Below are 54,267 nucleotides of genomic sequence, written 5' to 3'. Positions count from 1 at the left end.
CAAGGCCGGCCGCCGCCAGAAGAACGCAGCGCGTTCTGAAAGTGCCGGGGCCGGGCCTCCGGCGGCTATAAAGCGTCAACATGGCGTTTTCTTTCCTGCAATGGCCGAAGACTGTGATCGAGACCCATCCGGTCTCCTTGAGAAAGCACATCCGATCCCGATCCAGAGAGCGATGGGTTTTTTTCATCGACCCGCAAAAAAAGATCGGAGAATGCCGCCCCCCGTGCACGCAGGCGTCTTTTGCGCACAAAACCATGGCGCTCCATGACGGCAGCGAAACCGTCTGAGGTGAACCATTGCAGGTGCTCGGGCGGACACAAAGCTGGCCATTGCGTGAGGTCGGCCGGTGTCTCCCGATGCCCGATATCGGGTGCATTGACGAGAGCGTAGCCTCCGTACTGGACGCAGGCAGCCAGTGCGCGCGGCAGCAGCGTGGCATCGGGTAGATGCTCAAGCACCTCGGAGCAGAAAACGAACCCGTAACGTTCCGGTCCCGATAAAAGGCTCTCGACATCGGCGACACGATATGTGCCGCGCCTCGCCTGCACCGTAGCATAGGCAATACCCGCGCGAGACATATCGATACCTGACGCACTTCGTGCGCCAAACAGGGCGAAGGCTTCGACCATGAACCCGCCACCGCAGCCGATATCCAGCACGGTCCTGCCACGAAACCACGGCCAGAGGCGCAACGCCCGGAGCATGGCGCGCCGTTTGCGAGAGCGGGACTTCGCATAATGGAGATCGTCGGCCTGCCGATAGGCGTCACTATTATAATGAGCCTCGATCGCCCCATGCGATGGAAGGGGGGAGACAGCATGATACCCACATTGCCTGCAGCCGAGGATCGTCCATTCCTCGATGCAATAAGGCATCATGGTTTCATGCGCGAAGGGCGCATGGCATGCCGGACATGAGCCGGTCCAGTGATAAGCCGTCATGCGCTCTGCCAGACCCACTGGCTTTCGCCATCCCGCCCGGCCTGCACCGCCTGTTGCGGTCTGTTGAGAACGTAGAACAGGTTGGCCCGGCTCTGATGCTTGAGACGGTACAGACCGGAACGTACCAGACAGGTTTCGAGGGCTTCGCGGCGTGCATGATGCGTCGCGCGCTCCATCATCAGATAGCGCGGGCGAAGATGCGCGGGAGCGTGCCGAAAGAACGGGATCAGAGCCCGGTCCTCGTACCCCTCGATATCGATCTTGAGACAGTCGATCCGCTCGACTTTGGCTTCGGCAAGCCACGCCAGAAGCGGCCGCATGACGATCCGCCCCTCCTCGCAGTCTTCGACCGTCCCGCTTCCGAGATCATCGTCTCTTGGTGCCATGCGCACCCGCTGGTTCGTGTCCCCCACTGCCCCGCGCAAAAGAGTGCAAGGCAGATCGTTGAACCCAAAACTCGCCTCGAACCGCACCTGCAGGACGGGATTGGCCTCGATCGCCACGATCTGCGCCCCACGCGTCGCGGCGAACAGGGAGAAGAACCCCATATTCGCGCCGATATCGAGGAAGATATCGTCCGGATGCAGTGCCTTGGCCAACCAGCGCAGCTCCGTGGCATTATAGGCTTTGCCACACACCGCCCCCTTGGCGTCGGTCTGATTGTCGCGGGGGTGAAACCGGACTTTCAGACCGAACAGGGTGGCATCGACCGGCCCGGTCGCATCGTCGCGGAACCTGGCGACGAAGCGGCGGCGCAGCGAGGTACGACCCAGCAGTGTGTCATGCATCAGCACTCTGACGAGGCGCTGATGCAGGGTCATGGCGTACGTGCCGTATGGCGCGCTATCCTTTATCGTCAGTGTCATGTTTTGTCTGCTCATTGGCTTCGTCATCTGCCGTCGCAGGTCGCAGGCTTGCCCGGTCAGGGGTCGGCTTTACTTCGGCAAGACGCGTCTTGAGATTGGGCGTGGTTCTGAAAATGATCTCGGGCTTGAGAGTCCTGGCGCGGGACTGGATGCCGTAATGGGTCCGACGTGGCACGCTGAGCATGAACTGACCGAAATGACGGATACGGACCGGCATGTCCGTCTCGGCGAGCACTTCAGGCATCAGTTCGAAAAAAGCCTCGATCGTGCGGCGCACCTCCAAGGAGGGTCGCTGCACGGTCTCCTCGACCCTGCGAAAGAGTTCGTCGAGCGTTGTGCGTGCTGGCATTTTTCTGTCTCCCTTCACGAAGGCGCGCCCTCCGCATGGGAGATCGCGCCATGCGGCAAAGGCGCCGCATCGGGGTACAGACAGGCCTTACGCTCCAGAGAGCGACCGCAGCCCCGATGGGTCGGGAACAGAAAAGGGAACGCCGTGCCACGAAAGGTGTGGGTGTTCCTGCGCTCTGAGAGGCACTTACGGAGATTTCGCATCCCATGTCCGGTGACTGCGACAAAGTGTGACATTCACCTAACCCACTGATTTGGGCCGGAAATAGGAGCGCGACTCGCCAGAACCTGACAAGGGAGTCGCACGATGGAATCGTGTGGGCGGGGGATCGGAATGGCGGCTCATGAGGTCTCCTGCTTGCGACAGGACGCGCCCCGACAAAGTCGAAAGCGCATCGCATGCGTCCAGCAGGGCGCGGAAATCCCCAGAGAGCGAGCACCTAAAATGACGTTAGAGGCATTTTTTTTGAAAAAACCCGGTTGCCTCAACTTAGCGTGGGCTGTGACGGGCAAGGAGGGCTGCGTGGACCGCCTCGGCGTTCGCGCGTGCATCGGGACGAGGGGACATGGCGTACCGGTTTTCAATCCAGGTAATGTCGAGCGTCCACTCAAGGGCTGAGCGCTCTACCCATTCCGCCATGCGGGCATCGACAAGGGCCTGGCAGGCCGCGAGAGAAAGCCGGTTTACATGAGCCATATGTTCAAGTGCGATGCTCTGCGCTCCGAGCATGGTCGTGCGCCCCCAGTGACGCACGGCATGACAGGCCGGACAGATCGCGCAGACCGTGCTCAAACTCTGAACACGCTTCACATCGTCGCAGACCCAGATCTCGTCTGCTTCGACCGGATGCTGGGCGCCGACACCCCCGCATATGCGGCAGCACTGGCCAGATGACGCGTAGGCATCGCGTCGTATGCGATCCCAGTCGCGGCGCTCAAGAAGCGCGCGCAGATTCCAGCCCCATAGTGGTAAGGGAACAGGGCGTGGCTGCAGATAAGGTCCTGGACGCTCAGGATGAAACCGTGCGGGGAGATACGGTGCGAAGGCACGCCACTGCTCTGTCCTAAGAAACGCCGACGGCATCGTGAGGCGTCTTATGGTCGCGTCGATTTCTGCACCGAGGCTACTCAGCCGCGCCCGATGGTCAGGCGGGCAGCAAAGAGGAATCATCGCCCTCATGGGGAAGACTCGAACGCCCCTATCCGCTTGAGACCAGCGAGGATGAGCCACTGCCCATGCGGCTGGCCATGGTCGAGTAATATTGCCCGACAGTCCACCCGGACATGCCATTATTGGCAAGTGCAGTGGCGGAGACATATTTGCTCAGTGGCGCCGAGGAATCCTTCTCCGCCGCGATACTGGCACCCGTCGTCGGCCCGAACATATAGGCGCCATAAGCCTGTAATGTCGTTGCGGGCTCGCCGGTACGCGCGGACACGGTCGCGGAATAGCTCGCGATGATGTGGCTTGCTACATCCGCCTGCGCTGCAGGATTGTCGCGGTCCGCATCCGTGTAAGGCAGGCCGTATTTGCTGACGGTGTCGTCCCAGGTGCCCTGGGTGATCTGCCATACGCCCTGGGCGGACGAAGTGGCGTTGCCAACATTCTGGTAATGGCTCTCCACCTCCCCGAAAGCAGCAAGGGTGGCTGGATTGACGCCCGCATTCTCGGCAGCGGCAATTGCGGAACTGCCATAGCTCTGCGCCTGCAGGGCCGACATGGCATCGCTATTCGTAATGCTCCCTGTCCAGGGCGATGATGTGCTTGCCGTTCCCGCACTGCCCTGCGTGTCGCTCCCTCCCCCCACGTCACCAGTCGTACCGCCGGCGGCGGTGATATGGGGACCGCCGAGTTCAGGGATGGTCGGGATCACCTCGGGCGCGGCCTCGGCATGGGGACAGCAGAGGATCGCAAGAGCGAGGCCGATCCTGCCTCTACTCGACATGATAGGCGATCATGCCATTCGGTGCGACGCCCGAGACAAAACATAAGGTGGCACTCCCGCCGCCTGTTGCGTGAAACGGCACAAGATGAGCCGTTGCGACCCAGCCGGTTCTTGTCCCTGTGTAGAGCACCTTTGTGAAGGCTCCCCGATGCAGTCCCGTTGCAGCGATCCGTCCTGGCGCGATCCCGATCCGCCTGGCATCGAGATTGGGCGAGGCGAAGATCGGCTCGTCCTCGGACGTCGTGCTCAGGCATGTTGCGGGCTCGGGCAGAGGCGACAGCCTTGGACCGGGCGGTACGGCGCTCTGGGGTACTGGCGGCCCCCAGTCGCGTTTGGGCATGTCACGCAGGCGTTCCTGTGACATGCGCTCGAGCTCCTGGTCGGTGAAGCCCTTTTGCGCTCCAGCCGGCCCAGTCTGCGCCATGGTCTCGAGAGGCAGTATGGCAAGCCCTGTGATGGCGATAAGCATTAGGGCCGCGAGGCGGTATTGTCGAACCATCATCTGTTCTCCTTGGAGTGGGGCAGGCAAACACTGGCCATGAAGCGTCTCGAACCTCAAGGCGCCCTGACCTGCTCCGGGGTGTAGGATGTCACAGCCGCCATCAAAGCCATGCCCCGTTTGTCTTCTGCAACCGTTTCTTTGTTGATCCGCAGGAACTGGTTCACCAGAAAGGGCAGGCCTTTCGGAAGAGCCTCATTATACGGAGCAATGGAGCGGAAAACGAAAGGCCTGGCGGACGAGGATACGGTCAGAAGACGCTTCTTTTCATCAGCGGACAGGGCTGACGACAGGATCGCCTGACGGAGATCGTTGAGCTGACGCTCCGTATTGAGATGGTCGCCCCGGCTAATAGTCTGTCCAACGATACTGGCATGCAGGTATTCCTTCCTTTGCTCTACGCTGACCCATAAACCGTAGACGCCGCCGGCCAGTGCTGCCACGCAACCACCGTAAACGAGGCTGTGCACGACAAGGCGAAGATGATCACTGAGGAAGCGGACACGCCAATGCCTCATTTTTGGCTTCCTCGGCGATGGTTGACAGTGATTGTGAGCTTCCAGGATCCCTCGGCCAGTCCGATGGGCGTTGCGCCGTAAGGGTAGGCTCATCCTGGATCTCCCAAGCCAAAACGGTGGCCAGGGCTTGGCCGCCTTCCGCGATCGTCAGGCGGGGCGATCCAGAGAGCGAGCGGTTATTTTCGCATCCGCCTCTTTTTTTTGAAATTTGCCTGTCGCTCTCTGGATAGAGGCGTCGGAGGCTTGGCATATCATCTCTGCCAAGGACTCAACCGATGCGTGCGCTGATCCCCGGGATTGCCTTGATCCCATGCCTGCTTTCCCTGCCCTCCCCGGCATTCGCCCAGCAATGCCCGGCGATCCAGCCGGTGAACGCTACCCCCGCACCACCCGCCGTTGCCCGCAGCATCCCAGCGGTTGAAACGCGAGCGATCGCCGACCCGGCCTGCCAGCCGGATCTGCCGTTGCACCCTTTTGCGCCCGATGCGATCACCGCCATACCGGCACTCAAGGCCCTGTCACAGGATGGACGAACCCTCCTCGATCTTGGGATCTGTCATGGCATGAGAGGGGTGTTTGCGCGCAAGGGGGCTCATTTCCAGACCTATTACATCACGCCGGACGGTGAGCGGCCTATCGGCGGCGTGATGTGGACGCTCGATGGTGAGAACATCACCCGCTCGCAGATCCACTCGATCGCAGGCACTGTCCCGGTCGTTCGCGTGGGCGTTCCTGCCTCCGGTGCGTCGGACACCAATGCCGGTCCGGCGACCCGACTTTCCCATGCCTGGGGCGGCTCGATCGGCAGAGTGGGCGCGCCGCATCTATGGATGGTAATCGATCCCCTGTGCGGATACTCCCAGCGCGCCTGGCTGACGCTCAAGCCCTTGGTGGATAATGGCCATCTGCGGCTGACGCTGATCCCCATTGCGGTCAACGACCATGAAAACAATGGGCAGAGCACTCCAGCTGCACAGGCACTTCTGACGGCCGGTGCAGAGGCGTTACCGCCTCTATGGCTCAGGATACTCGACACGGCCGCCAGTTCGGGCGGCGCGGGCGGGAGTGACACGGGGCGTTTCCTGACGGGGCTCCCGCATGACGAATATGCGTCTCTGAAACTCATCGAGAACAGGAACACCGCCCACGAGATCGGTCTGCAGGGGACGCCGACATTTGCCTGGCGCGACACGACAGGTGTCGAGCACAAGGTGGATGGCATTCCGGCCGATCTGCTCGATGTCGCTGGGCGAGCCGCACCATGAGCCGGCTGCGCACGATCCTGAAGCTGATTGCCCTGCCCAGCCCTATGCGCAATCTCAGGCGCAGCGCCAATATCGAGGGTATCATGTCGGGCTGGGCCCTGCTTAACGATGTCTGGAGTGCTGCCAAAAGAGGCACGCAGGAAAACGGTGATCAGCAGGCCGACGCAACGGGCCCGAATGTCGTGCTCCTCAGAACAGGGGCACCCGATCCCGCGCAGCGAAGAGCGATTGCGAGCTCATGGCGCAATTGCTGGCTCTTTCTCGGTGTTGGGATTGCCTACATCGCTGCTCTGCTCACCCCGGCCCTGGTTCAGGGGCATCGGCCTTCCGCCGCCCTCGTGATGGATAGTCTGCTGGTCGGCCTGCTTTTTGCAGCAGGCTATCTGCGTCAGGCATTGGGTAACTGGCGTCTCAGATGCGGCGCGCGAGGCTCATTCTGGCAGTTTCTGAAAGCCGGTAGCGCGGCATGGCCACGACGATATCGTTGATAGCCGAACAGGCACCGTAGCCGGTTCTGATCCAGCTGTTTTTATTTGACCATTGCGGAGGTAAAATACATAATTTACGTATATTGAGGGAGAGAGCCATGCAGCGCTTCAGTTCATTAGATCTTCAGCGCAATGTCGCCCGTGTGCAGGAGGCTGCTCTACGCGAGTCAGTAACGGTGAGTTATCATGGTCGCGACAGGCTGGTCATCATGCCTGTCGATGAGTTCGAACGCCTGAGACGGCGTGATAGAGTTGTCGTAGCCATTGAGGACCTTCCGGACGAATTTGCTGACGCACTTAGCGAGCCCTATGCGAACCCGGCGCAGGCAGCGCTCGACCATTTGCTGGACGATTAATGCGTGGTGCTTCCCGTAGCGCGTCCCGGATTGGTTTTTCGATACGAGTATGTATGGAAACGACAGCATAATGCAGGGCAGCGGATCGGCGAAAAGGAGCGACCGGCCTGTATCGTCGCCGCAATCATCGGCGCCTCCGGGGAGCAGAAAGCGATGATCCTGCCGATCACGACCCAACGGCCGGGCGATGAGACCGCCGCCATTGAAATCCCGCCAAAACTAAAGCAACACCTGGGTCTCGATCCCGCAAGGACGTCGTGGATCATTCTCGATGAAGCCAATCTGGATATCTGGCCTTCGCCGGATATGAGGCCAATCCCCGGTCGCCCGGGGCTTTACGAATACGGTTTGCTACCAGAGCGCCTGACGAATGCGATCCGACAGGCGATTTCATCCGCGATCAATGAGAAGCGATTGGCTACGATCGATCGCGCCGACATCAAGGCGTGATCGATTAATAGTGATAGCGGCACTGGATAATCTGCATCTGCTGATCGATGCCGGGAGTCCCTGCCACGAGATAGACAAGACGGTGCTCGCCGGTGATACGCCGGGACCAACATCCGGAAAGAGCGCCCTTGAGAGGCTCAGGCTTGCCGAGACCTTTGAAAGGAGATCGCCTGATTTCTTTGATCAGGTCGTTGATTCTCCGATGGGTGTTTCGATCAGTGTCGGTCCAGAAAAGGTAGTCTTCCTACCCCTGCTGCGTAAAGCAGACTTTCACGGCTCAGGGTTGGCTGCAGCTGGGACCAGATCCCTTTCCTGGACGTTTCCGCAGAGAGCCGACTGCAAGCTTCCGATCAGACGAGTGGCATTCGCGTGGCTCGCGAGCAGATGGACAGTTTCCTGCCATCCCACGAATTCCTCTTCCGCAAGCATGACGACGTTGCCCCGTCCTTTTTGGCGGGTGATCGTAACCGGTGCGCGGCTTTCGACGACGTCATCCAATACGGTCGCCAGGTTCTGCCTCAAATCGGTGTATGAAAGGGTTGGCATGACATCTCCCCGCTCTGAATTTTCCAGAGTACAGAAACACGTACGCTTAGAGGAGCATTCTCTTGCATGTCCCCATCAACTCTTCTCTGTCCTCAGAACGTCCCTGCCTTCTTCCCTTGTTGATTGATCGACCACGGCGCGTTTTCGTAGTCCGGCCGCCCGGCCTCGATCACGGGATCGCGCGGTCGTCCAAGCTGCATGCGGGGAGCGACAGTCGGTTTCCAGATAACGGGCGCGCTCGCATAGGGGGCGTAGGGATCGAAGAGAGCATGAGCGACAGGAGGAGGTGCCGGCCCCCGTCGGGGCGCCGAGCGGATGTTACCGGCAGCGCACCCTGCGAGAAAGGACCCCGCCATGAAGATACCCGCGAGCCGAAAGACCTGATTCAGGCTTTGCCGGCGAGCTGCTGCTTGAGGGCTGCGTTCTCTTCCTCGAGACGTGCGACCTTGGGGCGGAAGTAGGCGCGCAGTTCGGCAACAAGTTTCTTGCAGTTCGCCAGATTGCCGGTCTCGACCTCCTCGCGCATCTTGTGGAGCCTTGCGCGATCCTCGGCTGTCTTCAGCTGCGCCTTCGTGTCGGCCAGCTGGCCCTGCAAGGCGGCGATATAGGCCTGTGCCCCGGCCAGCTCTTTCTGCTGCTCGCGATAGAGCTCCACAGGAACCGTGTTCTGCCCGGTTTTGGCAAACTGGCGCGTCGCATTCCGGATGTCCAGGAGCGCCTGATATTCGAATGTATCCATATGCTCCTCCTGACGCCGTTCGTGGGTTCTGGTAACAACGATACGATAGAGACGGTTGCCGATCCATCATTATTTTCTTTCACTCATGGCGGTCTGGGCCAGCTTACGCGTTTCCTCCAGCGCCTTGCCCTGGCTATGCTTGCCAGTCGTGTCACTTACCCAGCTATCGCTGTCTACGCGTCCGATCGAGGCGAACCCGGCCATGGCCGTTGCGTGATGGGGAATGGTCGAGATGAGGCGGAAGCAGAGATTGGCAAGCGCCATCTCGCCCGAGACGAACACCGCGATGATGACGATGTCACCCAGGAGATTATCGAGCAGATAGCCGTTGGCGAGGACGAAGCCCGCACAGATCGCCATGCCCTTCATCAGGAACCAGCTTCCGAGGGAAAACAGGGTGTAGCTCATCATCAGTCCTGCCAGCATCAGGATCGGCCGCAGCAGAATATGAAAGGCCATTTCGTAAACCCGTATCCCCTTGCCGTGCAGTCCCTCGCCGCCGAGAACGAGATGCGCGATCGCCCCGATCGGCAGAGCAATGACGGCTTCGATCAGGATGATGAACCACCCCATGACACCGGCAAAGAAATACATGAAGGGCATCATCGGCAGGAGATAGGCGAGGATCAGCCCCGGGATCAGGAGCGCCAGAAGCGCGCTCATGATGGCGGGTGCCAGATGGGACAGGAGCCCTCCCCCAACGAAATTCAGGGCTGACAGGGCAGCGCCGACTTCATTGCCCGTGACAGCGTTCTTGGCCACGTTGAACAGCTTCTTTGCACCGCTCTGATGAACGGCGTCGCTTTCTGACAGCGCCAGGAGGCCCATCGTGGCGAAGGACGAATGGATCAGGAAATGGCCCATATGGATTATGGACGCGGTAGGATCGGTCCAGCCTGACCCTGCCGCCGGAGCTGCTACCAGCGACATGACGGTCGTTGTAAAATACTCGTTGATATGCAGCTTGCGCAGCGCCCAGTCGAAGGGTGACGACAGCGCTGACGGCGCGTCCTGATCAGCTCCCGCTTCCAGCTCTGGCGCCTGACCGGGCACCTTGGACGTATCGAGCAGCGTAAGAGACGCATCCTGCTCGGCCTGATAGGTTTCGAGCGCTTCAATATACGGTTTGAGATCCTCGGCGAGATAGCTGCCGAGCATGTAGTAACTGGGAGCCGTCACAGTCGGTGTGATCGACGACGCGCCAAGGACTTGTGAATTGAGCCGCGCAATTTCGAGATAATAGGCCGCCGCGCCCGACCAGCCGAGGCGATGCATCTCGGCGATCCCGGGATCCTCGCGGCCACCATTGGCCGTATTGCGCATCGCAGCGATCGCTGTCACCGAGGCGTTGACCAGGGCGTTGTTATAGGTGTTGGCCTCGTCCATCAGGATGGCGTTAAGGCCGGTTAGAGGCGCTGCGCTATGGGTGGTGTACATGGCCTGGGCAATCGGCACGACTTTTGCGCGGACATTTGTGACCAACGTCTTGAACGCTGCGATCTGGTCATTCGAGATATCGGGAAAGCTGAGGAATGTTCCCTGTGAGCTCGCATTCGCATGAGAGACAAAGACTGAGCCGCAGACATCGGGCAGGCCATAATCGAGCTTGATGCCATAGGAATCGCTTTTGTAGACAGGCTCCGGAACGGACTGATTGTTGTTGGTAAAGGCGTTGATCAGCCCTCGGCACATCTCGTTGGCGATGACGCCCTGCACGACGGTGCGCGTATTGGGGACGATCGGATCGGCGATCGGGAGGGCGCGTGGGCCGATCGCATCGATAATGGCGTTGTTGAGCATCCGGGCCGCGTTTATCGAGCCGACCCCGATACCATCGACGAAAACGACCTGACCGGGGCTCAGCCCGTTCAGGCCAGGCGCCGGTATCAGCATGGCGCTGGCCAGCACATAGCGCGGCACGACCATGCCATTGAACTTGTTCGCCAGGATCTCGCCCGTCTCGCTGACTTCATGACCCTTGAGCATCAGGGCATAGAGCGCATAGATGCTACCCAGGCCGGCCACGAGGACATTGATGATCTGATACATCGTGCCCGTGACCGTACTGGCCCCAGCACCGATCGGGGAAAGGGTATGAAGGGCCCAGATCGTCCAGTCATCACTGGTGTCATAGTTCCAGGTCGGCGTGGCCGCCGTGGCGGCGGTACTGTCCTGCGCCAGGGCAGGAGCAACCCCCAGAACGAGCAACATAAGGACTGCTAACGGACCGATCATGGCGCTTTTCCCCTTTCGCATCAGACGTCGCGCGACATGCCGCTCTCCTGGCTTTGCGTCTGTTGCCGGTTGAAGACGCGCTGGATGGCCTCCTTGACCTTTTCGAACAGCTTGCGGATCTGCTCGGGAATTTCCTCGAACAGGCTCTTGCCCTCCTGCTGGCCGGGCTGGGACTGCATGCGGCCTGCGAGCTTCTTGTCCTTTTCGTTGATATGCATGAGCGCATCGTCATCGAGTGTCTTGCCCTGGGAGATCGCGACCTGCTGGACAGCCTTGCGCTGGACCTCCCAGTTCTTCACGGCTGCCTGGACCTTGCCGTACTGGGCGGCCAGTTCCGGATCAGCCGCGATTGCCTCATCGAGTTTGGTGCGCAGATGGGCGGCCTTGCCGTCCTTTTTCATCTCGGCGATGACGGCGACGCGGCTCAGATTATTCTCTGATCCAAAGGCGTTAATCTCGTCATTGATGGGACGCAAGCGGTTGCTCAGCGCACTGACGCTTTCCGACAACCCGTCACTCGCCACATGGCACTGACGCAGGGCAAGGTTGAGTGCCTTCTCGGCTTCTTTGACCTTGCCCGCCTCCTTCACCCGCTCCGAAAGGGGCTTGCCAAGCTTGAATCCGAAATTGGGAAACGGAACGCCGATCCGCGGGCGTTCGGCTTCTGCCGTCTTTGCAGTGACATCAGGTGTCGGCGCGGAGGCTTCATCGGGAGCGCTGTTGGGAGCGGACTGTGTCGGTTCCTCGGCGGGCATCGAGGATGCCGGATTGGGCGGAAGATTAGTAGGCTTAGCCTGTTCTTCAAGATCACCCGGCTCTTGCCCACTCTCCTGTGCGCTGGGACTATCCCTTCCCTCAGGCGCGCGATCCTCCGCCTTCTTCGCATGCTCGACATCATCGCGACGACGCTGCTCGTCCTCCTGTGGTGTTGCGGCAGGCTCGCGGGCCGATTGCGCGCGGTCCGCTTCCCGGTTCGCCCTGGTTTCGGCCTCCAGACTGGCCCTGTACTCCTCGTCGAACCCGGGCGGGATCTCGTCCTGAGCGGGGGCTCTGTTTCCGGGAGTAGAAGCGGCTGGCTCGGGCTGGGATTCCGGCTCAACGCTGGGCCCGTCAACATCCTGGGCCGGTGTGCCTGCACTCTGCTCCGCTTTTGGCTCTGGTGCGACCTTAGGCGCGCTGACCGGTTCGTCGCGGATCACGGGGTCTTGCGCGACCGAAGGACCTGACGGTTCCTGGGGTGCAACAGGCGCTGTCGTCACCTCTGGCCCGGAAGCGGGCTCCTGCACGGCTGGCGCGACAGGACGCGGCTCTTCCTGTCGCGTCTGCGCGGCCACCCTTCCACCACGATCGGCTGACGGATCCTCCTCGACCCGGACGTCTTTATCCGCCTGCGCCCTGCCCTCCTTCATATAATCGACGATAAGGGCGCCCTGCCCTTTCGCAGAGATCTTGCTGTAGGTGATCATGCCCCGTGCCCAGCCTTATGCGATGCCGGATCGAAGCCGGGCAGGCGACGAATATCATCATGCATGCTCTTCACCGCCTCGATCAGCTCCTTGAGAAGGGCCGTCGCCGTCTCACCCTTGGGCGGTTCTTCGGGATGGAGGGCGGCGTGGATCTGGGACAAAAGCCTGCCCTGCGCGAAAACCGTCTGAATGAGGAGTTCCTGCTCCAGGCGAATGGTTTCGACTTTGATACCGATCGCAGACAGTGTTGAGTCTGAGGGGGACATGATGAGGGCCTTTCCAGTTCATGGTCAGGCCAGTCTTCGATTGATCCATCCAGAGTTCGAGCAGGTTTTTTTGCTCAGCCCTGAGAAAAAGGGCGTTGTCTTGACGGGACACGATTGCGCTCGGTGCAGGGGCCGCATTAGCGTTGTATCTTACTCAGGGAGTTGGACCATGAATCTGCATGATCTCGTCACTCAGGTCAGTCAGGAAACCGGACTGCCTATGCAGGATGTCAAACGCGTCATACAGGCGAGTTTCGGCACCATCGTAAAGACCGTGGCGGCCGATGAAGACGTCGCTCTGGTTGGCTTTGGGAAATTCGCGCTGAAACACAATGCGGCGCGCCAGGGTCGGAACCCCGCAACAGGGGAGACGATCGATATCCCGCCTTCGCGCGGCATGCGGTTCGCACCGGGCAAGTCGGTCAAGGACGCGCTCAATCCGCCCGAAGAACGAAAGGCACTCCCGGCAGCAAAGCCGAAAAAACAAAAGACGGCTTAAAACCCCACCGCTTTTCTCAGCAGTCGCATAATTGCCATCCACTCAGGTTGCGAAAGACCTGCACACCGTCGCGCACCGCTATGACGCCGCTTACAGAAACGGTGACTGAACACAGGTCATGTCCGTCGATCGATCTTGCAGAAATCGGATCGTCGCATGCGATCAGACCTGATCGCGCAACGGCCCGTCGGCAGGCCTATCTCGCCGGACATCCCCAGACATTGGAAAGGCCGTTCGGCGCGATGCTTGATGATCGGACACCAGACAAATCGTTGGTCCGGTTACGCGAGCGCGCCAAGCGGTTGCCGCCTGTCCGAAGGTATATGGTGCGCCACTCCAGGTCAGACAGGATCCTGGGTTACGTGATGCTCACCGGACGTTTCTGGCAATGGTCGGTCGATGGGGAGACATATACCGACGAGAGTACGGCGGGAATATATCGGGTCATTCCCTATCGAAGATCTGAGTATATTCTGCTCCGATGCAGTGTGGACCATGCGTGAGTGTGAACATTTATTCTTTACGGCATCGCTCATCGGACGGGCTCAGCACGCGCAAGACGCCATGGCCTTCAAGGCAAAGCTCGAAATAGGGTATGGCCATGCGCGGCACCTGATGGATCACAAACTCTGCTCCTCCTGGAACCTGTAACCACCAGCCGCAGCCTTCCCTGTGAAAGACCGGGCCGCCTTTGCGATAACTCACCTGTTTCCCGGGGCGCACGATACTGGGCTTTCTGAGTACCCCTGCGATATGGCGCCCACCCAGATAGAGATCGCTATTGAAGCGATAGAAGGGTTCGGTCGGCGTCTCGCGCGCGGATACGATGATCTCAAGATCGCACAGATCCTCGAACCGCTCCGGATACCCATCCACCCCCCAGATGGACATGCATATCCCACGCACATTATGCTCGTATGCCCGCTCGAAGCTCCACGCATTCCTGTCCGGGATCCAACGTCCCCTATATCCCCGCGCCCGGTATGCCAGGTCAGGATGGAACGGCGCTCTTAGGTGAACGCTTTCTCCCTCTGCGACCGCCACGATCACCTCGAGTTCACTGACTTGCAGGTGAGGCGCGGCCCTACTCACTGGTCGCCTTCTTTATGCGCGAGATCTGCAAAGGTCGCCCTCAGGTAACCTGCGACGTCGGATCGGTTTTCTGGTGGTAAGGAAGAGAGTTTCTCCGCATCCCGAGCCTCGATTGTCGCAATCTTCGCGGTTCGCACCATGGATGGCGCTGGAAGGCAAACGCCATCCGGGTCGCTGATGACGACATCTCCATGCCACGTTCGATGCGATGCAGAAGTGATCATCAGCACCCATAATAAGGGCGGTCCGCCTTCATGGCTGTGTCGTCCGACGACGAGGGCCGGTCGTCGCTGTTGGACCGATCGGTTTGTATAGGGGAACGGGACCGCCACGACGTCCCACACGTCAAAGGTCACGATACGCCGTCTCATCCTCAGGGCTATCCCACTCGGAGAATGTGACGAAGGGATCATCTCCCTCTTTTCTCGCAGAGATCCGCGTCAGAATAACCCGATCATTCTCTATCGCGTACCCAACAGTGTCTCCAGCCTGCAGACCGAGCGCGACCCTTACCGACTGAGGGATCGTGGTCTGAGCCTTCGTAGAGATTTTACTCGTTATCATGAGCCTTAAAGTAAGAGAATTCCTTACCCAACGCAATCATAATCCCCCCACGACCATGAGCTCTCCGGCTTTATCCCGCCCGAAGATCCTCCCCGCCTCTCAGCGACTTCCGTCTTCCATAGTCGTATCAAGTCAGATGGTGGCAGGGGCAAATCATCTCATCCCGAATATGGACAGATGCTTACCGAACATGCTCCCAGTCTGAAACAGATTCCTTCGCCTGATTATTTTGTTGGCAGATAGAAGGATCGTTGTGGCCTAAGTACCAATTTGTCATCGAAGCGTATGTTTTTGATGCTTCGCCGTGGGTTACCGTTCCTTGTCATAATTTGTAGATCTGGATTACCTGACGCCGATTCCAGCAGATCTTCACGATGGGCAACGGAGTTCCGGTATGACTGCTCCAAAAACTGCCTGATATCTGTGGCGCCTCCCATTCGCTCCACCTCCCTCGGGATATCATCCGTGAGGAGTATCCGGCTCTTTTCGCGGGCACGATCATCGAAAAGGTACAAGGCCCCGTCAGTGGCCAAATCTGAGCACCACATCTGCAACCCGGAACGCCCGAAGTGTGCGAGATGGGAAGAATTCTCGTGCAATACCGAATTGTATACTTCTCGCGCACGAGATATGTTGGAAAAATGGACACTCCAATATTTCCAACCAACGGGATTATAAATAGCAAAGGGGCTGACATAAGTCGCGCGCTCTGTGAACTCAGAGTACACAAGCATCTCCGCACGCCCTACGCGCTCATCGTAACTCAGATAGACACCGTCCTGCGTCCACGCCAGTTCCTCTGCCTTGTCAGGGTCAAGACCCAGACTTTGAAAAATGCGACGCAGGCGTTTGTCGTCATGATGAGGCAAATATGTCAAAAAAGGCTGGATCAGGAATGTCAGCAATACCTCCCCAGATCTGAAGCTCGACATGATGTCTTTTATGATCGGAACAGGGACGAGGATATTTCCGCATTGATCCAGATTGACAAGTATGTTGCTTATCCTCAGGCTCAACAGATCTTGTCTTACGCGAGCATAGAACGTTGTAAACGTATCGCAGCTCATCATTATTTTTATGCGTAGATTTTCCGGAGCAATATCTTGGGCTTTCTCAAACGTCAATATTTGTTCTTTGAGGAATCCTATAGCCTCTTGACGCATCGTTGAACATGATAATGCCGGTGAGCTTCACCGCAGGCATATTATTAACCTGACGTCTTACTGACGCGCGAAAAAAAGCCCGCCTGATCTCTTCCAGTATAATCAAGGGCGATCCAGGCTCGCCCGTTTCGTAACGACCTCCACCACTAAATCCGTCAATGATCGCGAATTTGAACTCCCGGATTTGTGGGTTGGCCAGGCGAACATCGAAGTAACATGCGAGATACTGACGGAGGATGTTGTGTTTCGTTCTTGTGTGGTCGTCGATAGGAGCGCCATTACTCCACGGATATTTATCTTTTTTTGCGACCATCCGATACTCGACCCTTCTGGCTAGAGGACGCCTACGGGCGCAGACGTAGGCATCTCGTCCCAGGTCTTTCCCCGATACTCTCTTCCATTCGCCTTCTTGGACCGTTTCTTGTTATCCTTGCCCCAGGTGCCCCACTGCTTGAAGAAAAATGCCGTGCCATGGATGCGGCAAAGATCATGGATCTCATCAATCCAGTCTTCCCTGATAGGCCGCGCGTTCCGCCCGCTTTCTCCGCCCACAATCGCCCAGTGAATATTGGACAAATCCAGTTGGCCAACAGGGGCTATGAGAGGTTCGAATGATATGAATCGTATAGCCGCAGGAATGTGACGGAGGTGCTCGAGGCGATGGGCAACTTCAGCACATTCGATACTGGTACCAAGCCAGACGTTCTCTAGTGGCTCTTGGACAATGCCCGGCACAACCTCAGCCATTCGCTCCGGTCGCTTCGTCAATATCTGATATCGATGATGCGGGGTTCTGGCCATCACGTCCCATACGGCCTTGATGAAGTCTGTCTGCACGCTTTCATGGAAAAGGTCGCTCATCGAATTTACGAAGATTTTGCGCGGTCGCCTCCATGATAGAGGGATCGAGAGGCTGTTCCAGTCCTGACGGACCTTACCGTTCCAAACCGCACGTTGAGCAGAAAGGCGTGTCAAGCCCTTATATTTCTCGACCTGCATGGCCTCGAGCCTACGCGCCATCTGCATAGCATAGCAGTTTGTGCATCCGCTCGACATGACAGAACAACCAGCAACAGGGTTCCAAGTCGCGTCGGTCCACTCGATTTGGCTCTCGGCCATGATACTCTCACCCCTTGCTGGCCGAGCCGCCTTGGCTTCAAGGCCTGAAAACAGGTGAGATTCTACAGCTTGCCACAACAAATTCGAGGCCTAAAATGACACAGGCACTCATTTGATGCTCAAAGCCTTCCCAGCCGACAGTCAAAAAGCAAATGTAGCGAACGTCTGCCCGTCTATGTCAGCGACAGATCAAACGCTGCCCGTCTCAAAAACTTAAAGTTAGAAATAGGCCGCTACTGGCTCGAGACCGGCATCGATCGATCTCTGGGTCACACGGCGAAGAAGCTCACGCTTACCAGCCGTCCGGTTGCCCCCCTTGTTACGCAGTGCCTCCACGCTCTCGGCACTATCCGTGATACCCAGAGCTGCCTTGCGTGCCTGTATTCGCTTTTGCATCTGGTCCCATCGAACGGGTCGATTGACACGTGACATCTCACAGTCTCTCCAAAAGCGTGAAGTCGCCACCTTCTTCACTGCATCTCAAACGCAGATATCCCATATCGAGCTTTTCGGCCAAACGAAAAAGTACCGTCGCCTGGCGGAGCCGGGAATCGTCCGAGGGCGAAGCTACCGCAAACTGCGCCAGACGGTCGGCGATCATGTCTTCAATACGAGGTAGTTTGACAATTGGTCCCTCACGTAGTTGCAGGGCGAACAGCCTCTTTCTGTCGGCTCGTCCGTCAAACAGTGCGCTCCCCACTGCCTGAACGCCGTAGCGTGGATGATCGGGATGGTAGTATCCGACACGCAGCTTTCCGCATCTGTCTTCTCTCCTGAACCCAGATGCGATCATGGCCTGGTCGAAGGCTTGATCGTTGATCACCACAAAATCGAAATCGCCAGATGAGAACGCGCCGGCAGTATAGATGACGGTCGCGGCCCCACCGACGAGAACGGCATCATGGCCGGTGCCCGATCGGTAGGCTTCACAAACTATCCCCAGCGCATCGAGGCAGTGCCAGAAATCGTCAGGTATGGTCATGAGCCAGACCTTACCATCCCAATCCAGAGCAAGCCAGCAGAGGCCCAACACTGCCAGAAGTTCTCCGTCAGGGAACCGCTTCATATGAGGCGCTTGGTCCTTTCTACACGCCTCGCCGACGCGTCCATGTCTGTGGTCCTGATTTCGACAGTCTACGCAGACTGAAAGTCTGCATTTGTGTGTTAGACCCATTTTCCATCTCACCGTGTCCCCACTTGGTGTCCATCCGATGATCACTCTGACACCATGCATGGTCCACCTTGACGCCGATCCGGCTGGACTGGTAGAGAAGCGTCATGAGCACCGTGATCGATCTTGAGGCGGGTATTGATCTGTTGCTGCGCAACCAGCGCGGGCAATGGACCCACTCGCCCATCTATCGGTTCTTCGAGGAGCACTTTGACCGGCTCAATGCGGGCTGGACCGGCAAATGCGTGCGCTGGCAGCCCTATGCTGAGATTATCGAGCGCATGGGGCTTCGTCGGATTGATGGCGGCATTGCCTCGCCTACTCTCGTCAAGCGCACCTGGTATCGCGTCCGGGAGGCAATGAAGGCGGCTCAGGAAGCGCGCATCCGGGCCGAGGAAGAGGCTGAATTAGATAAGCTGAGAAGAAAAGAGGCGCGCAAGGCGGCGCAGGAGGCTATCGGCGACATTGTAAGGCAGGGCACACGCCTGCAGGATGTGGCGCTGAAACCCCATGAAATCGGGCGTCCGGACCCTTCCGATCGCTTTCAGGGAAGGCGACCCGTCTATAGTCCGGAAGTCCTGCGTGCGAGCGCGCCGCCAGCCTATCCCATGCCTGAACCGGCGCGGCCGATGAAAACCGATCACACTGCGTCCCTGGCCCCCACGGCTTCAGGCGGCAAGGGTGAGAGGCACCCATTCGCCCATCCAGACGATCCGACCATCTATTTCCGGCGCAAGCGCCAGCCCAAAGTGGAGTTGATGGCAGATCCGACGCCGGAAGAGCTTGAACGATCGGATATGGGATGGCCGGGACAGCTGCCCCGTGAGCTTTGGGGGGATGTAAAGATCATCACACAGGCATGGTGCGATGCCACGGAAAAGGATCACCGGGACTGGCGGCTCGGGCCGGATCGTTTCGATGTCCCAGGCATGGAAGCCCTGCCTCTGAAAATGACCTTCACCGATGAACGCGACTGGCTGCGTTGCTGGCGTTATCTCTTCCTGCAGAGGCAGCGCAATTTTCCGGGTCGCGCTCCAGATTCCGAGCAACGTATGCTTATGGCCGCTTGGTACAGCGCGGGGCTCGAAAGCGACAGAATGGAGAGCCGTCTCAAAAAAATGGAGGAGGAAGGAAAAAAACTGCCTGCTCTCTGGATCGGTCAAGGATAGGCCAGAAGGGTAGCCCTGTCATTGGGACGGGGCGAAGCAAGGAAAACCCTTATGGCAGCCAGAGTGACACCCGAGGACGATACGCCGAAAAAAGCGACCCTGTTCTGGCGTGACGGCCGTGGTCGGTCGGGGGCCAGTACCCTGATGGGTACAATTTCGGAAACGGCGTTCCGCGCCGGTCGCGGCGATATCGTCATCGGTGATGGCGATATCAATAACGACACCCTGACCCGACAATTCAGGGGCCGGAGCGATATCCTGCTACCTCCCCCGGCATCGCGCAATTTCGATGCCATGAAGGAATGGGTGAGCGGCGCGTTCGACCAGTGCATCGGTAAGCGCAATACGACGATCCTCGATCTCGGCGGCAATGACACCATGCCGAGCCGACTGGCAGAGGAACTCGATCTTATGACCATGCTGAAAGACAGCGATGTCCGGCTCGTGGTCTGGAGCTTCATGGGCACGGGCTTCGACGATATCGAGAATGTCTATCGCAGCTTTGTGAATGGTCCGTTCGCGAAGGCGCCTCGTGTTCTCTTCCTGAATGGCGGCGTTGGTCAGACGTCGACTGATCTCGATGCGGTTCAGCGCCATTTCGAGACGGATTCACGCGTGGAGACGATGATCAAGGCGGGCGCCATTACCGTGACAGTGCCTTATCTGCCCTGTCTGGCCCAGATGGAAAAGGCCAATATTTCGGTCTTCGAGGCGCTTGAGGGGGCTCGCCCCAGCTCAGGCACGGCACAGAGCATCTTTTGGCGTGCGATGACGCGCAAATGGTACGAGCGCCTCATGGAGAACATCGAGATGACAAGTCATCCTGAGCTTTTCCTCTGACGCGCAGGCAGTGACGTTTCAGCTTACGTCGCAGCGGGCCGGTCGCCAGGCGATCGGCCCCGGTTTTTCTATTGCCTCTCCGAGGTTTCGATGACCCGAGTTCTCGACAAGACCCTACACCCCGTCCTCCTCGACAAAATGCGACAGGGGACCAATCCTTTTGGCGAAATCGCCAAATCCCGCTTCCTCGCGCTACTCGATAACGGACCTCGCTTTCTTCTGGGCAGACATGCCTCGGCGGAAGCGGAGTTCATGCGTGTCAATGATTACGGCGTGACCATCCGTTCATTCTCGTCCTTGAGATTTCCTTCAGGGCCCAGTTTCTGGGAATGGATCCCCGATTTCACGGAACGTCTTCCTGCGGAAGACACGCTCACCGTTCCAGACCGTTGCGGATTTCTCGTTGTGGCCGATCCGGACGGGCAGCGCGGTATTCTCCATTTCGTCTCCCATATGCCTGCCATGGGGACCAAGGCATCCCCCGTCGTCTACATTCCGCCTATCGCGTTGCGCTTCGATATCACGTGTGGCGACAGACCGGTCGATACGATCATGCGTCTGCCGACCGCTCAGGAACTCGAAGAGCAATGGAGAGAAAGAAATCGCGATCAGGGCGAGTTGACCGCGCTCGAGACAGAGGCTCGGATCGAGGATGCCGTGGCGCTCCTCAACAGGTTCGGAGCGATTGTCAGTCCGCTCTATCGCCATGACGATGCCTGCCCCATTCCGTCGAACCCGGCGCTGTTTTCGTCCATGCACTGGGAGTTCTTCCATGATGAGATGAATGATGCGGCGTTCAATGCGTCCGTTCTGCTCTGCATGATGCTGGTGGCGAGATCGCCTCGGGCTGTGCGCTGGCGAAGCCATGAGGCTGGCCGAAAAAGTCGCCGGTTCATTGCCACGGAAACCATCGAAATCCCGAGAGACGCTGGTCAATCCGCTTCCCGTTCCGGATCGCAGGAGGGAGCGATATGACGGCCGATATACAGAACAGCAACGGGGACGCCGTTTCGACATCGACAATACAGGCGCTGCAGCTCGCCCGCCGCAAACGTCTCCTTGCCTCGATGAACGATGCTGGCATCTTTCCGCACGAGCCTCTGGGGCAGGTGCTGCTCGCCTTGTGCGATGACCAGGTCGAGCAGAGCGCGGCGATCGATGGGCTCCTGGCGCGCAGCATCGCGATCACCGACCGTCTCGACAAGATCGTGCCGGAAATCCGCGAGGCGGCCGATCACGAGATGGAGATCATCCGCGCGCAATCCGCGGCAGCGGTGAAGCTGGCCGAAACCGTCCGTGTCCGGACCGAGCAGTTCAGCACGGAGCAGGCGAACGTGATGGTGGGCGCGATCGTCAACGAAGCCCTGGCGTCCCTGAAGGGAGCTTTCCTCGGCATGTGGAAGGGCGAGCTGGAAGGGGCGATGCTGGACATCACGCGGCCGACCACGATCCGCTGGGCGGTGACGGGCTTCATTGCGGCGGTGATTACGGTCGTTAGCCTGATGGGAGCGGGCGCCTGGTGGGAGCACAGGCACATCGGGTATCAGGCAATGGTAGGCGGCCAGTGCCTTGAGAATATGGTGGCCGATCCAAAGAGCAACGTCTTGTGGTGCCAGCTTGATTCGTCACAGGTCCACAAGCAGGACCAGCCAGCCGCACAAAGCGCCGAGAAACGCTGATTGATGGTCTCGATGCGAGCGTTGTCCCTGCTTTCCAGCCCGAAGGGCCGTAGGCGTCCCGCAAGGGACGCCGGAGCATATCCACAGCGCACGCGCTCGACCGTCAAGAGTCGAGAGCGCGTGCGCTGTGGATATGTGGCAAGTGGGGGCAACGCGGCCCCGCGAGGCGACGAACGCCCCGATGCGTGATTTGTGTCCATTTTTGCGCACGGGTGACGCTGTGTGCTTTGGGCCGGATAGCGGGCAACAAAAAAGGCGGCTCGTAAGAGCCGCCCCGGTTTCGCCCGAAGGTTACGCCGGTCTAATGGGTGATGAAACGGGCCACGCCTGAGAAGGCGGTAGCAATGGCGATCACCGCGCCGATGATGCCGATTGTCCATTGCAGCGCATCCATCTTGGTATCGAGTGCGCTAAGCTTGGCATCAACGCCCTCAATACGGGCCGCGAGCGGGGCGGTAGCCTCTTTCATCTTCATGGCGATGTAATCCTCCATTGAGTCGACGATCTCGGTCGCCTGCTCATCTTCTATATTGATGGTCTTGAGGGCTTTGAACAAGGGGAGTTGCATGATCGGGCGCATTTCCTTGTGAGGGGACAGGCACCGGACCCTTTCGGGTCCGGCGGGAGGGATCAGAAGCCGAGGGCTGCGGCTTCTTCGGAGGCGGCGCGCTCGGAGACGCTGCGGCTGTTCTTGGGCTGGTACGGCTGCCAGTCGCTGCCCATAAGGTCGCGGTAGGCTTCGCAGGCCCCGGCGGCGACAACGGCCAGAGAATAGGCGTGACCGGCCTTTTCGGCGGCGATGCGGCGGAGGTTGACGGCGCGGTTATCGCCTCCATCGACGCCCTGCCGGTCTTCGTCGCGGTGGTTGTTTGCGAAACCGTCGGCTGCATCCTTGGCGGCTGCGCGGCGGGCTTCATAGAACTGTGCAGCGCCGTAGGCTGACCGAATGACGCCATCAACGATCCGGTCGAGGTGCAGTTTGAGCGCCATAAAATTCATACCGTGGCGGTCCTCAAAAGTCAGGATGGGGGCCATTGTCTCGTGCTGGTCGCGCACCATGGAGAGACCCGCGCCGAAAAGCTCGTCATATTCACCTACCTTGACCGAGGGAAACGCCTTCATGATGGCGGCCATCTGGCTATCAGCCGGGGTAAGACGCTTGATCAGTTCGAGCGTGGGGGCGTTGCTTGCCTTCACGCGGGCCTCTGCTTCCTTGAACTGGCGCACGCGAGCGGGGGAGAGGTTGCGGGCGGTGGCGTTTGCAGCGATATTGCGGTTTGCGTCTGACATGAAACCATTCTTTCATTCTGGCGAAGTCCCGGAGTGGTGTTCGTTGCACCATCCGGGGCGCTTTTTGTGTGGGGCGTTATTGCCTGTCCACAAGTAAAGTTATATCGGCCTTTCATAAGAAGTGGAATAGACAACACTGCATGTCTATTTGCATAGCCATGTACTGACCGCATAGTAAAACTCTATATAACCTCTCGTTATGTCTGGTCGTTATTTATGATCATAATATATCTACTTGCTCTATTCATAGGCAAGCAGAAGTACACAGCACAATACGGCCACCGCGTGGGTGCGGCGTGTGACGCCGCAGCCGTAGGCCGCGCAACGCGCGCCCATGCCGAGCTGCCGTTCCTGAGAATAGCTCAGTTTATTTCGCACGCCCTGCGGAACATGAGCGTCTGTCTGAAGGGGCGCTCCTGGTCGAAGGAGACGCCTCAGGAACACAGACTTGCAATGCCACCTGCGATCGCTGCCAGAGCAAGCATCAGCTTCACGCCGGTCACAGCGCGTCGCCCCATCCGCGATGCACGGCGCAGGATAGGGAGAAGCGCAGCCTTGCCGATCACCGTCAGAGCCAGACCGATGCCAAGCCACTGCCATGCGCTAGCGGACAGGCGTGGCCGAGGCCATTGGGCAGCCAACCCGCCTAGAAGCCCGGTATGAAATAGGTGAGGCAGATGTGAACACAGCCAGGGCCAGACATCCCCGAATTGATCGGCAGTCAGATACCCGTCCACTCCGGCGCTGAGGAGGGCAAGCGTCAGCCCAAACCCGGCCACCAGCGTGTCGCGCCCTGTCATTGGAATACGATCCCCACGTGATCTCCGCGAGATCTGCTCATGCCTGGCCTTCATGACGTCGCTATTTCGTGTGAAATGCCGGGAATAAGTAACGGTGCATCGATCGGGTGTGCGTCCATGCGCTTTGGCGAGACCTTGCCAGTGATCTGCGGCATGCGGCGGTGCTTTGCGTGTCATGTCAGGCCTGCCATCCTGCAAGACCATTCCAAGCCTGAGAGAGTGCCGCCTGCACAACCCCCTGAGCCACAGGGTTGCGAGAAAAGGATTTCGATCCGCCAAGGGCTTTCGCCCTGGCGCGCAGAACAGCGAGCCCGTCTGCTCCGTGTAGGTCAACCACCAACAGCGATCCGTACCTTCTGAGAAACGCCATGGCACTGGTCTCGATGTCCTGGTGAACCGCCCGGTGCGCACGGTAGGTATCAAGGCAGGCAAATGCTTCCGGCTCGCCCTCGATCGCCACCAGCTGCATGAGCGCGCCCAAAGCGACCTCATGTATCGAGGGATGGTCGAAGGCTTTTGCTTTCAGGCGCGGCAGGACGCGTCTGGACTGATGAACGGCACGATGCCTCATGTTGGCTCCCTTGAACGCACGTCACGCAGCACTCGATCGCCGTGATCGAGATGCATGCAGTGTTCCAGGTTCAGGAAGACAGCCTGCGATCCAGAGAGCATGCATGAAATTTGAGGTCGGATCGATTTTTTGGGCTTTGGTGCATGATTGTGCTGGAACGTATCGAGACTATCCACAGCTTCATCCCCGAAATCTGTGGGTAAGTGGGCTAGCGGGTCAGCTCGACCCGCCCCCTGTCACGGTGGTCAGGACATGTCCATCTCGTCACATTGCGTCTGTTCGTGAAGCCAAAGCAGGCCCCTGCGCCACATAGTGTGCAGTCATGGGCCCAACCCGACCGGGTCGAGCGCACCGCCTTTTCATGACGGTGGCCTTGCAGGGGCATCGGAGGATCGTTTTCGTCGATCGTCATGACCGTTGCTCACCGTTTCCACCTGCCTGACGCAACGAGCCCTCGATCCTGCAGGGCGTGGGGATTTCGTCTATAAAACTGGAGGCCTCGTTCCAGCGATTACCGCGCTTGATGGCCCAGCTGATGGTGACGCGCTCGCGCGCGCGTGTCAGCGCGACATAGGCCAGCCGACGTTCTTCATTGGCATCTTTGCCCTCGCTGAATTGCGGGAATAGCGAGTTCTCCCAGCCCACAAGGAAGACATGGCGAAATTCCAGCCCTTTGGCGCCGTGAATGGTCATGAGCCGCACCCGGCCGTCCAGCCCGTCCCCGGGAGCGCCCGCGCCGAGGGCGGCGTGATCGAACAGGGCTTCACTGGTCGCAAAGTTACCGGCGATCAAGATCAGTTCATGGAGGTTCTGCAATGGATCGAGACCTTCGTCGCCAAGCCTGCGCAGCATGTCGCTATATCCCACACGCTGCAGGAGCATCTCGATCCGCTCGCCCAGCGTCAGATCCTCACCCAGGGCCACGGATCGGATCATCGCTAGAAAGATGTGCAACCGGGTCATGGCGCTACCCTCCCCTTGCATCTGTTCGGCCGCGACAAAAAGAGAGACGCCCTGCTCTTCGGCGGCCTGCTCGATGCGCGCGAGTGTTTTTGCGCCAATACCCCGCTTGGGCAGATTGACCACGCGCCGGAAGGCCTCGTCTGACTGACCCGATTCCGCGCTCTCCATCAGCCGCAGATAGGCCAGACCGTCACGAACCGCACCACGCTGCCAGAACCCGGTATCGCCGACCAGGACATAGGGAATACGCTGTGCGAGCAGCTGCTCCTCGATCACGCGGGACAGGAAGTTGAAACGGTAGAGCACAGCCATATCGTGCCATGCGACACCTTCTGCCGCCCGCCGTCCTATCTCGCGGGCGAGACGCAGGGCCTCATTGGGCCCATCCTTGCAGGCGATGATTTCGATTGGCTTTCCCGCACCTGCTTCGGTATAAAGCGTCTTGGGAAGCCGGTCGGGATCAAGGGCGATAATGGCATTAGCCGCTTCGAGAATGACGCCGGTGCTGCGGAAGTTGCGCTCCAGCGCAATCATCCGGCCGCCGGGAAAGGCTGACAGGAAATTGCGAATATAGCCGATATCGGCGCCCCGCCAGCCGTAGATGCTCTGCGCATCGTCGCCGACTCCGAAGAACTCGCCGTGGTCCTGAGACAGCAACCGTAGCCAGCGATACTGGGCAAGGTTCACGTCCTGGAATTCGTCGACCATAACAGCGTCAAAGCGGCTCGCCCATTCGCGCCGATAGGTCTCGTCGCTCATCATCGTCCGCGTCGGATACAGGAGAAGATCTCCGAAATCGGCCGCATTGGCCCGGCGCAGGGCCTCCTGATAGAGCGGGTAGAGGCGGATTGCTTCACAGAGGATCCAGTCCTCCTCCGACATCTCTGCAGCTGGACGGGCCGGTCTGTGCGCCCATGCTTCTTCAGACAGGATAAGGCGATCCTTGAAGCCGCCGATGTGATGAATGAGACGCTTGGCGCGCTTTCGCAGCAGGTCGGCGGTGGCATCGTCAACGCTCGTTGCACTGTCAGACCGTATCTCTGCCTTCATCAGTCGTCGCAGGATCCGCATTGAATCATCGGTCGTCAGAACGTCGAACCCGGGTCGCAGACTGGCGATACCCGGATCACGGCGCAGCATGCGGCAGGCATGGGCATGGAAGGTGCCGACCCAGTTGGGTGTTCTGTCGTGGCCCACAGCATGAGCGATACGCTCGCGCATTTCGCGCGCTGCCTTGTTGGTAAAGGTCACGGCCAGAAGTCGATGGGGCGGCAGGCCTCGCCGTTCGATGCGGTCGCAGACGCCGGCCACGAGGGTCGAGGTCTTGCCTGTACCTGCGCCGGCCAGAACCACCACCGCCCCTTCCTGACGGGCGGCCCGACACTGATCTTTGGTCAGGGTGCTGAAAACGGGATGGGCGGCATCGGTCATCGTGTTCGGTCCGGTCGGCAGTTGCGAAGCATTCGACCCAAGCCTCGCAGGACATTCTCCAGAGAGCTTCCATTGTTTTTAGGCGTGGCACTTTTTTCAGCCCGCGCCGGGTCGTGCATGCCTTGCGGGGGACCAGTCAGAACCCTTAAGATGACGAAACAGCCCTCGACAAAAACGGCGACGGGATCGGACAGGGAGCGGCATTCATCATGCGAGGCGGTTTTGAAAGCAGGGATATCCTGCGCTTTCCGTTCGAGCGCCAGCATGCCCCGACGATCGACAATCTGCGCCGCAACCTGCCGCAAGACAAAGCAATCCGGTCTCTGCAATATCGCTTTGGTCAAAAGCGGGTCACGCGTGCCACGATTTTCCAGATGGCCTACAAGGATGAGCGCACGCAATTACTCGAAGAGGAGCGCGAAGCGGATCCTCATTCGACCAATGTGAACATGGACTGGGATCTGCTCTTTGCTGACGGGGTCCATGCAGTCTTCCAGATGCTTGGCGAAGCCCAGCGTGCACAGGACGAACTGGCACGCCTGACACGTAAAGCAGTCGATGCGATCACGGAGAAGGGCCGGTTCGACGGGCCCGATCCTTGCGTGGAGGAAGCCGATTTTCAGGCGGGCGCAACGCTTGTCAGAGCCTGGGCGGCAGGAATCGAAATGCTGGAGGAATCGAAATGCTGGGTCGGTATCGAGCTGCACATGACTGGCAGGCAGGGGTTGCCAATGATCCATTTCCTGTCGCAAAGCGGAAGAAGTCAACCAAAAGCGCCCCCCAATCCAGACACAGCCCAAAAGGCGGCGCGAAGTAAGAGACCTTCACTCACCCTGCGATGATACGTTCCTGAGGCAGGGGCAGATCTGGCATAGGCTCACGCAGAGCAGCATTCCAGCTCCACCAATTGCCGACACCGTAGACGTCCCGATAATGCGCCTCCTTGATGTCGCGACGCGCCCTGTATTCTTCGGTATCGAGGCCGTAGACTTCCATGGGCGTGCCGCGGGGATCTCTCGTATCGAGCAGCTCGAAATCGGGATGGACAAGCTCAGTCGTCCTGTCGAAGCGTAGCGGCTTGCGGAAAATACGGTGCTCTTCCTGCAGGTGGGTCAGCAAAGCCAGCTCATGGCTGCTCGCGACAGGCACATAGGACGGACCGACTTCCATTAGAGTCATGTGGTTGACCCACCCGACCGTTGCGCGCCCATTGACGGTACGCCGAAGCTTGGTGGTAACCAGGGCGACAACACGCGCGTCGCCACGTTCCGACCAATGCTTTTGGAGGGTATGCCATTCCCACGGAAATTGTCGCTCGAAGTCGAGGGCCATTTCCATCGAACCGGAAAGCCACAAACCGAAATTCGGTGCGCCGTCGAAGTGTAAACGAAACCGCGCTTCAAGGCGTGGGCTCCACGGGTTCGCGGGATCCTCATTCCGTGCCGCTTCGAAATCCAGCCTCCTGACGATGCCACAAAGGAGGATGCGACGATCTCTCCCCGCATCCCGCTGGATGTCCTCCAGGATTGCTGGTCCGTCCGCATCGCCATGGCCGACCATCGCCAGCCGACGATCGAGCACCGTGCCGCTCGCCTCAACTGAGGCGGCCGCGCGCTCGAGAGCCTGGCGAATGGCTCCCCACGACCGTCGCTGCCGGCTCTCCTCCGGTCGCCAGGTCGTCAGCCCGGATTGTTCCCAGAGCAGATGCAATAGACCGGGCAGGCTCATCTGGCGTCGACCGTGGCCCGGAAAGACACCACACGCGGATTGCTGCAGTGCAGGGCAATCCGCTTCGTTCGCTGTTGCGCGAACAAGCAGCCCGCTCTCCAATGCGATGCGCAGATTGCCATCAGGCAATGGGGTGATGACACCCTGCTCGTATCCGGATCTTCCGTCCCGCTGGATGTCAGGTTCGTGAAACGGGCAGTTCGCGCTATGCAGGGGGCCGCTCCCGGGCATGCGGGCCAAATGGTAGCGCAATACCCTCTTCCCGTTTTCCCGCGTTTCGCGCGACCGGACATCGAGCTGCAGGGGAGGCCCGTTCACCCGGCAACCGCAGAGCGGCCTGTGAGCATGATCGCCATGTGCCTGCGACAGGAGAGCCTGCCATTGGGGCGCTCTGGCACGGTCGTACTCCCAGTCGAGGCTGGCACGACGCAGGGGGGGGACGACGCAAGGGGCCGTCGCGGCGTGTCTGAGGGAAAGTAATCCATGTGTTCATCGGATCGTCTCCGTTATCAGGCCAATGTTCATGTCAGGGCGTCCGGACATACGGGGGATCGCGGGCCGTGGCAGGTCGCGGTGTCCGTTCTCAAGCATTTCGAGCCAGCGGGACGACCTTGCGCCGAGCTTACCGCCGCCTTCCAACAGACGTCTCAGCTCAGTCCGGTGATAACCCAGATGTTCGGCGAGACGACGTTCCGACCAGCCGATGATCATGAGCGCACGACCGACTGCGTAGGCATCCATGGGCGCGCGATTGCCTGCAATGGGAACGTCGCGTGAAAGCGGGGTCGCATAGCGCCGGTGAAGTGCGTGCAAGGCGTCCAGCCATTCCATGAAAGACTGGGGAGGTTCACCAATGCCATGTCGCCATCTCGCGATCCGGTCCCGTGATATCCGGCTCCGGCGGCTGGCCTGGCAGACCGACCAGCCGATGCCGTTCAGTCTCACGTCGATGAGGGATGCTGCCTGACCCACTTGGCCCTCCTCCCCTTTCTAGCCGCGCCGCGCCAGACCGTCAGGTTCGACGTCGTGGATCAACTCGATCCATGTGTCCCCGCCGGGTACAACCGAGATGATGTCACCTGTCGAAACAAAAACCTCGACGGGCAGCTCGAGATTCCAGCCTCCATGACCATCGGTGAAGCCTTTGGTGACGAGTCCATATCGTTCATCGTCACCCTCATGAATGCAGACGAATGCCTCGGGGAAATCCTGCGATGAGGACACGCCGCCAGGGGAAGCCGTTCGTGCCACGATATCGGGCAGGGCCGACCAATCAGCGGTTGCAACCGCTACGAGGTTCAGGAGAGGCACGACCGCGCTGCGGGCCGAAAGCGCATACTGACCGGGAACATTTCCGATCTGACGGACGGGGTATTGCGTCGGATCGATCGAGCGGAAGGCGCCCGTATACAGATCTTCTCCGGTATAAATATCGAAGCACTGCGTAAGATCCCATCCACCTGGGGTGGGATCGGCGGACACGACGATCCCCGACACCACTTCGCCAGAGATGGGACAGGACAGCTCAACAAGAGTCCATGGGTGGGTACCGCCGAGCTCTGGGCACCGGCGGCGGTAGTCATCGCACAAGGCATGCTTCAGGAATGCCTGTCGCAGCGCTACGATCAGATCGTAGCCAGGGAAGAACACGTCGAGATCCGCGTGGGAATGATCGTGTGTCATGGTTAAGTTCTCACTCTGCAGGAATTCTAAAAGAGGCGCCCTGTCGAAGGGCCAGAATTTCGGTTGTGCCGACCCAGCCATTCACGGTGATGAATTCACCGGCGTTGCTGTGGTCGGTTGAAAAAAGGGTGAATTGCCCGTCCAGATCGAAGCCTAGTTCAGGCATCATAGGATCGAGATCGCCCCCTACGGCGAGGCCGGTCGCACCTTGCGCCATGCCCTCACACTGGATGAAGAGAAGCGGTATAGTGACACCCAGACCGGGGGCCGCTTGCAGCATCTGTGCAGCACGCCCGCTCAACAGAAACGCACGATAGCAGGTCTCAGCTTGCGCGATCTGCGTGAGTACGTCTGTGGAAGTCTCGCAACCCTCAGGCTGTGACCTATCGCCGTTACCACAGGTTTGACGCCGCCCGCTCATGCCACCACCGTCCGGGCTGCATTGCTGGCCGCGAAGCGCTCCTGCAATGCCTGGTTGAAGTCCTTGGCTTCTCCTTCCGGGATTGCGCGCACGTAACGGACACAGTTTTCAAAGGCGAGCTCAAAGAGCATTCCAGCGTATCGATCTCCCGCCTCATCCTGATCTGTTGCAACGATCAGATGGGAGCGCATATCGGGAACCATAGCTTCCATCTCTGTTTCAAGGGCTGCGATAGTCTCCGGTCCCATGCCGCCACCTGTAGCGACGTAAAGCGTATCGTTCCCATGCTCAGGATCCATGGCGGCAAAGGAGAGCGCGTCGATCGGTGCTTCAGCCACGACCAGACGACGCACGGGCGTGCCGGGCCTGGTCTGGAAACGAAAGAGCGTCTTGACGCTATCCTTCAGCTGCAGGCGCGTATCGGGCCCACGCAGCTCGACACCCGTGACTGCTCCCTGACCGTCGCGATAGCTGAACCAGGCAGCATGGAAACCGTCACGGATCGATCCGTTGGCCGAGGCCTTGCGTAGCAGCCACTCCGGCAGGCAGCGGGTTTGGGCCAGATACTGCCAAGCCTTGGATCCCTTGCGCAGCGACTTCGCCTTGGCCCAGCGTTCGGCAGGAGAGCGCACATCGGTGGATGCCTCGTGCGACTTGACCCAGGGGGTCGATGCCGGCTCGACACCAACCATCTTGCCCAGATCGACACAGACATCCTGCCACCGGAGAGTGGGCTCGAAATGCTTGACGAGATCGAAGACGTTTCCCTTGGCCTGGGAACCAGTATCCCACCAGCCCTTGCCCTGATGGGAGACGATGTATGTCTCGCCCTTACCACGACGGTACTTGAGCGAATTGCGCGTGCTGTCTTTCTTGTCGAGGGCGAAGCCATAACGTTCCAGCAGCAGCGCACACGATACGCCGGAAGTAATGGCAGCGCGATCGGCCTCAGATAATTCGAAACGTGCCATGATCATTACTCCTCAGCGAAAGCTATGAAGCCGAACTACTAGGAGCACGGCCATTTCCTACAAACAGATACTATCACAGTGACTGGGAGATACAACAAGAAATCGCAATATCAGACAATAAACATGCAATATCGCGCCGTTCTGATACTTCGCGATACTTCGAAAAGCCGGTTTCGTTCAATAAAGAAAAGCAACAGCCTTTCGATCGACCTGTGCCGGAGGCAAAGGGTCGAAAGGATAGCGCAGCGACGCCTTTCGACCCGACGCTTTCAGGACTGCTGTAGACGCAGATGGGGTCAAGATGGGTTCTCAGGGGACCCGTCTGCACGAAGCGACCAACGGGAGCGGAGGAAGATGGGGTGGAAGCCGTCTTGACGCTATCGAGGCCTATGGCATGGCCTATTGTGATTGGTTCGGTTCCAACGTCGCTCTGATGAGTGCGTCAACGGGATACGCCGAATGGCCATAGGGGCTTGGGGCGGAGCCCGTGTCACGTGGCCCCGACGAGGAGACGCCCGTGTTCTTCAGCGCGTGTCGTGAGGAAGGGTGATGTGCGAGATGGATCAGATACCTGACCAGGCGCGCGCATAATTATAGATATTCTGCCTGTCCCCGGCTTTGAGACGAGCCCCGCTCAGATGGGTCACAGCAAGGGCCGATATTCCCCATAGTGTTGCTTCCTGGGCGATCGGGTTATGACGTAACGGATCGATTGAAGAGACATGGCCCTTGTTGATGATGTGCCCTGGTATTCTCTTGAGGGTGTCGAGCCCGATAACAAGAATGCGCTTTGGCGCATAAGCCTCGACCAATTGCTGCATTGTCTCGAGGGAATGCGCTTGCAGCTCACGGCGGACAGATAGCGGTATTGTTGCCCATTCGCTGACAGTGGCAGCGCGGAAGAAATTGATATTGCCGCCCATCATGTCGTTCATACGGTCTGCTGGCCAGATGTTGAGCAATGCATTTGCGAGGCGCCAATCCTCTTTAGGGTTCGCATAGGCCAACACAGACGGGGGGCCAGCTGGGCGCTTTTTCTCCTCGGACATCGCCTTATCCTTCGTCTTGCAACCCAGCTGGTATCCAAGAATGAAGAGCGAGGGTGACGAGACCTCGGGTCCATACAGGATCTCGTATCCGTAATCCTTCCCGCCCATCTGTGGCGCCAGTCTGTCGTAGAGCTCGCGTGTCTCCGCGTAGGCAGTGCGATACTTCGTGTCGTTCATGTTCAGCGCCCTCCCTGGGAACAGGTTGGTTCCTGTGACCCGGACCCATAATGGCGCGATCGTTGTTCAGTGAGAAGTGACCGCATGGCACACTATACGCGGACCACATCCTGAGCCGCATACTCCAGCTCGAGGCCATACCAGTGTTTGAACCATTCCGGACTGGGATGGATCACGATGAGAGCGTCGAGGGCCTCTTTCGCCTGATGGTTGGTTGCGAAAGGACCGGCGAGCATGTCGCCGCTGATATTATCAGCGACATGGAAGACGCCTGACCCATCAGGAGCAGATTCCAGATAGGGCTCGACGGGAGGTGGCGGTGCCGACGGATCGGCGATATCCACAGGATCGCCCGGAAAGACGGAGGCAATGGGCGCTTCCATCAGGGCGAGCACCGCATTGACACGCGCGTTGGTGCAATCACCACGATCCGCCCAGAGATTCCAGTCGATGCGCAGGAGGATTTCGTTACCCAACCGTTCGCGCAGATCGCCTATCGTGTCGTCATGAGCAATGGACACGCCCACGAGTTCCGGCGCGTTCGGTGCGGTGAAGAGTTCGATCGGCAGAGCGCTTTGATACAAGGAGCATAGGAGCTTGAGCCTGACGGCTGTGAGGCAGGAAGAGTGCATGCGTTTTCTCCTGTCGCGGTCGCGCTGCTGCGCAGTCGACACGCGAGGTCGTGATGGAAATGGGTGAGGGTTTTGTGGCAGCATCGGGAGATGGCTATTTCCCGACGCAGATCGCGCAAAGCTGACAGCGGGGTGGGACAGCAAATGTCCCTCTTCCCGGTCGAGGCGCTATTGCGCCGGATCAGACCGGACAGGAATGAGTGGCGATATTATCGTCTGAGCATCCACCGCGATCTGTTCGGCGGCGCGACATTGTTGCGGCAATGGGGCCGCATCGGAACGGCGGGCAGCACGCGCGTCGATCTCTATCAGGATGAGGGAGAGGCCGCGAATGCGCTGACGCGCATGATCCGGTATCGAAAGAAACGCGGATACGCGCTTATCGGCAGCTGATCAGAAGCGTCGGGAGAAGCCGCGCAGCATCGGGTCGATGAGGGCGCGTCGCTCTGCGCCGGTCGATCGTGAGCGCGGTGTGTAAGGGCTGATTTCCGGCTGAGGAAGCGTGGGATCAGCATCATGGATCTGCAGGGACAGGCTCGGGAACGGATCGATACCGGTCCGTTGTTCGAGCGCCGCGTAGCTCAGCGTTTCGCAGACAGGCGCATCGTCATTGCGGCACAGCCACGCGCCGCCCCGCTCATGAACGGGATCGTAGACCGCCTTCCAGATCGCAATGGGGACCGGAATACGGTCCCAGCCGATCGTCGGCCCATTTGCCTGAAGCACGGGACCGGTCACGACGTAGAGCTCGCCGACCCTGTGCGCCCAGTCGGCGACTGCCATCTCGATCCCGGTCCAGACCCCTTCGTTCAAGGCCGGGGTTTCGGGCACGACATTGGCGAGAGAGAAGGTCTCCTCCTGGGAGATCTGATCGGGTGCGTCGCCGCTCGGGGTGAGATGGCCGCGATCGAGGCCAGAGCTGCGGTAATCCGCAAGCTCTGCACGCTGGCCATACGGCAGTCCTGTTTCCGGATGGAAGAACTTCGTGACGCGTCCAAGGCTCTCCGCACTATCGAGCGCCTCGTCTGTGAGATGCTCGGCCGACCAGAGAGGAATGCGCGCGTCGAGCGACTGCATAGCGATATAGACCCGGCGACAGACGATTGTCGTGATCGGCCGGACTGACTGCGCAAGCAATGCCGGCGGCGTGTGGCCGACAGAAAGGTCATCGCAGGGGTGGGTCTGGGCATGAGCCCTGGTCAGGGACATGGTCAAGGTCGCGAAGACTGTGCAAGCACGGAGAAAATCGCGCAACATACTGAAATCCCTTTACTTTATTTCCGGAGCGGCGCTTATCTTTCCTCATGCGAGGAGAACCCATGATTCAGGCGCGTGCAAGGCTTCTTCGGTTTCCGGCCGAACGCTGTGCTGTGCCTACCTTCGCGCACCTGCTGGCGCAGCTCCCCACAGATACCAGCATGGCCGATGAGTGCCTGCATTATGGACTGCCGGCGCCCGATCTGAATGCCTTGCGTGAGCAGGGCATCGCAATCGGTAAGAAGATGCGTCGCCAGATCGTCTTGCCCGCCGATGCAGGCGAGGCCGCGGATAAACGCGAAATCTGGTTTGCTCCCGCTCGCAGCAGCATGCTGCGAAGCATCACGCGTGTGCATGATATGACGTGGCGTGCTGAGCAGACCCGAACTCCTCAGGATCACCGGGCCGCATTCAGCGTTCGCTATCGTGCCTGGCAGACATGCAAACGATTGATCGCGGCCTGGGAGACGCTTTGCCTGGATGAAGAGGAGGTGCGTCCAAGCGCATCAATCCTCACCTTCCAGAAGAAGGCGTCGGGCTGAGCGCAAAGCGCAAGTGGCTTCACGGCGCCAGCTTGCGCTGCGTGATGCGAGAAGAACGTCCTCTTCAGAGGCATCCCTGAGGAAGGCAGCTTCCGCCAGGGTTCGACGTGGGTTTCCGAAATATGCGCAAAGCGCTGCGGCTTGCATGTCGGCGGATGGGGCATAACCTTTGGCGGTATGAAGAGCGGTCCGCATGGCGAGATCCTTTCACCGTATGGTACGGCGTTTCAGAGTGAAGTCTTATTCCCGATTGCGGCGGCGACAGCCGCCTGGGCGCGCAAGCGCCACTGGGCGAACCACTCGATGAGGTCGGCGCCCTCTACGGGATGATCCTCTCCGAAGGCCTCGGCTTCGTAGCCGAGTACCTCCTCGATGACCGAAATCAGGGGTTGGGGGTTCGCGTCCGGCATCGCCGGATCAGCGATGCGCAAGAAGGGTGGTGTGGTGAGCCGGTTCCGGCAGCGTTTCGGTCAGAAGGCTGGGGCCGCAGATCACACCGAAGACAAACATGACCATCAGGAGGCCACACAGAAAGGCGGCTGTGAGTTCGCGAATGGCGGTAAGCAGGTCCTGCCTGGTTTCTTTCGTCATGACGGGTTCCTTTTCGGGATGGATCGGAACACCCGGCGGGCGAAATCTCATGGACCGCCTGGGTGGTCAGGACGGAGCCGACTATCTGTCTATTCTCCTCTTGACCCGATCCGCAGCTCATGGCGCGTGCAGCCCGGAAAGGGCGATGCGCCGGCACGGCGCGTCGGGAGCGGAGCGACAACCCCTTGTAGGGCTGTGCGCGCCATGAGAGCGGTCCCTCTCCTCTTCTCTCGTTTTCTTCAGCACCTGCCCAGCGGTCCACTGGCCTTTCGGGGCGGACGGCATTGGGGAGGATCAATCGGGGCCCACGCCACTGATCGTGACGGTTTGCCCAAACGCCGCTGCCGCGAGAGCAGTGCAGATGGGGAGCATGGCGGGCGTCTCTGATGTTGCCTCGCCATTCTGCTTCTGCATGACGCAGTCATGCGCCTGAGCGGCAGCCTCGCGATCGACATCGAACACCTGATGGGTGCAGTGCTTGATCTGATACGCCCAGTCTGTGAGGCTGAGCGAGGCGATCTCTGTGCCCGTTTCAAGGTCGAGTACGATCGCACCGCCGCAATACGCATCAAGGCATGGCTTGCTGCAATCACCAGCCCAGATCAGGCTCCAGCGAACTGGCAAGGTGAGTTTCTTTTCGCAGCAGGCATACACGAAGGCCAGCACGTTTTCGACCGATCCGCTTTCATCATGATGAATCCACAGATGCTGGAGTTCGGAATCAGGAGGCTCGTTCGCCTCGGCTTCGAAGCCAACAGACTCTGACTCAAAGGCCCCGTCAGCACCCTCCGCGCGCATTGCTTCGAGCAGTTCGAGGGCCTGAGTAACCGCTCCAGCGCTGCATAGCGGCAGAAGCGCGGAGAATTTGGTGTAGTGGTTGGGCATTGCGGTCAATCCTCATCGAAAAATGGAAGGGTTTCATCGACCGGGCCATCCGCATCGAGCAGGATGTAATCGCAGTCCAGCTCGCGGGCGCGGGCGATGATCCTGACAAGTGCGGGAATTCTGCTCCAATGCTCCGGGCTCGGCTCGGCCGGCACGTAAATGAGCCAGCCACGATCGCCAGTCATCGAGGTTGTCGATCCATAGGGCGGCTTATCGGCCAGTATTTCTGTGAGCCGGTCGTGGTCGCGCGGCGAGAGATGCCCCGTGCTGAGATCGAGGAACTTACGAACGCTCATCCCATGCTCCGACGGGCAGGCTGCGGTGAGCTGGGCGGCCGTGAATTTCACAGCCACCTGATCATAGACGATGCGATGAGACATAGCCGGCCTCCCTCAGTATTCAGAGGTCAGCATGACAACCTTGGCCCCAAGGCCCTCGTCGCTGATCGCATAGAGTTCGATGCTCTCGAGCGGAAAATCCGTATAAGGAATGTCCTGCGCAAAGAGTGTTACCGGCTCCCGCCCTTCCTTGCCTCCGTCCGTGCATGTGACGACGGCAGCGTTCGTCTTGAGATCGACCTGCAAAGACCATGCTTCGAATGGCTCTCGCCGAACTTTCGGATCGAGGCGTGCAGATGCGATCACATCGACAAGCCAGCCTGCCCCGTTTTTGACCAAAAATGCAGCGCCGTCTGTGAGAACCAGACCGAATGTATACCGATAATATTTCGAGGTGCCGTAGAACTGGGCGAGTTCGGCTTTGGTAAGGGCAGTCGTCATGGGGATCTCCGGGGTTGTCTCGCGCGCTTTGATATTCTCTGCGCTTGTCCCTTCCGGTAGTTGGCGGGTCGGGCCGGGTCAGGCGCGGCGCGCAAGCGCCGGGACCGGACCCACGCGCAGCCTGCGAGCATGGGGAGGACCCACCGCTTGATGCGGGCCGATCCCGTCAGCTACCCCCTTTCCTTCCCTCAGGCGGCTATCGGGGTTTCATCCACTTCCGATGCGGCATTGGCCTCGGCGTCGCCCGCCAGATCAGCCTCTAGTTCTGCAAGAGCGCGCTTCTTCTCATCGAGCGCTGCCTGGTCGCGGAAAGGCGTGCCAAGCCGCGCGCGATAGGCCGGCAGGCGGGCGGTGATCTCGTCACGCGCCTTGCGGGTTTCCATCAGCTCTGTCTCGATGCGGCCGAGCCGGTGCTCGATTTTCGAAATCAGACCAAGCGGCTTGGTATCGCGATCGAACGACACTTCGGACGGGCTGGACGTGAACGCGATCGCAAGGCCTGCCTCGATCTTCGGCTCTCCGTCGTCCAGAAACCGCGTCTGTGCTGCTTCGAGCAGGATCTCGAAACCACCGATACGGCCGAGACGCCACGACCCTTCCTCGCGGTTCTTCTCCACCCTGCGCGCCTGGGACAAAAGCCATGCCCCGGCTTTCTCGCGCTCGGCCAGAACGCCCCGCGGCCCCTCGAACGAAAAGGCCTCGCCGCGCGTCTCCACGCGCTGCGCAAGATCGGCCTCCAGGGCCGGGATCCGGCGCTCGAGCGACGCCAGCTCACGCTCGCCAGTCTGGATCGAACGACGGACAGCGAACTGGTCGTCGTAATGCGCGGCTGCGAGACGCTCGAGACGCGCAAGATCGGCTTCGAGCCCTGCTTTCTGCATCAGGCGCATATCGCCAGAGGCGAGCGCCTTGGCCATGGCGAACTGGTTGCCCTCATCGTTGATGTCCTCGATCCGACGGATCGAACGATCGCCTGACATGGCGAGCGCGATGAAGCGCAGCTTGCGCTCGAGAAGCTGCCAGTTGGTCGCGTCCACCGAGCCTTCCTGCGCATAGGCGTAGATCTCGATCTCGGCATGCTGGTTGCCTTGTCGCTCGATACGGCCCTCGCGCTGGATGATGTCGGAAACGAGCCAGGGCACATCGAGATGGTGCAGCGCCTTCAGACGGGCCTGGGCGTTGACGCCCGTTCCCATGGTGGCGGTGCTGCCAATCAGGATGCGTTTGCGCCCTGCGTTCAGATCGCCAAACAGGCGAAGCTTTGCCGCAGCCTTCTTGTAATGCTGCATGAACGCGATCTGATCGGCGGGCACGCCGAGACGGATCAGCTCGTCGCGGATGTGCAGATAGGCCGAGAACCCGCGTTTCTCGAACGCGGCTTCCGTGCCGAGATCGGAAAAGATCATCTGCACGGCGCCCGTAAGTGGTGCGGTCTCCCCTGTCTGCAGATCCCGGTAGATGTTGTCGCCGGTCTCGCGCCAGATGCGATGCACGTTTTCGATCAGATCGTCGAGCTTGCTGGCCTCCTCAGAGCCACAGCGTACGAGACGCAGATCGATCGCGGCATGTCGGGCATCGTTGATGACCGAGAGCAGGATGTCGTCACCCTTCTGGGGCTTGCCTTTCCGCTCCTCGATCTCCCAGATCCGGCACGCGAGCGTACGCTGGTAGTCCCTGAAGTCGTCATTGGCGGGTGTGACGACGATCGCACGGTGTCCGCCCTTGATCGCGGGCAGTTTGACATAGCGGCGCAGATCGTCCTGCTGGACCACATCGGCGAAATGGCGATACATGGCCATAAGATCGGCGACGTTGACGAACTCGGTGAAACGCGTGACAGGCTTGTAGAGCCCGCTCGGCTGCAGCTCGAGCTCGGTGCGAGTCTCGCCGAAATTCGCGGCCCAGGCGTCGAATTCGTGGAGATCGCGTGCGCGCAGATCCTCGAGTGCCATGAAGCGCTGGACGGTGAACAATTCTCCAATCGTGTTCGTGATCGGTGAGCCCGATGCGAGGATCAGCTCGCGACCGGAATTGCTCTCGACCGGGATGAACTTGAAGGCATCATGCGTGATGATGATGGCGTCCCAGTTCCCCGTCGCAGCACGCGCGATAAAGCTCTGGCGCTTGGCCTTCACGAAGTTTGTCTCGTCGGCGACCATGATATTCGCGGTCGGGTAGAGCATCAGGAACTCGCGAGCCATCTGCGCCTTATCCGGAGCTCCGGATAAGGCGCATTATCTCACATAGAATTTTATCCGGAGTATTCTCAGCTATGTTATTGGCTAAAAAACAGTTTTGATGCGCTGAGCTCGGGATAAAGGTCGTAACCCGATCCTAAATACCCAGAGAGGATGATGTTGCAGATACCATTACGCACCTCCTCTGAGATGGGGGACTACGTTGGCACCAAAGAATGGAGCCGTGCGCGATTGCCGGGTTGCCCCCTTCATCCAGACGCTGACTGTAAATTTCGGCGTCATGGTAGCTATGTTCGATTGACGAGCCCTGGCGTCAGGATTGCTCGATACTATTGCCCACAGGGCCATATGACATTCAGCCTCATCCCGGATTTTCTCTCCGCTAGGCTCTCGGGTTCATTAGCGACAGTCGAACGAATCGTTGGGATCGCCGCGTCCGCGAAAAGCCTTCAACAGGCAGCAGATGTCGTACGTGGTCTTGATATCTGCCTCCCGGGCGCTATGCGCTGGCTTCGCCGTCGCATCGTCGCAGTACATAAAGCTATCGCGGCGGTCGAAGTAATAACGCTACAGCTATCGCATTCGATAACCAAAGATAGGCTGCATCTGGCTGATCTGCGGCGTGCTCTTCCACCTCGCGCGCTCTTGGACATTCCGGCGCCTTTGGGCTTTCTCGGAACTCTTCGCACGAACGACAAAGCTACGCTTAGGAGTTTGGTTCCGGGTTTTGTTGAACAAATAGCATCTGACTTGCCGCAGACAATCGCGGCCAACACGATGAGGGGCCTGATTTCGTCACAGCCCTCGTCTACAGCTTCATCAGCAGAGGTGAAGCAATGTCCATTCGAAACAAACAATGTAGATCAGCTATTCCCAGCGTTCCCACCAGCCATGAAATTCGTCGCATCTGGCACGCAGAGAGGCGGCTTAGTGAAGGAACGGCGAAGATATACCTAAGATGTATTTGTAGGTTTCGTATCTATATTGATAGGTTGCGTTTGATCGAGCGAGAGCAACTGACTCTCGAAGGTGCTGATCTGTTCATCGACTGGTACGCACTGCGCCTGAGTCGCTCTTTGAGCTCCTATCAACATTACCGTAGCGCCCTGCAATCGCTCGCTCGTGTCTACCAACGGATGGGGTTTACTGTTCCTGACTGGCAACCGCAAAACCCATCCCAACCGCCATCCGTTCCGATACTTCATAAGTATTCTTCATATCTCTCACAAAACTTAGGTCTTTCCAATTTTACAATAGGCAACAAATTAAATCATCTTAGTAAATTTATCGAATATCTCGCTGGAGCAGGCAGGGAGTTGAATTCGTTTGAACTGAACGATGTTGATGGATTCATCCTAGATTGCGCAACAAGATACTCTCGATCATACGTTAAATGTATAGCCTGCACGGTACGCTGCTTTTCACGGTTCTTGCATTGGAGCGGAAGAAGCCAGAGCGACATTAGTGAATCTATTATTGCGCCTGTACAACTCCCCTTCGAGCGTCCGAGACGAGCACTGCCTTGGAATGATGTGCAGCGACTCATCAAAGCTGTGGATCGATCAACGCCGGTAGGGCTTCGCGATCATGCGATTCTGCTGCTGCTGAGCGTCTATGGCCTTGGCGGCGCTGAGATCAGTCGCCTGCAATTCCAGGATATAGACTGGAACGCTAACACGTTGGCAGTATGTCGCCCTAAGACGGGTGTCTCGTTTACGCTACCCTTGCTACCGCCGGTCAGCGAGGCATTGGCGCGCTATCTACGCTATGGTCGACCACTTGAAACGACCACACGTCATATCTTCGTGCAGATGCAGTTACCATTCAAACCATTCGTCCGTGCCAGCGCAATTGGACACATTGTCGCCAAGCACGCGAAGAAAGCCGAGATTAACGCACCTTCCTTAGGTAGTCATGTCCTGCGGCATACGCATGCGGGGCGTCAGATCGATTTAGGCACCCCATCGAAGGTAATATCCGAACTACTTGGCCATAGCCATCCGGAATCGCTTTCTGCCTATCTGCGGATCGCCACTGATTCTCTCCGCGAGATTGCGTTACCGGTACCCGCATGAGCACAGTCATCAACATAACCGAATTGAAGAACGACGCCGAGAAATTCGTGATGTTCAAGCGTGCGATGGGTTTCCGCTATCAACGTGGCGCCTATGAGATTGATCGCTTTCTTCGATTTCTGGAGGAACAGTGGAGAAATGTGGACGACATTCCGCTTGCTGACGCGATCAGTGACTGGTGCGGACGACTTCCCAGCCGCAAAGCTATTTCGGTCGGCTGCGAATTTGGTATAATAAGGCAGTTTTGCCTGCATCGCCGCCGTCGCGATCCCACTTGTTACGTGCCCGAACAAGCCTTCGCTCCAGTGAAGGAGTCGGCGTTCCTTCCATATATTTTCAGCCACGAAGAGGTCTTGCGTATCCTCGCTACCGCATCAACGCTTAAAGGCCATTTTATATGGGCGTCAATGATGCGCAGGTTGATTCTGTTGCTCTATTGCACCGGCATAAGACTTGGCGAAGCCGCCCGTCTTAAGATGGAAGATGTCGATCTCGACCGAGGGAAACTGCTAATCCGCGATAGTAAAAGACGAACCCGGTTCGTGCCGATCCGTGAAGACCTCATCGCAGAATTACAGCTCTACCTCTACGACCGACAAATGTTACTTTTAGACATCGGCAGGGTGGATCACGGTACTTTTTTCATTCGTCAAAAAGGCGGGGCGCTCAGTACTCATGGGGCCTCAGTGGCCATACGAGAGATCTTGCGCTCCATCGGCATCAAACCCGCAAATGGACGCACCGGAGCGCGACCCTATGAACTTCGCCACACTTTTGCTGTTCACCGCCTCACAGCCTGGGCTAAGGACGGTTCCGACATCCATGCGAAGCTCCCATTTCTATCAGCTTATCTTGGCCACCAGAATATTCTCGGCACCGAAGTTTACTTGAAGGCAACGCCACAATTACTGGAACTAGCAAGCATTCGGTTCGAACAACATCTACGAGACTCGAGGTAACCGCTATGAAAACTTCCGCTCAAAAAGCACTCTTTGCTCTCGTGGAGTCATTTTTCCTTAATTATCTTCCGCGTCAGCGCGGTGCAAGCCCGCATACGACACGCGCTTACCGCGATACGCTGAAGCTTTTGTTCCAATTCGTCGCCCAACGTCGGGGCAAAGAGATGGTGGGTCTCCTGCTTGAGGATCTTGACGGCGATACGATTGCTTGTTTTCTGGATCATCTTGAACGAGATAGAGCCAACTCCACAGCCACACGCAATTATCGGCGCGCCGCTTTGCGGAGTTTTTTCAAACACCTTCTGCGTAATGACCTCGATAACGCACTTCGCTATACACGGGTCCTAGCTCTCCCGGCAAAGCGCGCGCAGCAGAAGCCAGTGGTCTACCTCGAAGCAATCGACGTGCGAGCGATCATCGGTAAACCCGACCGGAGAACGAACGAAGGATGTCGTGACCACACACTACTACTTTTTCTCTATAATTCGGCAGCAAGGGTGAGCGAAGCAACTGGAATGCTCTGGCGCGATTTGCAGTTGACACCCCCATGCGAAGTGCGGTTACGAGGCAAAGGGCGAAAGGAACGGATTGTTCCGATATGGCGCGAGACAACTGAAGCACTGCGTCGGTTACGCAAACTGTCTGACGCGGCAGATCACGAGCATGTGTTTTTGAATCGCCATAACCAACCTCTGACTCGCGACGGCGTCGCGTATATTTTAGAAAAATATGTGGGATCCGCCTCCTGTGAACGGCCAACGCTGGGACGCGTCCGCATTACACCACATGTTTTCCGACATAGCGCAGCCGTGGCGTTGCTCCAATCTGGAACAGACGTCACAGTGATACGCGACTACCTCGGTCATTCGAGCATCGTGACGACGAACCGTTATATCTCGACAAACCTGAAAATGAGACGCGACGCGATCGAGACGTTCTGGCAACATGCAGGAATCGAAACTATTAAGGATAAACCGTGGAAACCGAAGCAAGATTTACTCTCTTTTCTCCAGTCACTTTGACTTTGTCGTAAGTACCGAGATCTCCGGTCTGATCTCAACAAACACGCGATAGTCCGAAAGAGAAGGATAAACAGCAGATGTCTTTTAACGAGTTTTTTATAGTGAAATATCCAAACTCATTCGACAAAAGCAATCAAAAACGTCTGATATGAATCAGTAAACAAATTTGAGTCAACGTTATCAGGAAGTACGGCGAACCTCGATGCGAGGCATAGGTATTCACCGCTCCTAGGTCAAATTTTAATGAATATCATAGCGACGCCAGGGAATTGCCTGAAGAGGTACGGACGCCATAAACTTCGAAATATCGGAACGGCCATAATATGACGGAGTCCCCCGATGGTCCTGCGCCATCAAAACAATTGGTATTCCAGGAAAAATAGGAGAAAAACTCCGTATAGCGTCTTGTGCACGGTATAAATCGCTCAAAACTTCGCGCTTTACGACCACGACAGCAAAAGTCGTGTTTTGCTCCTTAATTACGGCACCTTCGATCTGCATGTTCTCTCCTCCTATTTTTTATGCTGATGATGAGCGGGCTTCGCCACTGTATAACCCTGCCCAGGTTTCTGTGTTGGTGGCAGTGGCTTGTTATGAGTCGAAACGACTTGCTCACCGGTGCGGCCTCCGCGCGGACCAACCATGTCATAGATACCAGAGATAGGAGCTTTCTGACCCGGCTTTATTATTTTAGACATAACATTACCTTGTGCTGCGTTGAGATCCCGCTTCATGGCGTTGACGCCATCAAGAGATTGGCGATATCGTATTGGAATAAAGAACGCCATGTCAAGCATTACGGTATCGCCATGTCCAAAGATTCTTCAGATAACGCTTTTCCCCAGAGGCTCAGAGAGGCTCGCCGAATTAGAGACTATGATCAGGCTACGCTCGCAATCAAAGCAGGACTTCCCACTGCGTCTATTTCTCACTTTGAAAATGGGAGCCGTAAGCCGTCGTTCGATAATCTGCGCAAATTGGCTAAGGCGCTCAACGCTAGCACTGACTATCTCTTAGGGAGAGCGGATCAAATCGACATAGCCACGTCGGGCGACCCTTTATTTAGACATATGCAAAATATAAGTGGACGGGATCGAGAGATTGCTGAAGACTTTCTGAAAGTACTTGCCAATAAAAACAGGCAGGAAGATAGAAAATGAAAAAAGCTAATCTCTTAGCTGCGGAAGGTAGAGCCGAGCAGTGGTTAAAGGAGAATGGTATCGTAGAAGTACCGATTGATCCGCTAAAAATCGCTGAAATGCTTGATATCTCGGTGCTCAAAAAAGACGACCCAGAGCCAGGTGTCTCAGGAATGCTTCTTCGGCATGGGGATGCGTTTGGTATCGTCTATGCGACCCATATTGACAGTCTTGGATTTCAGAGATTCTGCATCGCGCACGAATTAGGACACTACCTATTGCCCGGACATCCGGAGCAATTATTCGGCGAAGAGAATACCCAACATATTTCTCGTGCAGGGACCATATCGGCGGATCCATATGAACAGGAAGCCGACCAATTTGCCTCGGCACTTTTAATGCCGACACATGTTATGAAGTCGATATTACGAAAGACTGATGAGGGAATGGATGCTGTCATCATGATTGCCCGCACATGCGAAGTGTCCATTGAGGCTGCTGCGATTCGTTACATCCAAAAAACCGAAATTCCTGCTGCGGTCGTCGTCACCACTAACGGTCAGATCGATTACGCATTCCTCTCTAAAGACATGCTTGAATTTTCAGATTTAGCTTGGCCTCGAAAAGGCGAGAGCGTTCCAGTTTCTACTCTCACTTATAGTTTCCGAAAAAACCTGGATGCCGTACGTAGTAGTCGACGTGAAACGGAAGAAACAGAGCTTCAAGCGTGGCTCGGCGGACGAAAAGGTATTGCTGCAACTGAGGAAGTCATGGGACTCGGTCGATACGGCAAGGTTATGACAGTCATTACGGCAGATCCCCATGAAGAAAATGACGAAGAAGAAATAGAAGATAGTTGGATACCTCGTTTCAAAAGGTAAATATACACTATTATTCCGATTGATATGTGATAAGCGATACAATATCTGCGATAAGTTATACCTGCCGTTAGAGAACGCATATCGTCCCACCGTATGTCTAAAATCAGGACGACTGTCGCCGATGGACTCATGGTCATTCAAGTCTGGGGTCAACGCCGAGACGGTGGTACGCGAGTGCTTACCATTTATCTGGAGAAGCATCCTAGTCTCTTCTGATGTGTGGCAACGTTGATGGGCTACTACTCCGGATAAAATTCTATGTGAGATAATGCGCCAGGCAGTGCCCCGGCACGACGATCATCGCCTTGGAGATCAGACCGAGGCGCTTTTGCTCCATCACGGCCGCGCACATGGAGAAGGTCTTTCCGGCACCCACGGCATGCGCCATGTAGGTGCGCCCCGAGGCGATGATGCGCCAGATGACGCGCTTCTGGTGGTCGCGCAGCATGATAGCCGAGCTGGCACCTGGAAGCCGCAGGTGGCTTCCGTCGAAGAGGCGCGGGACGAGATTGTTATAGGTCTCGTTATACAGGCGCACGAGGCGGTCGGCGCGCTCGCTATCCTGCCAGACCCAATCCTGGAACGCATTGCGGATCGCCCGGAGCTTCTCCTTGGCGGCCTCGGTCTCCTTGGCGTTGAGCACGCGCTTTTCGACCCCGTCCTCCATATAGGTGTCGAAGATCTTCGGGCTTGCCTGTGTGAGGGCGTCCTCAAGCAGTTCGCCAGCATGCCGGCGCTCCGTGCCCCAGACCGAGGTCGCCTCGGCGCGACCGGCAAAGGCACGCTTGTCGATCGACCAGCAGGCCACGGCAGCGGTGTGGTAGATCCGGGCCTCCACGCCGATGACCTCGGACACGAAAGCCGTTACCACCTCGACGGGAACCCACGGCGCACCCAGACGGGCGGTAATATCGCTCGGACGCAGATCCTCGGGCTGCACGGCCTCGAGGGCTGAGACGTTGCGCGCGTAGCGCGCATCGCGCGCAGCGGCTTCGCGCGCCTCGGCGAGCTTGGTGCGCACGGCACCGGAAAGATACTCGTCAGACGTCACCCATACCGGGCGGCCATTGATCGAGCGGCTTGGCTCGAGGAAGATGCTGCTGCCCAGCTCGGCCGTCACGGCTTCTTCGCTCTGCCCCATCAACTCGGCCACGATCGGCAGCTCGACGCGTCCGGCTTCGTGCAGGCACACGGCCAGGGCGTCATGGACGGAGTGGATCTCGGGTTCGGACGGCGCCTGAATTACGCGATCGGTAAAGAGCGGCCCCGGCTCGGCCGCATCGGTCTCCTCGTCATAACGCTCGATCGAGGACACGAGCCAGACATCGGGATCGTCGAGGAAGGTCTGCAGGTTCGGGCGACGCTGGGTCTCGCTCTCGGCGCCGGTCACGGCGTCGACGCGTGTTGTCGTCTTCGTGTGGTTGATCGGGCCGAACTGGCGCGTGAAGTTCAGCCAGGCACGCTTGAGGCTCGCCTGCAGGCCGGCAAACGGCTTGTTCTCGAACTGCGCCCGCAGCACGGCGCGGGTCGCATCGCGCACGGGGATCATCGCCTCGATGATACGCGCGTGCTTCTGGAAGATGCCCTCCTTCTGCTCGCCCTTGCGAATGGCGACCACCCTCCCCTGCCCGCCGACGATCTGATGCAGGATGCCGCCTTCCATGAAGTAGCTGCCTTCACGCAGGTCCCCGCCCTCTTCGCGCGTCTCCTTCGCAGGGCGCACGATGCGGCTATCGGCCACGGGCGGGAAACGCAGTGCAGGTGCAATGCGGCCGAGGGCTTCGGGGAGTGCGTCAGCCAGATCCTGCCCGTCGCGGGCAACGCAGGTGTAGTCCATGCCAAAGGCCATGCTGGCCCAGCCATGAAAGCCCAGGACCTGCTCAGGGTGCGCTTCCATCCACGCATTGATGCGCAGGGCCCCATCTCCCATGTTCGTGCCCTCGATATCGACACAGGACAGCCAGGTCTCGTCACCGGGCATCTCGCCGATCTCGCGCTTGCGGAAGAACACGATATCCACGACCACATCCGTGCCGGCATCGGCGCGCATGGTGCTGGCCGGCAGACGTACGGCGCCCAGGAATTCGGCTTCCTCATGAATGAGCGTGCGCGCACGGGCATCGGTCTTGTCGAGCGTGTGGCGCGAGATCACGAATGCCGCGACCCCATTGGGGCGTAGAGCATTGATCGAGCGGGCCAGGAACCAGTCATGGAGCGACAGCCCCTTGAGGTCACGCGGCTCGGCCTGGCTCACGGTGCGGTTCGAGAATGGCGGGTTGCCGATCGCCAGATCATAGCCTGTGCTCAGCTTGGCACGGGTGAAGTCCTCTGCGCGGATCCACTGCTTCGGATAGAGCTTCGCGGCGATGCGCGCGGTGAGCGGGTCCATCTCGATGCCGGTGAAGGCGATCCTGCCCTCCAGCTTCTCAGGGCGCGATGCGACGAACAGGCCTGTCCCGCAACCCGGCTCCAGCACGGACCCGCCTGCAAAGCCGCGCGCCATCATGAAGTCCCACATGGCATGGACGACCGTCTCCGGGGTGTAGTGGGCATACTGGGTCGAGCGTGCGAGGGCACTACGCTCTGCCTCGGTGGTGCAGGCTTCGAGGTCGGCACCCAGCTTTTCCCAGCCCGCGCGATAGGCTTCATCGGCGCGGGGGAAGAGCGCATTCGCCAGCTCCCCTGCCCCGAAGCCTGTGAAGCGGCTCAGCTGCGCCTGCTCTTCGCTCGTCGCGTTACGGGCCTCGCGCTCGAGGGCCGCGACCAGCTTGATCGCCTCGATGTTGTCACGCGCGCGCGCCTTCCAGCCCTGGGCCAGACCACGCAGACCGGCGAGGCGGAAATCACTCTGAGGAATGACGAGGGGTTCGACCGCAGGCAGCAGCGCGCCCGGTGCATCGCCCTCTTCGCCTTCCAGTTCGCCCCAGAACAGGTTCGCATTGCCATCAAGGGCGGTATCGCCAAACAGGCTAAGTTGGAAATCGGCGTTCGACATCGGCTGGCATCCGTGCAGGACCGGACTTCACCTGCGCTCTATGGCGCGGGAGGATGCGGTGATTGGAGAAGATCCGGGATCGAGATTTTCTTTTCTCTCTCCCTTCTCCATCTCCGGCACCGGGACCCGGCGGCAGGGTTAAGCCCGGTGCGCTCGCGCGCCGGCACCGCAGCCACGCGGAGCGACCGCAGGTCGTGAGCATGGCGAGGCGCCACGGCTTAGCCCTGACGGCGGGTTCTGGTCCGCCTCTCTCCTCTCATCTCCCCTTTATCAGCTTCACCTCGCTCCCACACCACTGTACGCGGCCCAATAAACAGACCCGCACATGCACAATGACGTCGTGATGCAACGTTGCATCACACAGTTTCTATGAAACCGCCTCATCGGAAAATGTTTGACGTCGCCACCTCTATATGCTCTGTTGATGTTGATAGTTGACTGTTGATCGTCAACAGTCACCAAACGGGGGCAATGGCCGATGTCGTTCAAAGAGATGAGGGAAAAGCTTGGCTTTTCGCAGAGCCAACTCAAAGAGACGTTGAATCTCCGTCTAGGACGAAGCTACGATCGGCATACCGTCTCGCGCTGGGAGAACGGCAAGCAGCCTATTCCTCCCGAAATCATGGATGAGATACGGCAGCTTGCTAATAACGAGAAGCGACAAACCACAGTTATAACTTTCGCCAATCAAAAAGGTGGGGTCGGCAAAACCACCAGTGCGCTGAATATTGCTGTGGCGCTAGGTAAAATGGGTTATCGCGTTCTACTCGTCGATGTTGATCCACAAGCAAGTGCGACTTCTGCTCTATTAGGCATGCATATTGTCGACCTCTACCGCCGAGGGGCGACTTTGGCGCACGCTCTGCTCAAGGATGCTTCTCTCATCGACTGCATCGTGAAAAGAGGGACGATTGAAGGGACAGATATTAATCTCCCTATCGACTTCTGCCCAAGCCATATCGATCTAGCCGAAGTGGATATTCGTCGCGAACCTGGAACAGAAGGGCTGCTAAAAGACGCCCTGGCGACAGTCGCCAACTCTTATGAGTTTATCATCGTCGACTCACCGCCGCATCTCGGCTTCCTCACATGGATGGCACTTGCCGCATCCAATACCGTGTTCGTTCCCGTCCGCACGGAGCCCTATGATGTGATGGGCGTAAACCTTATCCTAGATACGATCGCAAAAGTTCATCGCAGGAGCAATCCTCGCCTAAAATTGGGTGGCATCATTCCAACGCAGTATTCGCAAAGCCAGTACGTCGATGTCGGTATCGTAGAGCACTTGATCAACGTCATGGGAACGAGGGCGCCGGTGTTAGAGCCCGTGCCAGCTAGCACGTCATTTAGCAATGCGGCATGGGCATCTAGGATACCAGTAGAGGTTAGTCCTCGCTCAAATGCAGTTCGGGTCTATGTTCGCCTCGCCGAAGCGATAGCAGGGCGCCGCGACTTCGTTACCGCAACAGACGCTTCTGCGACTGCTAACAATGAGGAGGAAGTCTAATGAAGCGTTCATTCAAGGAACGACCGCAATCGATCTTCTCGCGGAATCATGCGGAGACTATGGCGCAAATAGACGCACCATTCCTTGGCGAAGGAAAATTCAAACACAGCTTTGAGGTACAAATAGGCGAGGTGGCGCCTGACCCCAATCAACCAAGACGTCACATCGACCCAAGTCAAATATCTGAACTTGCGTCCTCCTTAAAGGCATACGGACAATTACAACCAATACTCGTACGCGAGGATCCCAGCGATCGAACGCACTGGATCATCGTCGCAGGGGAAAGACGTTGGCGCGCAGCTCAAGAAGCCGGCTGGACCAGCATACTTGCTATCCCACACACGGGCGATGCGCGCTCCGCCGCGCTGGTGGAAAACCTCTTGCGTGTCGACCTCCAACCGGCGGAGGAAGCACAAGCGCTCGCCAACCTCATTGAACACAATGGGTGGACCCAGCGTCAAGCGGCAACAGAGATGGGGATGGATCAGGCCCGCATCAGTCGTTGTCTGCAGATACTATCACTCCCTGCCGACTTCCTCGACGAAGCAGGTCGAGCCGGAGTTCCGATGAACGTTCTAGTCGGCATCGCTCGTGAAAAGGCCCCCGATCGTCGAAAAAATCTGATGGACCGGGCATTGAGCGGAGAGTTAACTGTGGCCGCGCTCAACAAACCGGATTCGTCTCATAAAGATGACCAAAGGGCTAAAAGGCCAGTTAGCTCAAAGGGCAGCCCGGTTAAGAGGTTTCAAAAGCTGGTAGACCAGATCCGCAAAGAGCTTGCCAGTCTCAGTGAAGCTGATTGCGGAACGTTACAGCAGGTAATTTCTGATTTGCAGGCCATTCTAAGATCCCGAGGATGATGCAACGTTGCATCAGGCCGCTCAGAACCTGCTACGGCCCGGATTTCGCGCTTTCACACTGGCCTCGTCGATATAGGTCTCGACAACCTGGAGGCTCTTGTGGCGCGAGAAACGCTTGAGCTCGAGCAGGTCGTATCCGTCCTGGGCGCCGGTGTTGATCGCACCGCGCCGCAGGCTGTGACCTGAGAAATCACCCTCTAATCCAGCAGCGGAGCACCGCTTGCGAATGATATCCGCGATCGCACGGTCGGAAAGCGCGTCCTCGCCGATCTTCGGCAAGGCAGGGGAGGGCATACCGGCTTTGACTTGGGCAGGTAGCCAAACCCTGCGAAACACTGGCCCCTCTTTGATACCAGCCGCACGGAACCAGGCGTTAAGCGCGAGGATAGGACAATGACGGGTTATTCCAGAAGGGATGCCGATCAGTTCGCCTTTCCGCGCCTTGTCGCCCTTCGAATGCCGCAGACGAACGATCAGGCCGTCCTCTGAGAACGTCAGGTCGGACACAAGCAACCCTGACAACTCAGAACGGCGGAACGCCCCGGCAAAGCCCAAAAGCAGGATGGCCCGGTCTCTGCGCGAAGTCGGATCCAGACCAGTTATCGCGTCAACTGCCTCCGTCAATGACTCCCAGGTAAGAGCCGTCTTCTGCTCTGGCTGCGGATTGATTGCATTGCGTCGGATACCTGCCAGAGCCCCTGAGACCAGGGGATGGCTGGTAGGAATGGCGATCTGCGCCAGGTGATGCAGATAGCGCAGGGCCGCACGGTGGATATCAATCGTGGATACCTTGCGCGCACGCAGCGCCATATCTGAGAGATAGGCAGCGACGTCATCGCTGCGAGCAGGAAGGGCAGGGAGGTTATGGTCGCTCGCCCAGCGGCACCAGCCACGCACAGCCGAGCGATAGGTCCGCAGCGTGTTGCCTGACTTGGCTAACTGGTTGAACACCTCGGCGGCATCGCGGGCTGTCTGCAGAGTCCCGTCGTGCTCGGGTAGGATGATCGAGGAGACGTGGGAGAACCACGCCGAAACGGCAGCAGGCGGTTGGCCGATAGGGCAGGGGGGTAGATCGGCGAGCGCTCTACCTCGGCCGCCGCCGCCCGCGTCCTCCAGCGCCCCTACGAAGCGAGGCACGCCGCTTTCCACCTCGAGACACAAAGTGAGCTTGTGCTGTTTGGGGAGAACGCCCACCACCCTTCGTAACGCTACAAGAGCCTGATCACTCGTTTCAGCCAGCTCAGCGATCGTTGTGTCGGCAGCAAAATCGCCGTTTGGTAATTGGCCACCGGCCAAAACTACGGGAAGGGGAGGGGTGAACACGGCCTGGGACAAGATCGCGGTCGCGTTGCGCAGCTCTGTATCTCCGATAAGACCTATCGATGTGCCACCCAGGCGATCAAGAACGGCTTGCCGGCCTGCCGATCGGCCTCCAAACAACCGAACTTCATCAATCATCGACGTGTAGTCCGACTAAACCTCATCCCTACTCCCATACCACGGTTGGAACGCGGTGCGAACGCGTGGATTGCGACTACGATGGAAGTGCCGGGAATCTCGGCGAACGAACGTATGCGAGACGCAGTTACGACCTAATCCTGACCATGTCGAAGCAAACTCCCGACGTTCTCCTGACGTCATTTCCTCAATTATTGTAGATCCCGTCCAGTTCGCACTGTGGGCAATACCCTCCGTCAGGGTCTCCTTCTCCTAAAATAGAACTGCGATGCGATCGACATGCGAGACAGAAACCTCTGCATTTTCGGGGCGGTATAACTTCTCAAACTAGAATGGGGACAGAAGAATTCATATCCCGCAGGAATATGATGGGGACACCATTCCTTATAGAGATCATTTGGGAGGGCATACAGAACACGCAAATGCCGTATAGGAACTCTTATATCGTCCGTGGGGCACTCTAAGAGCGAACCGCATGCTTCCCATCGAGGTCTTTTGCCGCCACCGGACGTATCTATCGTTTCAGCAAACCATCTTCTACCACATGAAAGAAGAATACTATGGCTTGTTGGAATATAGCGCGACCGCTTGTCGTTGAGATTTTGTATGCTGCCACATGGCTCTATGATCACGACGTCTGCGCTATCAACTGCGTTGAAATATACATAAAGACCGCTTCCACTCCACTGTCGGGCGTAGGTGCTTATAAACAGATTTTTACATAGTCGACGTAAGCATCTCGCGGTCGAGTTGAGCCACGAGCGGGTTGTCAGCTTTCAAATGGAGCGATGCGAAAAACCGACATTCATCTTCTAGATTTCTGCGGTCAGCAGATTGGGGTAGAAGCGGTAATAGTGCTCATAGTCGTTCAAGAACGCCTCTCCGACTTTCAAAGCGCCGAAGTCGAAGCCGAGATGGTCCTTTAGGTTTGGTATAGTAGCGGTTCCAATAGCCCGTTCGAGAAACAGCCTTTCTCGTATCGTCAGATCGGGCACAGTCACAAGATGTACATCGCTTCAATCTTTCGAGGCAAAGCGCCACAAGGCGAGGTCTAGATGTTTGGTCCCGGGTTTTGATGGTGCGGGTTTTGCGTGAATCTTGATGGCTCGTGCTGCCATTGCTGGCAAACGAATTCGTATGGCGTGAGGCCCCGGAGCGTCTTCAGTCGACGTGCGAAA

At 58.3% G+C, this 54,267-nt stretch carries 62 protein-coding genes and 4 pseudogenes (1 of these 66 only partly in view); 19 read left to right on the top strand and 47 right to left on the bottom strand.

What is annotated here, in order from left to right:
- The 8 genes from F3J08_RS14660 to F3J08_RS14625 all read right to left on the bottom strand — a co-directional run.
- Window positions 1–82, bottom strand: the start of a protein-coding gene (locus F3J08_RS14660) for a hypothetical protein (RefSeq protein WP_166930959.1). 575 nt of this gene lie to the left of the window's left edge; only the first 82 of its 657 coding nucleotides appear in the window; its start codon is at window positions 80–82; its stop codon lies beyond the left edge, outside the window.
- A complete protein-coding gene (locus F3J08_RS14655; RefSeq protein WP_166930957.1) occupies window positions 66–959 on the bottom strand; it encodes a methyltransferase domain-containing protein in 894 nt (297 codons plus the stop codon). The genes F3J08_RS14660 and F3J08_RS14655 overlap by 17 nt, the downstream gene beginning before the upstream one ends.
- Window positions 938–1,807: an FkbM family methyltransferase gene (locus F3J08_RS14650; RefSeq protein WP_166930956.1), complete on the bottom strand. Its 870-nt coding sequence runs from the start codon at window positions 1,805–1,807 to the stop codon at window positions 938–940. The genes F3J08_RS14655 and F3J08_RS14650 overlap by 22 nt, the downstream gene beginning before the upstream one ends.
- Window positions 1,785–2,156: an HU family DNA-binding protein gene (locus F3J08_RS14645; protein WP_166930955.1), complete on the bottom strand. Its 372-nt coding sequence runs from the start codon at window positions 2,154–2,156 to the stop codon at window positions 1,785–1,787. Before F3J08_RS14645 ends, F3J08_RS14650 begins: the two co-directional genes overlap by 23 nt.
- 489 nt (window positions 2,157–2,645) lie before the next feature.
- Window positions 2,646–3,326, bottom strand: coding sequence for a hypothetical protein (locus F3J08_RS14640; protein ID WP_166930953.1), 681 nt, complete (start codon window positions 3,324–3,326; stop codon window positions 2,646–2,648).
- A gap of 28 nt (window positions 3,327–3,354) precedes the next feature.
- Complete coding sequence (locus tag F3J08_RS14635) at window positions 3,355–4,101, bottom strand: transglycosylase SLT domain-containing protein (protein WP_240149380.1); 747 nt, start codon at window positions 4,099–4,101, stop codon at window positions 3,355–3,357.
- Complete coding sequence (locus tag F3J08_RS14630) at window positions 4,091–4,603, bottom strand: hypothetical protein (RefSeq protein ID WP_166930951.1); 513 nt, start codon at window positions 4,601–4,603, stop codon at window positions 4,091–4,093. The genes F3J08_RS14635 and F3J08_RS14630 overlap by 11 nt, the downstream gene beginning before the upstream one ends.
- Before the next feature lie 53 nt (window positions 4,604–4,656).
- A complete protein-coding gene (locus F3J08_RS14625) occupies window positions 4,657–5,043 on the bottom strand; it encodes a hypothetical protein (RefSeq protein ID WP_166930950.1) in 387 nt (128 codons plus the stop codon).
- A gap of 350 nt (window positions 5,044–5,393) precedes the next feature.
- Here F3J08_RS14625 and F3J08_RS14620 point away from each other — a divergent pair, with 350 nt between their 5' ends.
- From F3J08_RS14620 to F3J08_RS14605, 4 genes are all read left to right on the top strand, one after another.
- The gene (locus F3J08_RS14620) at window positions 5,394–6,383 is read left to right on the top strand and encodes a hypothetical protein (protein ID WP_166930948.1); all 990 of its coding nucleotides are present in this window, start codon (window positions 5,394–5,396) and stop codon (window positions 6,381–6,383) included.
- Window positions 6,380–6,871, top strand: a complete 492-nt coding sequence (locus F3J08_RS14615) for a hypothetical protein (RefSeq protein ID WP_166930947.1) — start codon at window positions 6,380–6,382, stop codon at window positions 6,869–6,871. Before F3J08_RS14620 ends, F3J08_RS14615 begins: the two co-directional genes overlap by 4 nt.
- Window positions 6,872–6,969: 98 nt before the next feature.
- Window positions 6,970–7,227 (top strand): type II toxin-antitoxin system Phd/YefM family antitoxin, encoded by a 258-nt coding sequence (locus tag F3J08_RS14610; protein WP_166930945.1) that lies wholly within the window; start codon window positions 6,970–6,972, stop codon window positions 7,225–7,227.
- 153 nt (window positions 7,228–7,380) lie between these two features.
- Window positions 7,381–7,677 carry a hypothetical protein gene (locus tag F3J08_RS14605; RefSeq protein WP_166930943.1) on the top strand — a complete coding sequence of 99 codons (297 nt, stop codon included), beginning with the start codon at window positions 7,381–7,383 and terminating at the stop codon, window positions 7,675–7,677.
- A gap of 4 nt (window positions 7,678–7,681) precedes the next feature.
- On the opposite strand, the pseudogene F3J08_RS14600 reads toward F3J08_RS14605, so the two are convergent.
- From F3J08_RS14600 to F3J08_RS14570, 7 genes and pseudogenes are all read right to left on the bottom strand, one after another.
- Window positions 7,682–7,951: pseudogene (locus F3J08_RS14600) on the bottom strand (Txe/YoeB family addiction module toxin).
- Entirely contained in the window at window positions 7,948–8,223 is a 276-nt protein-coding gene (locus F3J08_RS14595) for a type II toxin-antitoxin system Phd/YefM family antitoxin (RefSeq protein ID WP_166930942.1), read from the bottom strand. Before F3J08_RS14595 ends, F3J08_RS14600 begins: the two are co-directional and overlap by 4 nt.
- Before the next feature lie 92 nt (window positions 8,224–8,315).
- Entirely contained in the window at window positions 8,316–8,579 is a 264-nt protein-coding gene (locus F3J08_RS14590) for a hypothetical protein (RefSeq protein WP_166930940.1), read from the bottom strand.
- A 29-nt stretch (window positions 8,580–8,608) separates the two neighbouring features.
- A complete protein-coding gene (locus F3J08_RS14585) occupies window positions 8,609–8,962 on the bottom strand; it encodes a hypothetical protein (RefSeq protein ID WP_166930938.1) in 354 nt (117 codons plus the stop codon).
- 69 nt (window positions 8,963–9,031) lie between these two features.
- Window positions 9,032–11,197, bottom strand: a complete 2,166-nt coding sequence (locus F3J08_RS14580; protein WP_166930936.1) for a DotA/TraY family protein — start codon at window positions 11,195–11,197, stop codon at window positions 9,032–9,034.
- A gap of 20 nt (window positions 11,198–11,217) precedes the next feature.
- Window positions 11,218–12,663, bottom strand: a complete 1,446-nt coding sequence (locus F3J08_RS14575; protein ID WP_166930934.1) for a hypothetical protein — start codon at window positions 12,661–12,663, stop codon at window positions 11,218–11,220.
- Window positions 12,660–12,929 carry a hypothetical protein gene (locus F3J08_RS14570; RefSeq protein WP_166930932.1) on the bottom strand — a complete coding sequence of 90 codons (270 nt, stop codon included), beginning with the start codon at window positions 12,927–12,929 and terminating at the stop codon, window positions 12,660–12,662. Before F3J08_RS14570 ends, F3J08_RS14575 begins: the two co-directional genes overlap by 4 nt.
- Before the next feature lie 169 nt (window positions 12,930–13,098).
- Between F3J08_RS14570 and F3J08_RS14565 the strand changes: the two genes are divergently transcribed.
- Complete coding sequence (locus F3J08_RS14565) at window positions 13,099–13,428, top strand: HU family DNA-binding protein (protein WP_166930931.1); 330 nt, start codon at window positions 13,099–13,101, stop codon at window positions 13,426–13,428.
- A 513-nt stretch (window positions 13,429–13,941) separates the two neighbouring features.
- Here the strand turns inward: F3J08_RS14565 and F3J08_RS14560 are convergent.
- The 8 genes from F3J08_RS14560 to F3J08_RS14525 all read right to left on the bottom strand — a co-directional run bounded on the left by F3J08_RS14560 (window position 13,942) and on the right by F3J08_RS14525 (window position 18,432).
- Window positions 13,942–14,319, bottom strand: coding sequence for a hypothetical protein (locus F3J08_RS14560; RefSeq protein ID WP_166930929.1), 378 nt, complete (start codon window positions 14,317–14,319; stop codon window positions 13,942–13,944).
- Window positions 14,320–14,516: 197 nt separating this feature from the next.
- Window positions 14,517–14,891, bottom strand: a complete 375-nt coding sequence (locus F3J08_RS14555) for a type II toxin-antitoxin system PemK/MazF family toxin (protein WP_205207049.1) — start codon at window positions 14,889–14,891, stop codon at window positions 14,517–14,519.
- The gene (locus F3J08_RS14550) at window positions 14,866–15,084 is read right to left on the bottom strand and encodes a type II toxin-antitoxin system PrlF family antitoxin (RefSeq protein ID WP_166930928.1); all 219 of its coding nucleotides are present in this window, start codon (window positions 15,082–15,084) and stop codon (window positions 14,866–14,868) included. Before F3J08_RS14550 ends, F3J08_RS14555 begins: the two co-directional genes overlap by 26 nt.
- Before the next feature lie 224 nt (window positions 15,085–15,308).
- Entirely contained in the window at window positions 15,309–16,247 is a 939-nt protein-coding gene (tcmP, locus tag F3J08_RS14545) for a three-Cys-motif partner protein TcmP (protein WP_166930926.1), read from the bottom strand.
- Window positions 16,198–16,560 carry a three-Cys-motif partner protein TcmP gene (gene tcmP / locus F3J08_RS17420; protein ID WP_166930925.1) on the bottom strand — a complete coding sequence of 121 codons (363 nt, stop codon included), beginning with the start codon at window positions 16,558–16,560 and terminating at the stop codon, window positions 16,198–16,200. Before tcmP (F3J08_RS17420) ends, tcmP (F3J08_RS14545) begins: the two co-directional genes overlap by 50 nt.
- Before the next feature lie 20 nt (window positions 16,561–16,580).
- Window positions 16,581–17,366 carry a DUF5131 family protein gene (locus F3J08_RS14535; RefSeq protein WP_166930923.1) on the bottom strand — a complete coding sequence of 262 codons (786 nt, stop codon included), beginning with the start codon at window positions 17,364–17,366 and terminating at the stop codon, window positions 16,581–16,583.
- Window positions 17,367–17,585: 219 nt separating this feature from the next.
- Window positions 17,586–17,798, bottom strand: a complete 213-nt coding sequence (locus tag F3J08_RS14530; protein ID WP_166930922.1) for a hypothetical protein — start codon at window positions 17,796–17,798, stop codon at window positions 17,586–17,588.
- A 1-nt stretch (window position 17,799) separates the two neighbouring features.
- Window positions 17,800–18,432, bottom strand: coding sequence for a hypothetical protein (locus tag F3J08_RS14525; protein WP_240149379.1), 633 nt, complete (start codon window positions 18,430–18,432; stop codon window positions 17,800–17,802).
- Window positions 18,433–18,644: 212 nt separating this feature from the next.
- Here F3J08_RS14525 and F3J08_RS14520 point away from each other — a divergent pair, with 212 nt between their 5' ends.
- The 4 genes from F3J08_RS14520 to F3J08_RS14505 all read left to right on the top strand — a co-directional run bounded on the left by F3J08_RS14520 (window position 18,645) and on the right by F3J08_RS14505 (window position 22,225).
- Window positions 18,645–19,706, top strand: a complete 1,062-nt coding sequence (locus tag F3J08_RS14520) for a hypothetical protein (RefSeq protein ID WP_166930920.1) — start codon at window positions 18,645–18,647, stop codon at window positions 19,704–19,706.
- A 51-nt stretch (window positions 19,707–19,757) separates the two neighbouring features.
- Window positions 19,758–20,546 (top strand): hypothetical protein, encoded by a 789-nt coding sequence (locus F3J08_RS14515; protein WP_166930919.1) that lies wholly within the window; start codon window positions 19,758–19,760, stop codon window positions 20,544–20,546.
- A 90-nt stretch (window positions 20,547–20,636) separates the two neighbouring features.
- Window positions 20,637–21,521 carry a hypothetical protein gene (locus F3J08_RS14510; RefSeq protein ID WP_166930917.1) on the top strand — a complete coding sequence of 295 codons (885 nt, stop codon included), beginning with the start codon at window positions 20,637–20,639 and terminating at the stop codon, window positions 21,519–21,521.
- Window positions 21,518–22,225 (top strand): hypothetical protein, encoded by a 708-nt coding sequence (locus F3J08_RS14505; RefSeq protein ID WP_166930916.1) that lies wholly within the window; start codon window positions 21,518–21,520, stop codon window positions 22,223–22,225. Before F3J08_RS14510 ends, F3J08_RS14505 begins: the two co-directional genes overlap by 4 nt.
- Window positions 22,226–22,526: 301 nt before the next feature.
- Here the strand turns inward: F3J08_RS14505 and F3J08_RS14500 are convergent, their stop codons facing one another.
- From F3J08_RS14500 to F3J08_RS14475, 6 genes are all read right to left on the bottom strand, one after another.
- A complete protein-coding gene (locus tag F3J08_RS14500) occupies window positions 22,527–22,793 on the bottom strand; it encodes a hypothetical protein (protein WP_166930914.1) in 267 nt (88 codons plus the stop codon).
- Window positions 22,794–22,855: 62 nt separating this feature from the next.
- Complete coding sequence (locus F3J08_RS14495) at window positions 22,856–23,515, bottom strand: hypothetical protein (protein ID WP_166930913.1); 660 nt, start codon at window positions 23,513–23,515, stop codon at window positions 22,856–22,858.
- Window positions 23,516–23,949: 434 nt separating this feature from the next.
- On the bottom strand, window positions 23,950–24,492 hold the full coding sequence (locus F3J08_RS14490; RefSeq protein ID WP_205207047.1) for a hypothetical protein: 543 nt from the start codon (window positions 24,490–24,492) through the stop codon (window positions 23,950–23,952).
- 1 nt (window position 24,493) lies between these two features.
- Window positions 24,494–24,886, bottom strand: a complete 393-nt coding sequence (locus tag F3J08_RS14485; RefSeq protein ID WP_166930909.1) for a hypothetical protein — start codon at window positions 24,884–24,886, stop codon at window positions 24,494–24,496.
- A 208-nt stretch (window positions 24,887–25,094) separates the two neighbouring features.
- Window positions 25,095–25,298: a hypothetical protein gene (locus F3J08_RS14480; protein ID WP_166930907.1), complete on the bottom strand. Its 204-nt coding sequence runs from the start codon at window positions 25,296–25,298 to the stop codon at window positions 25,095–25,097.
- Window positions 25,295–27,280 carry an ATP-dependent helicase gene (locus F3J08_RS14475; protein ID WP_166930905.1) on the bottom strand — a complete coding sequence of 662 codons (1,986 nt, stop codon included), beginning with the start codon at window positions 27,278–27,280 and terminating at the stop codon, window positions 25,295–25,297. The genes F3J08_RS14480 and F3J08_RS14475 overlap by 4 nt, the downstream gene beginning before the upstream one ends.
- A 209-nt stretch (window positions 27,281–27,489) precedes the next feature.
- Here F3J08_RS14475 and F3J08_RS14470 point away from each other — a divergent pair, with 209 nt between their 5' ends.
- Window positions 27,490–28,122 (top strand): hypothetical protein, encoded by a 633-nt coding sequence (locus tag F3J08_RS14470; RefSeq protein WP_166930903.1) that lies wholly within the window; start codon window positions 27,490–27,492, stop codon window positions 28,120–28,122.
- Here the strand turns inward: F3J08_RS14470 and F3J08_RS14465 are convergent.
- From F3J08_RS14465 to F3J08_RS14435, 7 genes are all read right to left on the bottom strand, one after another.
- Window positions 28,109–29,440 (bottom strand): DUF1173 family protein, encoded by a 1,332-nt coding sequence (locus tag F3J08_RS14465; RefSeq protein WP_255493493.1) that lies wholly within the window; start codon window positions 29,438–29,440, stop codon window positions 28,109–28,111. The genes F3J08_RS14470 and F3J08_RS14465 overlap by 14 nt on opposite strands.
- Before the next feature lie 57 nt (window positions 29,441–29,497).
- On the bottom strand, window positions 29,498–29,980 hold the full coding sequence (locus F3J08_RS14460) for a transcriptional regulator (RefSeq protein WP_205207045.1): 483 nt from the start codon (window positions 29,978–29,980) through the stop codon (window positions 29,498–29,500).
- Between the two features lie 18 nt (window positions 29,981–29,998).
- Window positions 29,999–30,691, bottom strand: a complete 693-nt coding sequence (locus F3J08_RS14455) for a hypothetical protein (protein ID WP_166930899.1) — start codon at window positions 30,689–30,691, stop codon at window positions 29,999–30,001.
- Between the two features lie 10 nt (window positions 30,692–30,701).
- On the bottom strand, window positions 30,702–31,112 hold the full coding sequence (locus F3J08_RS14450) for a hypothetical protein (protein ID WP_166930897.1): 411 nt from the start codon (window positions 31,110–31,112) through the stop codon (window positions 30,702–30,704).
- On the bottom strand, window positions 31,109–32,083 hold the full coding sequence (locus F3J08_RS14445) for a DUF3991 and toprim domain-containing protein (protein WP_166930895.1): 975 nt from the start codon (window positions 32,081–32,083) through the stop codon (window positions 31,109–31,111). The genes F3J08_RS14450 and F3J08_RS14445 overlap by 4 nt, the downstream gene beginning before the upstream one ends.
- Before the next feature lie 563 nt (window positions 32,084–32,646).
- Entirely contained in the window at window positions 32,647–33,309 is a 663-nt protein-coding gene (locus tag F3J08_RS14440; RefSeq protein WP_166930893.1) for a hypothetical protein, read from the bottom strand.
- 92 nt (window positions 33,310–33,401) lie between these two features.
- On the bottom strand, window positions 33,402–33,941 hold the full coding sequence (locus F3J08_RS14435) for a hypothetical protein (RefSeq protein ID WP_166930891.1): 540 nt from the start codon (window positions 33,939–33,941) through the stop codon (window positions 33,402–33,404).
- 144 nt (window positions 33,942–34,085) lie between these two features.
- Between F3J08_RS14435 and F3J08_RS14430 the strand changes: the two genes are divergently transcribed.
- Entirely contained in the window at window positions 34,086–34,334 is a 249-nt protein-coding gene (locus F3J08_RS14430) for a WGR domain-containing protein (protein ID WP_035439351.1), read from the top strand.
- On the opposite strand, the gene F3J08_RS14425 is transcribed toward F3J08_RS14430, so the two are convergent.
- Entirely contained in the window at window positions 34,335–35,150 is an 816-nt protein-coding gene (locus F3J08_RS14425; protein ID WP_166930889.1) for a DNA/RNA non-specific endonuclease, read from the bottom strand.
- 110 nt (window positions 35,151–35,260) lie between these two features.
- Here F3J08_RS14425 and F3J08_RS14420 point away from each other — a divergent pair, with 110 nt between their 5' ends.
- Complete coding sequence (locus F3J08_RS14420) at window positions 35,261–35,740, top strand: hypothetical protein (RefSeq protein WP_166930887.1); 480 nt, start codon at window positions 35,261–35,263, stop codon at window positions 35,738–35,740.
- A 227-nt stretch (window positions 35,741–35,967) separates the two neighbouring features.
- On the opposite strand, the gene F3J08_RS14415 is transcribed toward F3J08_RS14420, so the two are convergent.
- The 6 genes and pseudogenes from F3J08_RS14415 to F3J08_RS14390 all read right to left on the bottom strand — a co-directional run.
- A complete protein-coding gene (locus F3J08_RS14415) occupies window positions 35,968–36,150 on the bottom strand; it encodes a hypothetical protein (RefSeq protein ID WP_166930885.1) in 183 nt (60 codons plus the stop codon).
- A gap of 7 nt (window positions 36,151–36,157) precedes the next feature.
- A complete protein-coding gene (locus tag F3J08_RS14410) occupies window positions 36,158–36,331 on the bottom strand; it encodes a hypothetical protein (RefSeq protein WP_166930884.1) in 174 nt (57 codons plus the stop codon).
- Window positions 36,332–36,625: 294 nt separating this feature from the next.
- Complete coding sequence (locus F3J08_RS14405) at window positions 36,626–37,216, bottom strand: hypothetical protein (RefSeq protein ID WP_166930882.1); 591 nt, start codon at window positions 37,214–37,216, stop codon at window positions 36,626–36,628.
- Window positions 37,217–37,221: 5 nt separating this feature from the next.
- Window positions 37,222–37,596: a hypothetical protein gene (locus F3J08_RS14400; protein WP_166930880.1), complete on the bottom strand. Its 375-nt coding sequence runs from the start codon at window positions 37,594–37,596 to the stop codon at window positions 37,222–37,224.
- Window positions 37,597–37,608: 12 nt separating this feature from the next.
- Window positions 37,609–37,995, bottom strand: coding sequence for a DUF6876 family protein (locus F3J08_RS14395; protein ID WP_166930878.1), 387 nt, complete (start codon window positions 37,993–37,995; stop codon window positions 37,609–37,611).
- 188 nt (window positions 37,996–38,183) lie between these two features.
- Window positions 38,184–40,202, bottom strand: a pseudogene (locus tag F3J08_RS14390) (lactate dehydrogenase); the annotation flags it as partial.
- 989 nt (window positions 40,203–41,191) lie between these two features.
- Between F3J08_RS14390 and F3J08_RS14385 the strand changes: the two are divergent.
- The 3 genes from F3J08_RS14385 to F3J08_RS14375 are packed head-to-tail and all read left to right on the top strand — an operon-like array spanning window position 41,192 to window position 44,249.
- Window positions 41,192–42,268, top strand: a complete 1,077-nt coding sequence (locus F3J08_RS14385) for a site-specific integrase (protein ID WP_205207044.1) — start codon at window positions 41,192–41,194, stop codon at window positions 42,266–42,268.
- A complete protein-coding gene (locus tag F3J08_RS14380) occupies window positions 42,265–43,227 on the top strand; it encodes a tyrosine-type recombinase/integrase (protein WP_166930874.1) in 963 nt (320 codons plus the stop codon). Before F3J08_RS14385 ends, F3J08_RS14380 begins: the two co-directional genes overlap by 4 nt.
- 5 nt (window positions 43,228–43,232) lie before the next feature.
- Window positions 43,233–44,249: a site-specific integrase gene (locus F3J08_RS14375; protein WP_166930872.1), complete on the top strand. Its 1,017-nt coding sequence runs from the start codon at window positions 43,233–43,235 to the stop codon at window positions 44,247–44,249.
- Window positions 44,250–44,489: 240 nt separating this feature from the next.
- On the opposite strand, the gene F3J08_RS14370 is transcribed toward F3J08_RS14375, so the two are convergent.
- Window positions 44,490–44,750 carry a hypothetical protein gene (locus F3J08_RS14370; protein WP_166930870.1) on the bottom strand — a complete coding sequence of 87 codons (261 nt, stop codon included), beginning with the start codon at window positions 44,748–44,750 and terminating at the stop codon, window positions 44,490–44,492.
- A gap of 92 nt (window positions 44,751–44,842) precedes the next feature.
- Here F3J08_RS14370 and F3J08_RS17000 point away from each other — a divergent pair, with 92 nt between their 5' ends.
- Together F3J08_RS17000 and F3J08_RS14360 are read left to right on the top strand one after the other, a co-directional pair.
- Window positions 44,843–45,409 carry a helix-turn-helix domain-containing protein gene (locus F3J08_RS17000; protein ID WP_205207043.1) on the top strand — a complete coding sequence of 189 codons (567 nt, stop codon included), beginning with the start codon at window positions 44,843–44,845 and terminating at the stop codon, window positions 45,407–45,409.
- On the top strand, window positions 45,406–46,269 hold the full coding sequence (locus tag F3J08_RS14360; protein WP_166930868.1) for an ImmA/IrrE family metallo-endopeptidase: 864 nt from the start codon (window positions 45,406–45,408) through the stop codon (window positions 46,267–46,269). The genes F3J08_RS17000 and F3J08_RS14360 overlap by 4 nt, the downstream gene beginning before the upstream one ends.
- A gap of 271 nt (window positions 46,270–46,540) precedes the next feature.
- Here F3J08_RS14360 and F3J08_RS14355 read toward each other — a convergent pair.
- A pseudogene (locus F3J08_RS14355) lies at window positions 46,541–49,264 on the bottom strand (lactate dehydrogenase); the annotation flags it as partial.
- 478 nt (window positions 49,265–49,742) lie between these two features.
- On the opposite strand from F3J08_RS14355, the gene F3J08_RS14350 reads away from it, so the two are divergent.
- Both F3J08_RS14350 and F3J08_RS14345 read left to right on the top strand, forming a co-directional pair.
- Window positions 49,743–50,771, top strand: a complete 1,029-nt coding sequence (locus tag F3J08_RS14350; protein ID WP_166930864.1) for an AAA family ATPase — start codon at window positions 49,743–49,745, stop codon at window positions 50,769–50,771.
- Window positions 50,771–51,631: a ParB/RepB/Spo0J family partition protein gene (locus tag F3J08_RS14345; protein ID WP_166930862.1), complete on the top strand. Its 861-nt coding sequence runs from the start codon at window positions 50,771–50,773 to the stop codon at window positions 51,629–51,631. Before F3J08_RS14350 ends, F3J08_RS14345 begins: the two co-directional genes overlap by 1 nt.
- A gap of 21 nt (window positions 51,632–51,652) precedes the next feature.
- On the opposite strand, the gene F3J08_RS14340 is transcribed toward F3J08_RS14345, so the two are convergent.
- Both F3J08_RS14340 and F3J08_RS14335 read right to left on the bottom strand, forming a co-directional pair.
- Window positions 51,653–52,966 carry a tyrosine-type recombinase/integrase gene (locus F3J08_RS14340; RefSeq protein ID WP_240149378.1) on the bottom strand — a complete coding sequence of 438 codons (1,314 nt, stop codon included), beginning with the start codon at window positions 52,964–52,966 and terminating at the stop codon, window positions 51,653–51,655.
- Between the two features lie 1,174 nt (window positions 52,967–54,140).
- A pseudogene (locus tag F3J08_RS14335) lies at window positions 54,141–54,267 on the bottom strand (IS481 family transposase); the annotation flags it as partial.

Origin of the sequence: Asaia sp. As-1742 (genome assembly GCF_011753235.1) — a bacterium.
Lineage (GTDB): Bacteria > Pseudomonadota > Alphaproteobacteria > Acetobacterales > Acetobacteraceae > Asaia > Asaia bogorensis_B.
The sequence above is the reverse complement of the archived record's forward strand: the minus strand, read 5'-3'. Positions and strand labels throughout refer to the sequence as shown.

Coding starts and splice junctions, on each gene's coding strand:
- F3J08_RS14650 (WP_166930956.1), bottom strand. CDS start 1,807: ATGACACTGACGATAAAGGATAGCGCGCCATACGGCACGTACGCCATG.
- F3J08_RS14645 (WP_166930955.1), bottom strand. CDS start 2,156: ATGCCAGCACGCACAACGCTCGACGAACTCTTTCGCAGGGTCGAGGAG.
- F3J08_RS14640 (WP_166930953.1), bottom strand. CDS start 3,326: ATGATTCCTCTTTGCTGCCCGCCTGACCATCGGGCGCGGCTGAGTAGC.
- F3J08_RS14635 (WP_240149380.1), bottom strand. CDS start 4,101: ATGTCGAGTAGAGGCAGGATCGGCCTCGCTCTTGCGATCCTCTGCTGT.
- F3J08_RS14630 (WP_166930951.1), bottom strand. CDS start 4,603: ATGATGGTTCGACAATACCGCCTCGCGGCCCTAATGCTTATCGCCATC.
- F3J08_RS14620 (WP_166930948.1), top strand. CDS start 5,394: ATGCGTGCGCTGATCCCCGGGATTGCCTTGATCCCATGCCTGCTTTCC.
- F3J08_RS14615 (WP_166930947.1), top strand. CDS start 6,380: ATGAGCCGGCTGCGCACGATCCTGAAGCTGATTGCCCTGCCCAGCCCT.
- F3J08_RS14610 (WP_166930945.1), top strand. CDS start 6,970: ATGCAGCGCTTCAGTTCATTAGATCTTCAGCGCAATGTCGCCCGTGTG.
- F3J08_RS14605 (WP_166930943.1), top strand. CDS start 7,381: ATGATCCTGCCGATCACGACCCAACGGCCGGGCGATGAGACCGCCGCC.
- F3J08_RS14595 (WP_166930942.1), bottom strand. CDS start 8,223: ATGCCAACCCTTTCATACACCGATTTGAGGCAGAACCTGGCGACCGTA.
- F3J08_RS14590 (WP_166930940.1), bottom strand. CDS start 8,579: ATGGCGGGGTCCTTTCTCGCAGGGTGCGCTGCCGGTAACATCCGCTCG.
- F3J08_RS14585 (WP_166930938.1), bottom strand. CDS start 8,962: ATGGATACATTCGAATATCAGGCGCTCCTGGACATCCGGAATGCGACG.
- F3J08_RS14580 (WP_166930936.1), bottom strand. CDS start 11,197: ATGATCGGTCCGTTAGCAGTCCTTATGTTGCTCGTTCTGGGGGTTGCT.
- F3J08_RS14575 (WP_166930934.1), bottom strand. CDS start 12,663: ATGATCACCTACAGCAAGATCTCTGCGAAAGGGCAGGGCGCCCTTATC.
- F3J08_RS14570 (WP_166930932.1), bottom strand. CDS start 12,929: ATGTCCCCCTCAGACTCAACACTGTCTGCGATCGGTATCAAAGTCGAA.
- F3J08_RS14565 (WP_166930931.1), top strand. CDS start 13,099: ATGAATCTGCATGATCTCGTCACTCAGGTCAGTCAGGAAACCGGACTG.
- F3J08_RS14560 (WP_166930929.1), bottom strand. CDS start 14,319: ATGTCCATCTGGGGGGTGGATGGGTATCCGGAGCGGTTCGAGGATCTG.
- F3J08_RS14555 (WP_205207049.1), bottom strand. CDS start 14,891: ATGAGACGGCGTATCGTGACCTTTGACGTGTGGGACGTCGTGGCGGTC.
- F3J08_RS14550 (WP_166930928.1), bottom strand. CDS start 15,084: ATGATAACGAGTAAAATCTCTACGAAGGCTCAGACCACGATCCCTCAG.
- tcmP (WP_166930926.1), bottom strand. CDS start 16,247: ATGCGTCAAGAGGCTATAGGATTCCTCAAAGAACAAATATTGACGTTT.
- tcmP (WP_166930925.1), bottom strand. CDS start 16,560: ATGGTCGCAAAAAAAGATAAATATCCGTGGAGTAATGGCGCTCCTATC.
- F3J08_RS14535 (WP_166930923.1), bottom strand. CDS start 17,366: ATGGCCGAGAGCCAAATCGAGTGGACCGACGCGACTTGGAACCCTGTT.
- F3J08_RS14530 (WP_166930922.1), bottom strand. CDS start 17,798: ATGTCACGTGTCAATCGACCCGTTCGATGGGACCAGATGCAAAAGCGA.
- F3J08_RS14525 (WP_240149379.1), bottom strand. CDS start 18,432: ATGAAGCGGTTCCCTGACGGAGAACTTCTGGCAGTGTTGGGCCTCTGC.
- F3J08_RS14520 (WP_166930920.1), top strand. CDS start 18,645: ATGAGCACCGTGATCGATCTTGAGGCGGGTATTGATCTGTTGCTGCGC.
- F3J08_RS14515 (WP_166930919.1), top strand. CDS start 19,758: ATGGCAGCCAGAGTGACACCCGAGGACGATACGCCGAAAAAAGCGACC.
- F3J08_RS14510 (WP_166930917.1), top strand. CDS start 20,637: ATGACCCGAGTTCTCGACAAGACCCTACACCCCGTCCTCCTCGACAAA.
- F3J08_RS14505 (WP_166930916.1), top strand. CDS start 21,518: ATGACGGCCGATATACAGAACAGCAACGGGGACGCCGTTTCGACATCG.
- F3J08_RS14500 (WP_166930914.1), bottom strand. CDS start 22,793: ATGCAACTCCCCTTGTTCAAAGCCCTCAAGACCATCAATATAGAAGAT.
- F3J08_RS14495 (WP_166930913.1), bottom strand. CDS start 23,515: ATGTCAGACGCAAACCGCAATATCGCTGCAAACGCCACCGCCCGCAAC.
- F3J08_RS14490 (WP_205207047.1), bottom strand. CDS start 24,492: ATGACACGCAAAGCACCGCCGCATGCCGCAGATCACTGGCAAGGTCTC.
- F3J08_RS14485 (WP_166930909.1), bottom strand. CDS start 24,886: ATGAGGCATCGTGCCGTTCATCAGTCCAGACGCGTCCTGCCGCGCCTG.
- F3J08_RS14480 (WP_166930907.1), bottom strand. CDS start 25,298: ATGACGATCGACGAAAACGATCCTCCGATGCCCCTGCAAGGCCACCGT.
- F3J08_RS14475 (WP_166930905.1), bottom strand. CDS start 27,280: ATGACCGATGCCGCCCATCCCGTTTTCAGCACCCTGACCAAAGATCAG.
- F3J08_RS14470 (WP_166930903.1), top strand. CDS start 27,490: ATGCGAGGCGGTTTTGAAAGCAGGGATATCCTGCGCTTTCCGTTCGAG.
- F3J08_RS14455 (WP_166930899.1), bottom strand. CDS start 30,691: ATGACACACGATCATTCCCACGCGGATCTCGACGTGTTCTTCCCTGGC.
- F3J08_RS14450 (WP_166930897.1), bottom strand. CDS start 31,112: ATGAGCGGGCGGCGTCAAACCTGTGGTAACGGCGATAGGTCACAGCCT.
- F3J08_RS14445 (WP_166930895.1), bottom strand. CDS start 32,083: ATGGCACGTTTCGAATTATCTGAGGCCGATCGCGCTGCCATTACTTCC.
- F3J08_RS14440 (WP_166930893.1), bottom strand. CDS start 33,309: ATGAACGACACGAAGTATCGCACTGCCTACGCGGAGACACGCGAGCTC.
- F3J08_RS14435 (WP_166930891.1), bottom strand. CDS start 33,941: ATGCACTCTTCCTGCCTCACAGCCGTCAGGCTCAAGCTCCTATGCTCC.
- F3J08_RS14430 (WP_035439351.1), top strand. CDS start 34,086: ATGTCCCTCTTCCCGGTCGAGGCGCTATTGCGCCGGATCAGACCGGAC.
- F3J08_RS14425 (WP_166930889.1), bottom strand. CDS start 35,150: ATGTCCCTGACCAGGGCTCATGCCCAGACCCACCCCTGCGATGACCTT.
- F3J08_RS14420 (WP_166930887.1), top strand. CDS start 35,261: ATGATTCAGGCGCGTGCAAGGCTTCTTCGGTTTCCGGCCGAACGCTGT.
- F3J08_RS14415 (WP_166930885.1), bottom strand. CDS start 36,150: ATGCCGGACGCGAACCCCCAACCCCTGATTTCGGTCATCGAGGAGGTA.
- F3J08_RS14410 (WP_166930884.1), bottom strand. CDS start 36,331: ATGACGAAAGAAACCAGGCAGGACCTGCTTACCGCCATTCGCGAACTC.
- F3J08_RS14405 (WP_166930882.1), bottom strand. CDS start 37,216: ATGCCCAACCACTACACCAAATTCTCCGCGCTTCTGCCGCTATGCAGC.
- F3J08_RS14400 (WP_166930880.1), bottom strand. CDS start 37,596: ATGTCTCATCGCATCGTCTATGATCAGGTGGCTGTGAAATTCACGGCC.
- F3J08_RS14395 (WP_166930878.1), bottom strand. CDS start 37,995: ATGACGACTGCCCTTACCAAAGCCGAACTCGCCCAGTTCTACGGCACC.
- F3J08_RS14380 (WP_166930874.1), top strand. CDS start 42,265: ATGAGCACAGTCATCAACATAACCGAATTGAAGAACGACGCCGAGAAA.
- F3J08_RS14375 (WP_166930872.1), top strand. CDS start 43,233: ATGAAAACTTCCGCTCAAAAAGCACTCTTTGCTCTCGTGGAGTCATTT.
- F3J08_RS14370 (WP_166930870.1), bottom strand. CDS start 44,750: ATGCAGATCGAAGGTGCCGTAATTAAGGAGCAAAACACGACTTTTGCT.
- F3J08_RS17000 (WP_205207043.1), top strand. CDS start 44,843: ATGAGTCGAAACGACTTGCTCACCGGTGCGGCCTCCGCGCGGACCAAC.
- F3J08_RS14360 (WP_166930868.1), top strand. CDS start 45,406: ATGAAAAAAGCTAATCTCTTAGCTGCGGAAGGTAGAGCCGAGCAGTGG.
- F3J08_RS14350 (WP_166930864.1), top strand. CDS start 49,743: ATGTCGTTCAAAGAGATGAGGGAAAAGCTTGGCTTTTCGCAGAGCCAA.
- F3J08_RS14345 (WP_166930862.1), top strand. CDS start 50,771: ATGAAGCGTTCATTCAAGGAACGACCGCAATCGATCTTCTCGCGGAAT.